We start from the raw sequence: 55,186 nt of genomic DNA on the forward strand, positions 1-55,186 counted from the left end.
TGGGTTCGTCCTGAACATATAAAAACCTTCCTTCGGAATTGTTTTATTCCGAATTCAACAAAAAAGGCTGTTGACCCTTCTTTGTCAACAGCCTCAACCCCGGGACCCCCGGGGTTTTTTATTTTTTAAATTTGACGAAACATTTTACCATCACGCTTCGTTTAAGTTAGTACACAGGATGTATGTTCGGAGAAGGAGGCTTGCGCGCCCTCGATGAGCCCATTTTTTCCGCCGAGGGGGCCGGGCATGTTTCTCTGTTTTACAGGAAGGAAACATATTGACGACAGATTGGTTGTGTGATAACATATTTTTTTGTTTATTGACATACCCGCTCCTTTTGTGATATATTGGAAGCAGATTATGCCTGTGGGGGTGGGTTTTTTGTTCAACATCGGCGACAAGGTGGTTTATCCTCTGCACGGGGCCGGCGTGATCGAATCGATCGAGGAAAAAGAGATTCTGGGCGAGCGGCAGAAGTATTACATCATGAAAATGCCCATCGGGGACATGAAGGTCATGGTCCCGATGAAGAGCGTCGAATCGATCGGTCTGCGCGAAGTGGTGGATGAGGAGACGGTGTCCCGGGTGCTGGAACGGTTGAAAAGCCGGGACTGCGGCACCACCGCCAACTGGAACCGGCGCTACCGCGCCAACATGGACAAGATGCGAAGCGGAGACATTTATCAAGTGGCCGATGTGGTCCGGTCCCTGATGCTCCGCGACCGGGAGAAGGGGTTATCCACCGGAGAACGCAAGATGTTGGACAATGCCCGCCAGATCCTGATCAGCGAATTGGTCCTGGCCAAGGGAATCGACGAAGAGCAGGCTTCGAATCTGCTGGATGAGCTGGTTTGTTCCTCGGAAAATGCCGCGGATGCGGAGTAAAAGATTTTGTGAACTGATATTTATAGCGTTTACCATTTTTTCATTTGCCTATAATGAATACCAGAGGAGGTGAAGCCCCGTGTTGAAGAGGTCGGTTCAGCTTGCCTTCGCATTGGTCGGAGCAACGCTGGGATATCATTTTGGTCCTGCGTTCTTCGAACTGCTTCGCGAGTCACCCCTTAAGCTCGGTGAAGTGCCTGCACCACACTACATTGGAGCCTTGTTGGGGGCGCTCCTCCTGTATGTGGCCACGATCTGGCTTTCCAGCAATGTCGTCAGGTGGATCCGGTGGAGCGAGGAACGGTTGGTGAAGATTCCCGCCGCGGACTTTCTGTTCGGCGCCTTGGGATTGATCCTCGGTCTGATCGTCGCTTTTCTCATTGAGTCTTCCCTTTCCCGCCTTCCCCTGCCAGGCCTTTCATCGGTCCTGCCCATTTTGGCCTCCGCGCTCTTGGGATATCTCGGGTTTCGGGTGGGGTACAAGAAGCGAGATGAGCTGATGTCGGTTTTCACGATGGGGCGTCAAAACAAGGATAAAAAGAAAGAATCCAAGGACGTGGATCACAAGATCCTGGACACCAGCGTGATTATCGACGGCCGGATCGCCGACATCTGCCGGACGGGCTTTTTGGAGGGGACGCTGGTGATCCCCAGTTTTGTCCTGGAGGAACTGCAGCACATCGCCGATTCCTCCGATGTGCTGAAGCGAAACCGGGGACGGCGCGGCCTGGACATCCTGAACAAGATCCAGAAGGAATTGAAGATGGAGGTCCTCATCTACGAGGGGGATTTTGAGGAAGTCAACGAGGTTGACAGCAAGCTGGTCAAGCTGGCCAAGGTGCTTTCGGGAAAAGTGGTCACCAACGACTTCAACCTGAACAAGGTTTGTGAGCTGCAAGGGGTCAAGGTGCTCAACATCAACGACCTGGCCAACGCGGTGAAACCCGTCGTCCTTCCGGGAGAAGAGATCAACGTGCAGGTGATCAAGGACGGGAAGGAACACGGGCAAGGAGTGGCCTATCTGGATGACGGGACGATGATCGTCATCGAGGGTGGCCGCGAATTTATCGGTGAACGGATTGACGTGTTGGTCACCAGTGTGTTACAAACATCTGCGGGGAGAATGATTTTCGCCAAGCCGAAATTGCTGGAGAAGGCCCTTTGATCCCCCCGGCGTGCTCCGCAGCCGCAACGGACGGTCGTCGAAAGCTGCGGAAGGCGGGGGGATCCGGGAGGCCGGCATTCGGTCAGATGCGCCCCCATCAATCCAAGTATGCGCGGATTCGCCCGCGTCGGGTGGTTCCCGGCGTCCGGGCGTTCTCTGCATTTTGTGAAAGGGGACAAGTCATCGTGACCGTCGGTGTCATCATTCCGGCGGCGGGCCGGGGAAAGCGGATGGGGGCTCCCGTGAACAAGCCCTTTCTGCCCCTCGGCGGACAGCCGGTGCTGCTGCATACCCTTCGCGTTTTTGACACCCACCCGCAGGTGAATGAAATCGTGGTCGTCGCCGCCGCCCGGGAGACGGAACGGGTGCGGGAACTGTTGCGGAATCAGGGTTTGTCCAAGGTGACCCATGTGATTCCCGGGGGAGCGGAGCGTCAGGAGAGCGTTTTTCGGGGACTTGAGTTCCTCTCCACGGAATGGGTGCTCGTCCACGACGCGGTTCGCCCCTTTGTCACCCACGAGCTGATCGATGCCCTGCTTCAGGCCGTCCGCCTGCACGAAGCGGCCATTTTGGCCGTTCCCCTGAAGGATACGGTGAAGATGGTGGGAGATGCGGGGGTGGTCGAGAAAACGCCGGATCGCAGCCGGCTGTGGGCTGTCCAGACCCCCCAGGCTTTTCGCCGCACCCTGCTGGAGGATGCCCACCGGCGCGCCGCGGAGACCGGACTGCTGGGAACGGATGACGCGATGCTGGTGGAGGAGCTGGGGGCAAAGGTCCGGGTGGTTCCGGGAGATTATGCCAACATCAAATTGACGACGCCGGAAGACCTGGTCGTCGCCGAAGCGATCTTGACCATGAGGAGAAACAGCGAATGATAAGAATCGGACAGGGTTTTGACGTTCACCGGTTTCAGGAGGGGCGCCCTCTGATCCTGGGAGGGGTGCGGATTCCCCATTCCCACGGGCTGATCGGCCATTCCGACGCGGACGTCTTGCTGCACGCGATCACCGATGCGGTGTTGGGAGCCTTGGGAAAAGGGGATATCGGCACCTATTTTCCCGATACGGACCCCGCCTTCAAGGATGCGGACAGCGCCGAACTCCTGAAGGCGGTCTGGGAGATGGCCCGGAGCGCGGGGTACAAGCTGGGCAACGCGGACGCCACCATCGTCGCCCAGCGTCCCAAGATGCTTCCCCACATACCGGCCATGCGCGAACGGATCGCCGAATTGTTGGAGGCGGATGTGGGGCGGGTGAACATCAAAGCCACCACCACGGAGCGGTTGGGGTTCACCGGACGGGAGGAGGGCATCGCCTCCCTGGCGGTCGTCTGTTTGGTGAAGGAGGGCTGAAGCCCTCATTCATCGGGGGAAGGGGCGCGCCTCCTTTCCTGGCGGCGCTGGAGGAATAGCTGAGGACATCGATGATAACGGTGATGTTCCCTCGTTCTGCCGCTTCCCTCGCCCCCCGCCCCCCCCACTCGGCCCGGCACGCAAAGGGGATTGGCTTGTACACGGCTGGTTCCTCCCGTCTGAAAGAAATCGGGACGGTTCATCGCGGGCATGCTTTTTATGCTTTCCTTGCAGTGTGATCGGTGTCCGCCGCCTCGAAGGTCCTCAACTAACCTGGGTAAGCGATTTAACTGGGAACCCGTTTTTACGTACCGCGCCCGGGAGGTTTAAACGCATTTGCAAAAAGTTGTGGATGGTTGAGTGATGCTTTCCCCGATGGATATGTCCTTCCCTCGGAATGATACTTACGTAAGGAACCGGCACGATGCGGGCGGGGCTCTCTCCGCCTGCTGAAAGTTGACGCGGACGCAGGGGCTGCGCCGGTTGACAACCGGGATGGCTTGGTGGAAAATAAATTGAAAGATCGAAACGCATCCTATAGACGGCTGAAAGAGGGAATCCGGCCAATGCCGTCTGATTCACCGGAAATGCGATGACCGGGAGAGTAGGCTGCGAACCGTAGCTGCAGAGAGGGGTGCCGTCGGCTGCAAGCACCCTGCTCGGGTCGCACCCGAATGCACCCGCGAGTTGCCGCCCGAAACCGCCGGAGGGTGGGAGTAGGCGCGGACGGACGCCGCCGTTACCGGCTTCGAGGGGAACTCCCGCCAGGGGGTTCAAGCAGAGTGGAACCGCGGAAATCCCGTCTCTGCAGCGATCGCTGCAGAGATTTTTTATTGGGCGGCCGATGTCCGGGTCACGGGCGGGGCGCGGCGATCCGGAATCCGCCCCGCGCATTTCGCCGCAACACTTCACCGGAGGGGGGAAGTTGCATGTCCTTTAGGCGGATCAGGGAAAAGTGGGAAGGGATTCGTGAAACCCTTCGTTCCGATATACAGGCGGTGTTCGACCGGGATCCGGCGGCCCGCGGCGTTCTAGAGGTGGTGCTGACCTATTCCGGGCTGCACGCCATATGGATGCACCGCATCGCTCACTGGATGTATAAGAAAAAGTGGTTTCTCCTCGCCCGCATGCTTTCCCAGTTCAACCGGTTTCTCACCGGGATCGAGATCCACCCGGGGGCCAAAATCGGGAAGGGGTTGTTCATCGATCACGGGATGGGCGTGGTGATCGGTGAAACCTGCGAGATCGGGGACAACGTGACGATCTATCAGGGTGTCACCTTGGGGGGGACCGGCAAGGAAAAAGGGAAGCGGCACCCGACCATTGAGGACAATGTGTTGATCGCCTCGGGCGCCAAGGTGCTGGGTTCGATGCGGATCGGTCGCAATTCCAAGATCGGTGCCGGTTCCGTGGTCCTGCGGGAAGTGCCTCCCAATTCGACGGTGGTGGGCGTTCCCGGGCGCGTGGTGGTGCAGAACGGGGTGCGGGTTCCCAACGATCTGGATCACTGCAACCTTCCGGATCCCGTCCACGAAATGTTCTGCAAGATGCAGGAGGAGATCGACCGCCTGCGTAAGGAAGTGGATTCGCTGAAGAAGCAGATGGAAACTGATCGGGAGGAACAAGAGGATGTCTATTCAACTGTACAACACTCTGACTAGAAAAAAGGAACCCCTCAGGACGGTGGAGACCGGCAGGGTGAAGATCTACGTGTGCGGACCCACCGTGTACAACTACATTCACATCGGCAACGCCCGGGTGTTCGTCTTTTTTGACGTCGTCCGCCGTTATTTGAAATACCGGGGGTACGAAGTTACCTACGTGCAAAACCTGACCGACGTGGACGACAAGCTGATCAAAGCTTCTCAGGAGACGGGACGCCCGGTTCCGGAAATCGCAGAAACTTACATCGGAGCGTTCTTCGAGGATATGGACAGCCTGGGGGTGGAGCGGGCGGATGTCCATCCCCGGGCGACGGAGCACATCCCGGAGATGATCGAAGCGATCCGCACGCTGATCGACAAGGGATACGCCTATGAACGGGACGGGGATGTCTATTTTCGGGCCTTGTCCAAGGAGGGTTACGGAAAACTCTCCCATCAGTCCCTGGAAGAGCTGAAGGCCGGGGCCCGGGTGGAGGTCAACGAGCGGAAGGAGAACCCCCTGGACTTCGCCCTCTGGAAGCGGGCCAAACCCGGTGAGATCAGCTGGGAAAGCCCCTGGGGACGGGGCCGGCCCGGATGGCACATCGAGTGCTCCGTGATGTCGCGGAAGTATTTGGGGGACACTTTTGATATCCACGCGGGGGGAACCGACCTCACCTTTCCCCATCACGAAAACGAGATCGCCCAAAGCGAGGCGCTCACCGGAAAACCGTTCGCCCTCCAATGGATGCACAACGGCTACATCAACATGGGCAGCGAAAAGATGTCCAAATCCCTGGGCAACATCGTCCGGGTGAAGGATCTTCGCGAAGAGTTCTCCCCCCGGGCGATCCGTCACTTCCTCCTCTCCGCCCACTACCGCAACCCGATCCAGTTTACCCGGGAAACGATGGAGCAGATGGAGCGGGGAATTGAGCGGATCGACACGGCCTGGACCAACCTCCGGCATCGAATGAAGGCCTCCATGGAGGGGCCGGTTTTGCCGGAAACGGCGAAGGCCCTCGATGAGCTGACCCGGGAGTTTGAAGGGGCGATGGACGACGACTTCAACACCGCGAGCGCCATCGGCGTTCTCTTCGAGGGGGTCAGGATGGCCAATGAGCTGATCGGTCGGGACGTGGTCCCCCGCGGCACCCTTCAGGCGGTCGCCGATTGGCTGAATCACTACGGCGGAGAAATCCTCGGCCTCGTGGCAACGGAGGCGGAAGAGGAGACCGACGAACAGGTGGAGGCTTTGATCCAGAAGCGTCAGGAAGCCCGGAGGAGGCGGGATTTCGCGCAGGCCGACGCGATTCGCGACCAGCTTGCGGCGATGGGGATCATCGTGGAAGACACTCCGCAGGGGGTTCGTTGGCGGCGAAAGTCCTGAGGGATCCGTACGGGAGGGAAGAAAACCGGAATTTCCGGGAAAAAGCGAGGAATTGACGTCGATGATCGGAATGACCGATGAAAAGCTTCCCAAGAGGCCGCGGGAGATGAATCCCCTTCTGTTGGCCTACATCGGGGATGCGGTGTATGAATTGTACGTGCGATACCATCTGCTCGCCCGGGGCATCGTTCGGCCGGACGAACTGCAGCGGAGCGCGACGGCCTACGTTTCGGCGGCGGCCCAGGCCGAGGCGGTACGGCGGACGGAGGAGATGCTGACCGAAGAGGAGCGGGACATCCTCCGGCGGGGAAGAAACACGAAGCCGGGGAGCGTGCCCCGGCGGGCGACGCCTGCCGACTACCGCACCAGCACGGGGCTGGAGGCTCTGGTCGGATATTGGTATCTGACGGGACAGACCGAGCGGCTGCATCAGATGATGCATGCGATTTTGCACCGAATGGAAGAGGGCGAAAGCGGATGAACACGGAATGGATTGTGGGACGGCGCTCCGTCCAGGAGGCGCTGAAGGCGGGGCGTGAACTGGAGAAGTTGCTGGTGGCCGAAGGGTCCGCCAAAGGGGGATTGGCCGCCCTGCTCAAGATGGCGCGGGAAAGGGGAATTCCCGTCCAGCAGGTGCCCCGCAGCCGGTTGGACCGATTGGCGGCGGGCGCCAACCACCAGGGGGTCGCGGCGGAAGCGGCCGCGTACAAATACGCCCGGTTGGAGGATCTTTTCCGCCGGGCCGAGGAGCGGGGGGAGGCTCCCTTTTTCATCCTTCTGGACGGAATCGAGGACCCTCACAACCTGGGCTCGATTTTGCGGACGGCGGACGCAGCCGGAGCCCACGGGGTGATCATTCCGAAGCGCCGGGCCGCGGGCCTCACCCCCGCCGTCGGCAAAACATCGGCCGGCGCCGTGGAACACGTTCCGGTGGTTCGCGTGACCAACCTGCCCCGGACGGCGGAGGAGCTGAAGGAGGCGGGGGTGTGGATCATCGGCAGCGCTCCGGAGGCGGCATCGGATTTCACCGAGGCGGACTACACCATGCCGCTGGCGCTGGTCGTCGGCAGCGAAGGCCGGGGGATGAGCCGCCTGATGAAGGAGACCTGCGATCTGCTGGTCCGCTTGCCCATGGCCGGACGCGTCGCCTCCCTCAACGCCTCCGTGGCCGCCGCGCTCCTGATGTACGAGGTGCTTCGCAGCCGGAGGAGCCAGGGGGATCGCTGATGGAGGAATGGCTGATCGTTGACGGCTACAATGTCCTGGGGGCTTCCTCCGAAGCGGCCCAGTCCGGCTCCCTGGAGGAGGCCAGGGACCGGTTGATCCGCCGGCTGTCGGAGTATCAGGCGATATCGGGGCGAAAGGTGATCCTCGTCTTTGACGCCCACCGCATGCCGGGCGCGGGAACGAAACAGGAGCTGGAGCGGATCGAAGTCCACTACACCCGCCACCGGGAAACGGCCGACGAACGGATCGAAAAGCTGGTGCGACAACTCCGGCAGCCCGGTCGGCAAATTTTTGTCGCCACGTCGGATTATCTGGAACAGCGGATGGTGTTCGGTCAGGGGGCATACCGGATCTCTTCCCGGGAGCTTTTGAGGGAAATGGAAGCGGCCCGGGAGGGGGCGAAAAGGGAGAACCTGATCCGCCAAATGCCGCGAAAATCGGGAATGGACGGGCTGTCCGACGAGGCGAGACAACGGTTGGAACGTTGGAGAAGGAAAAAATAGGCGGAAATTTGACGTTTTTGTAGCGACTCAGATATAATGGAATTACTATGGGGCTTCGAGCAAACAGGGTCGGAGGGATGATGGTGAGCGTTGACCTTCAATCCAGCAAAATGATCCCGCACAACAACTACCGGACGATGACTGACGAAGAATTGGTGGACGGTGTACGGTTGGGGGATACCGGAGCGTTGGAGTATTTGATCAATAAGTACAAAAATTTTGTCAGGGCGAAGGCGCGTTCCTACTTCCTCATCGGTGCCGATCATGAGGACATTTTCCAGGAGGGCATGATCGGCCTGTACAAGGCGATCCGCGACTTTCGAGGGGACAAGCTGGCTTCCTTCAAAGCCTTCGCCGAATTGTGCGTCACGCGGCAGATCATCACCGCGATCAAGACGGCGACGCGCCAGAAGCACATTCCGCTCAATTCCTACGTTTCGCTGGACAAGCCCATTTACGATGAGGATTCGGAACGCACCCTGCAAGACGTCCTGACGGGTGGCTGCGCGACGGATCCTGAGGAATTGTACATCAACCGGGAAGAGCACGAAGACATCGAAGACAAGATGGCGCAAATCCTGAGCGAACTGGAACGGAAGGTGCTGATGCTCTACCTGGACGGCCGCTCTTACCAGGAAATCGCGGTCGACCTGAATCGACACGTCAAGTCGATCGATAACGCTCTGCAAAGGGTCAAGCGGAAGCTGGAGCGTTATCTGGAAATCCGCGAGGTCACCTCTTAATCCGCGTGCCATCCCGGTTCCCCGTTGGATGTCCAATTCGCGCGATTTCGCGCGATCGGCCACCTCACCCTGTTTTGTTATAGACTCATTCGACACGAGTCCGCAATTTCCTCCTCGTTTTACAAAAGAAATTGTAAAAAATGAAGACGCCCTGTCTTTCGGGATGTCTGTTCGACGAAAAATCCGGTTGATGAAGGCGTTTTTTCCCATCCTTTGTCGTCGGGTGCGTGCCCCCCTCGGCCCGGTCCGGGGCGGGGGCTCTTCTTTTTCCCGAAGGGGAGGGGCTGTGGGGGTTGACGAGGGTTGGGACTGCCGGCGCTTGTTCCCCGGGATTGTGCGGCGTCACCTCCCGCCGGTCTGAAGAACTCCCGGCGTTCGCGGCGGGGGCGGTTTAAACGGCGTCCCATCCGGTGCATAATGGAAAGACGGACAGCCGTTTGCAGAGAATCCCCATTTTCGCCCCTCCGTTGAGGAGTCAAGCGGATTGAATTGACAGGTCGCAAGCCATGTGATAAAGTTTTGTGGGTATACATTCCTATGGCGGTACAGCCAAATCCTGCGTCGAGGAGGTGTCCCCATGCGTGTGATCATTACGTTGGCCTGCACGGAGTGCTCGGAGCGGAACTACACCACGACCAAAAACAAACGGAAGCATCCGGACCGGTTGGAGCTCAGGAAGTATTGTCCGCGATGCAACGCACACCGGGTTCACCGTGAAACCAAGTGATCGATTGAGATAGGGGTGACGGTTCCATGGGTTTTATCGGCCGCCTCGGGATCGGGATACGCAAAAGCTTTACCGGCATAATCGATTTTTTTAAAGGCAGTGTCACGGAGCTCAAGAAGGTTCGCTGGCCGAACCGGAAGGAGCTGACCAGCTACACCGCCGTCGTGGTGATCACGGTGGCGTTATTGACTCTCTTTTTCACGGTGATCGATCTCGGGATCGCCAAGCTGGTGGATTTGATCACGTGAAGCCGTCGGGGAGGAAAAACGCCATAAGGGGGGACAGGGCGGCGAAGCCCCAGGCATGGACAGGAACGATCAGGCCATGGAGAAAAAGTGGTATGTGGTTCACACCTATTCCGGATATGAAAACAAAGTGAAGACCAACCTGGAGAAGCGCGTCCATTCCATGGAGATGCAGGACAAGATCTTTCGCGTTCTGGTGCCCGTGGAACAGGCGGTGGAGCACAAAGACGGAAAGCGAAAGACGGTGATGCGCAAGGTTTTTCCGGGTTATGTCCTGGTCGAGATGATCATGACGGACGACTCCTGGTACGTGGTGCGCAACACGCCGGGTGTGACCGGATTTGTCGGCTCGTCCGGGGCAGGGTCCAAACCGACCCCCCTTATGCCGGAAGAAGTGCAAGCCATCCTCCGTCAGATGGGGATGGAAGAAGCCCGACCCCAGGTGGATTTTTCCGTTGGTGAAAGCGTCCGGGTGAAGAAGGAACCCTTCGCCAATTTCGTGGCAACGGTGGAAGAAGTGGATGTCGACCGCCAGCGGCTTCGGGTCCTGGTCGACATGTTTGGCCGGGAAACTCCGCTGGAAGTGGAGTTCGATCAAGTGGAGAAGCTTTGATTCCCTCTTTCCCTTTGCCGGCGAATGTGTTACAATTGCCGTTTGTAAGCCCATGGTACATCCGTTGTCCGGCGGAAAGCGGCCATGGATCCGCCGGACGATGGAATTGGCTTTTCGATAAGGAATGGATTGGCGACCGGGATCTCCGGCTCCTTTCGGGCTCCGGCCGCAGGGAGCAGTCGCCGGTCGCCAGTGGGAGGGCATGTCCCGAAGGAACCACACTTGAGGAGGAGGTTGGTCATCGTGGCCAAAAAAGTGGTTAAAGTGGTGAAGTTGCAGATTCCCGCCGGCAAGGCGAACCCGGCGCCCCCCGTGGGACCGGCTCTCGGTCAGGCCGGTGTCAACATCATGGGTTTCTGCAAGGAGTTCAACGCGCGCACCGCGGATCAAGCCGGTCTGATCATTCCGGTGGAGATCACCGTGTATGAGGACCGTTCCTTCACCTTTATCACCAAAACGCCGCCGGCGGCCGTTCTGTTGAAGAAGGCGGCCGGGATCGAGAAGGGTTCCGGCGAACCCAACAAGAACAAGGTGGCTACCATCAAGCGGAGCAAAGTGCGGGAAATCGCCGAGATGAAGATGCCCGACCTGAACGCCGCCGACGTGGAATCGGCGATGCGCATCGTGGAGGGCACCGCCCGCAGCATGGGCATCGAGATCGAGGATTGAGCCCTGTCCGGCTTCGCGGGACAAAAAGCGCCGGAATCCGGCGAGCGAGCGTGGCGGTTGCCGCCACGGGCAATCTGCGCGCGTGTGGGAGGAATTTCCGCTACGACCACGAAAGGAGGATGAACCGTGGCGAAACATGGTAAAAAGTACTTGGAAGCGGCGAAAAAGGTGGACCGGGAAAAAGCGTACGAGCCCCGGGAGGCGCTGGAGCTGGTGAAATCCATCGCCCCGGCCAAGTTTGACGAGACGGTGGAGGTGGCTTTCCGCCTGGGGATCGACACCAAACGGGCCGATCAACAGGTGCGCGGAGCCGTCGTCCTGCCGCACGGAACGGGTAAGACGAAGCGCGTCCTGGTGTTCGCCAAGGGTGAGAAGGCCAAGGAGGCGGAACAGGCCGGAGCCGACTATGTCGGCGACGAGGACCTGATCAACAAGGTGAGCCAGGGTTGGCTCGATTTCGACGTCGTCGTGGCCACCCCCGACATGATGGGGCAAGTGGGTAAACTGGGCCGGATCCTGGGTCCGAAAGGTCTGATGCCCAACCCGAAGACGGGCACCGTCACCTTCGACGTGGCCAAGGCGGTGCAGGAGATCAAGGCGGGGAAAGTGGAGTACCGCGCCGACAAAGCGGGTATCGTCCACGTTCCGATCGGCAAGGTCTCCTTCGACACCGAAAAGCTGGCGGAGAACCTGCAAACCCTGTCGGAAGCCCTGATCAAGGCGAAACCGGCCGCCGCGAAGGGGACCTACATGCGCAGTGTCACCGTTTCTTCCACCATGGGGCCCGGGGTGCGGGTCAATCCGGCTGCCTTCACGGGCCGCTGATGGAAACCCCCTCGGTTGACACGGCCGTTTCGGTGGAGTAAGGTTATAGAGTGACAATCGAAAAAGACCGAATGCCGTAGACAGCAGGTGCGCAAACAGCGCTTAATATCCTGCCGAGGCGGGTGCAACGTCCTTGAGAGGACCGATGTGCGTTTTCCCGGCCTTCGTGTGTCTGCGAAGGTTTTTTTCATTTGTTCCAACCAAGGAGGTGGTTCCATGTCCAAGGCCCTGGAGAAGAAGAAACAGGTGGTCGCCGAAATCGCCGAGAAACTGAAAAACAGCAAGAGCACGGTCCTGACCGATTACCGCGGCCTCACCGTTGCGGAGATGAACGAGCTGCGCAAGCAGCTTCGTGAAGCCGGGGTGGAGTACAAGGTACTGAAAAACACGCTGACCCGCCGCGCCACGGCGGAGACGGGTCTGAGCGAACTGGACCAGCACCTGACGGGCCCGACGGCCATCGCCTTCAGTGAGGAGGATGTCGTCGCACCCGCCAAGATCCTGTATAAATTCTCCAAGGATCACGAGGCCCTGGAAATCAAGGGGGGCGTCGTGGAAGGACGGGTGGTCAGTCTCGACGAGATCAAGGAACTGGCGGATCTGCCGTCCCGCGAGGGGCTCCTGTCCATGCTGCTTAGCGTGCTGCAGGCGCCGATGCGCAACTTTGCGCTGGCAGTCAAAGCGGTCGCCGACAAAGAGGGCGGCGAAGATCAGGCCCAGGAAGCGTAAGCGGGGAATGTCGACGGTTCGGTTGGCACCCGCAGGTCCGGCGACGGGCAAACAGGTTTTGATATTCGCAAGAGGAGGTTATGCATGATGACTAAGGAAGAAATCATTGAGGCCATCAAAGGGATGAGCGTTCTCGAGCTGAACGATCTGGTGAAGGCGATCGAAGAGGAGTTCGGTGTGACGGCGGCTGCGCCGGTGGCGGTGGCTGCTCCGGGTGCCGCGGCCGAAGCGGCGGAGGAAAAGACCGAATTCGACGTGATCCTGGCCAACCCGGGCGGCTCCAAGATCAACGTGATCAAGGTGGTCCGCGCCATCACCGGACTGGGTCTGAAGGAAGCGAAGGCCCTGGTGGACGAAGCTCCGAAACCGATCAAAGAGGGAGTTTCCAAGGAAGAAGCCGAAGAGATCAAGTCGAAGCTGGAAGAAGCCGGTGCTACCGTCGAGTTGAAGTAACCCACCGGCTGACCCGCCGGCAGTCGCCGGCGGGTTGCTTTTATTCCTCGGAGGGAACGGGAACGCGGGGTGGACTTTGCGAAGCCTTGCCGCAAAGGGACGTTCCCTTTTGTCCGGGCGGCGAGAGGCCGGAGAAGGGCGCAGGGGATATGAGGGGAGTGAGCATCGGTGACCGACCGGTGGGAGCATTATTTCACTTCCCGGCCGGAAACCACCGGAGACGAGCGGCAAATCGTCGCACGCCTCAAGGGGTTTGAGTTTCGTTTCTGGACCGATGCCGGGGTTTTTTCCAAACAAGGGGTCGACTTTGGAACCCGCCTGTTGATCGAAACGGTTCATCTGCCGGAGGCGGCGGAGATCCTGGATCTCGGATGCGGTTACGGCCCCGTGGGAATTGTCTGCGCGAAGGCGGACCCTTCCTGCCGGGTGACCATGGTGGACGTGAACCGGAGGGCGCTCCTGCTGGCGGAGCGCAACGCCCGGCTCAACGGCGTGAGCGACCGGGTGACCATCCTGGAAAGCGACGGACTGCGCGCCCTTTCGGACCGCCTTTTCGATGCCGCTTTAATCAACCCGCCGATCCGGGCCGGCAAGGCGGTGGTCTATCGGTTGTTCGCCGAGTCGGCGGAGCATCTCCGGCCCGGCGGATCTCTCTGGGTGGTGATCCGCAAAAAGCAGGGGGCCGAGTCGGCGAAGAGAGAGCTGGAGAAACACTTCCGGAGCGTCTCCCGCGTCGAGCAGAAGAAAGGATACTGGATCCTGAGGGCGGACCGGTGAAGGAGGGGCCGGCGTCCAAAATGGTTGACACCGGAAGATCGTTGTGATAACGTTATAAAATGCCAACTAATGTGTGGGTGCATTGTGTCCTTTTTTCCTCCTAAACCATTTTCCACTCCGGTGCGGGAATAAGCCGCTCCGCGATTGGTTAACATAAGTGAATAGACTGTTTCAGGTGGGAAAATGCGGTAAATTTGGCCCGTTTTCTTTTTTTGACGGGAAGACGCGCCAATCGGGTACGAGGGGGGAGCTTATTTGGCAGGCAAAATGGTCCAGTACGGCCGGCGCATGCGGCGGAGCTACTCGAGGATCAACGAAGTGCTGGAACTGCCCAATCTGATCGAAATCCAGCAGAAATCGTACCAGTGGTTCCTGGAAGAAGGATTGCGCGAGATGTTTCAAGATATCTCGCCGATCGAGGACTTTACCGGCAACCTCGTCCTGGAGTTCATCGATTACAGCCTGGGAGAACCGAAATATACGGTGGAGGAGGCGAAGGAGCGGGACGTCACCTATGCGGCGCCGCTCCGGGTGAAGGTCCGCCTCATCAACAAGGAGACGGGCGAGGTGAAGGAACAGGAGGTGTTTATGGGCGATTTCCCGCTGATGACGGAGACGGGCACTTTTATCATCAACGGTGCCGAGCGGGTGATCGTCAGCCAACTGGTACGCTCTCCCAGCGTCTATTACAGCATGAAGATAGACAAGAACGGGAAGCCGATGTACACGGCGACCGTGATCCCCAACCGGGGGGCATGGTTGGAGTTTGAAACCGACGCCAAGGATATCCTCTACGTGCGGATCGACCGCACGCGGAAGATTCCGGTGACGGTTCTTTTGCGTGCCTTGGGATTCAGCAGCGACGCGGACATCCTCGACCTGCTCGGCGAGGACGAGTTCGTCCGCAACACGCTGGACAAGGACAACACGGGCACGACGGAAAAGGCGTTGATCGAGATCTACGAGCGCTTGCGCCCGGGTGAACCGCCGACGGCGGAAAACGCCCGCAGCCTGCTGTATTCCCGGTTTTTCGACCCGAAGCGGTACGATCTGGCCCATGTGGGACGGTACAAGATCAACAAGAAGCTTCACATCAAGAACCGTTTGCTGAACCAGCGTCTGGCGGAACCGATCGTCGATGCCGAAACCGGGGAGATCATCGCCGAGGCGGGCCAGGTGGTGGACCGTCGGACCCTGAACAAGTTGCTTCCCTATCTGGAAGGGGAGAAAGCCTACGGAATCAAGGAATATTCCCTGCGCGGCGGCGCCGTGGAAGGTCCCTGCCGGCTGCAGGCGATCAAGGTCTTCTCTCCGGAACAGGAAGGCAAAGTGATCAACGTGATCTCCAACGCCGTGGTGGATCAGTCGGTCAAGCACATCACCCCGGCCGACATCGTCGCCACCGTCAACTACTTCATCAACCTGCTGCACGGCGTGGGCAGCACGGATGACATCGACCACCTCGGCAACCGGCGCCTCCGTTCCGTCGGAGAGCTGCTTCAAAACCAGTTTCGCATCGGCTTGTCCCGGATGGAACGGGTGGTCCGGGAGCGGATGTCGATTCAGGATGCCAATGCCATCACGCCCCAGGCCCTGATCAACATCCGGCCGGTGATCGCCGCCATCAAGGAGTTCTTCGGAAGCAGCCAGCTTTCCCAGTTCATGGACCAGACCAATCCCCTCGCCGAGCTGACGCACAAGCGGCGGCTCTCCGCCCTGGGACCGGGCGGGCTCACCCGGGAGCGGGCCGGTTTCGAGGTGCGGGACGTCCACCACTCCCACTATGGACGGATGTGCCCCATCGAGACGCCGGAGGGTCCCAACATCGGGTTGATCAACTCCCTTTCCACCTATGCGAGGGTCAACGAATACGGGTTCATCGAGACGCCCTACCGGAAGGTGGATCCGGATACCCACCGGGTGACGGACGAGATCGTCTACCTGACCGCCGACGAGGAGGACAACTACTACATCGCTCAGGCCAACGCGCCGCTGGATGAAGAGGGGTATTTCGTCAACGAACAGGTGGTTGTCCGCTATCAGGATGAAACGATCTCGGTGCCCCGGGAACGGGTCGATTTCATGGACGTGTCGCCCAAGCAGGTGGTCTCCGTGGCGACCGCATGCATTCCGTTCCTGGAAAACGACGACTCCAACCGCGCCCTGATGGGATCCAACATGCAGCGGCAGGCGGTTCCGCTTTTGAGGCCGCGCGCTCCCTACGTGGGCACGGGAATGGAATACAAGGCGGCCCGGGATTCCGGCGTCACCGTCATCGCCAAGCGTTCGGGGGTCGTCGAGCGGGTGACCGCCGACGAGATCTGGATCCGCCACGAAGAGGAAGTGGACGGCCAGATCGTCAAGGGCGATCTGGACAAATACAAACTGATCAAGTTTGCCCGCTCCAACCAGGGGACCTGCATCAACCAGCGGCCCATCGTCAAGGTGGGCGACCGGGTGGAGAAAGGGGACACCATTGCCGACGGCCCCTCCACCGAGCAGGGAGAACTGGCCCTCGGGCAAAACGTCCTGGTCGCCTTCATGACCTGGGAAGGATACAACTATGAGGACGCCATCCTCCTCAGCGAAAAGCTGGTGAAGGAGGACGTCTACACCTCCATCCACATCGAGGAGTACGAATGCGAAGCCCGGGACACCAAGCTGGGTCCCGAGGAAATCACCCGGGACATCCCCAACGTCGGGGAGGACGCGCTTCGGAACCTGGACGAACGGGGAATCATCCGGATCGGTGCCGAAATCAAGGCCGGCGACATTCTCGTCGGCAAAGTGACCCCCAAAGGGGTGACCGAGCTGACCGCCGAAGAGCGGCTTCTCCACGCCATCTTCGGGGAAAAGGCGCGGGAAGTGCGGGATACCTCCCTCCGCGTCCCCCACGGCACCGACGGGATCGTCGTCGACGTGAACGTGTTCACCCGGGAAAACGGGGATGAACTGCCTCCCGGCGTCAACCAGTTGGTCCGGGTGTACATCGCCCAGAAGCGGAAAATCTCCGAAGGGGATAAAATGGCGGGCCGCCACGGAAACAAAGGGGTGATCGCCCGCATCCTGCCCGAGGAGGATATGCCCTTCCTTCCGGACGGAACACCGGTGGAAGTGGTGCTCAACCCCCTGGGCGTGCCTTCGAGGATGAACATCGGGCAGGTGCTGGAGACGCACCTGGGGATGGCCGCCAAATCCCTCGGCCTGTACATGGCCACGCCGGTCTTTGACGGAGCGAACGAGTACGACGTGATGGAGGCCCTGAAGGAAGCGGGGCTGGATGAAGACGGCAAGACGATCCTGTATGACGGTCGGACCGGCGAACCCTTTGAAAACCGCGTGACCGTCGGCGTGATGTACATGATCAAGCTGGCCCACATGGTGGACGACAAGATCCACGCCCGTTCCACCGGACCCTACTCCCTGGTCACCCAGCAGCCGCTGGGCGGGAAAGCGCAGTTCGGCGGACAGCGGTTCGGCGAGATGGAGGTGTGGGCTCTGGAAGCGTACGGAGCCGCCTACACCCTGCAGGAGATTCTCACCGTCAAATCGGACGACGTGGTCGGCCGCGTCAAGACCTACGAAGCGATCGTCAAAGGGGAGAACGTGCCGGAACCCGGTGTCCCCGAATCCTTCAAGGTGCTCATTAAGGAGCTGCAGAGCCTGGGGATGGATGTGAAAATCCTCGCTGAGAACGAGGAAGAGATCGAAATCCGGGAGATGGAGGAGGAAGAGGAGTCCGCGGGTGACAAACTGGGACTGGATCTGGAAAGCGGGGAAGTCCAAAAGACCCCTTCCACTTCCTAAGGAACGCCGGCATGCATCGCAGCAGATCGACCTCGACCGATCGACGGCGGCTTCCCGCCGATCCGCAGTCCACGGCGTGAATCGGGATGATCCTGAGGGAGGAATGCCCTGTGCTGGACGTCAACAACTTTGAATTCATGAAAATCGGCCTAGCCTCTCCGGAGAAGATCCGCTCCTGGTCCCGCGGCGAAGTGAAGAAGCCGGAGACCATCAACTACCGGACGCTGAAGCCGGAAAAAGAAGGGCTGTTCTGCGAAAAGATCTTCGGCCCGACGAAGGATTGGGAGTGCCATTGCGGGAAATACAAGCGGGTTCGATACAAGGGGGTTGTCTGTGACCGCTGCGGCGTGGAAGTGACCCGGGCCAAGGTCCGTCGGGAGCGGATGGGGCATATCGAGCTGGCCGCCCCGGTTTCCCACATCTGGTATTTCAAGGGGATTCCCAGCCGGATGGGCCTGGTTCTGGACATGTCTCCGCGTTCCCTGGAGGAAGTGATCTACTTCGCCTCCTACGTCGTCGTCGACCCCGGTCCGACGCCTCTGGAGAAAAAGCAGCTCCTGTCCGAGAAGGAGTACCGCAACTACCGGGAGAAGTACGGCAACGCCTTTACGGCGATGATGGGGGCGGAAGCCATCAAGCGGCTCCTCCAGGAGATCGACCTGGACAAGGAAGTGGAAGCCCTGAAGCAGGAGCTGGCCACCGCCCAGGGTCAGCGCCGCAACCGGGCGATCAAGCGGCTTGAAGTGCTGGAGGCCTTCCGGAATTCCGGCAACCGTCCGGAGTGGATGGTCCTCGATGTGCTCCCGGTGATTCCGCCGGAACTGAGGCCGATGGTCCAATTGGACGGGGGGCGGTTCGCCACCTCGGATTTGAACGACCTGTACCGCCGGGTGATCAACCGGAACAACCGTCTGAAGCGCCTCTTGGATCTGGGCGCTCCGGACATCATTGTCCAAAACGAGAAGCGGATGCTGCAGGAAGCGGTGGACGCCCTGATCGACAACGGCCGGCGCGGACGGCCGGTGACCGGACCGGGCAACCGCACCCTCAAGTCCCTCTCCCACATGCTGAAGGGAAAACAGGGGCGGTTCCGCCAAAACCTGCTGGGTAAGCGGGTGGACTATTCCGGCCGGTCGGTGATCGTCGTCGGCCCCAACCTGAAGATGTATCAGTGCGGTCTGCCCAAGGAGATGGCCCTGGAGCTGTTCAAGCCCTTCGTGATGAAGGAGTTGGTGGCCAAGGGACTCGCCCACAACATCAAGAGCGCCAAGCGGAAAGTGGAGCGGGTTCACCCTGAAGTGTGGGATGTGCTGGAAGAAGTGATCAAGGAGCATCCCGTCCTCCTGAACCGGGCTCCCACGCTGCACCGCCTCGGGATTCAGGCCTTCGAGCCGGTGCTGGTGGAGGGGAGGGCGATCAAGCTGCATCCCCTCGTATGTACGGCTTACAACGCCGACTTCGACGGGGACCAAATGGCCGTCCACGTCCCCCTTTCCGCCGAAGCCCAGGCGGAGGCGCGGCTGTTGATGCTGGCGGCCCACAATATTCTCAACCCCAAGGACGGCAAGCCGGTGGTGACCCCCTCCCAGGACATGGTGCTCGGCTGCTACTATCTGACCCTGGAGAAGGCGGGGGACAAAGGGGAAGGACGCCGCTTCGCCACGCCGGGTGAAGCGATCAATGCTTATCAGCAGGGACTCGTCACCCTGCACGCGCGGATCGTCATCCCGGTCCGCAGCCTGAACCGGACGTCCTTCACCGAAAAACAGAAGAACGCGCTGCTCATCACCACGGTCGGCAAACTCATCTTCAACGAGATTTTCCCTGACGCATTCCCCTATATCAACGAGCCGACCAAAAAGAACCTGACGGAAGGAACTCCCGACCGCTACTTCATCTACGAAAAGGGAGCCAACGTGCTGGAGAAAATCCAGAGCCTCCCCGAAACCGATGCGGTGAAAAAAGGCTTCCTGGGAACGATCATCGCCGAGTGCTTCCGTCGGTTCGGCACCACCCAGACGACCATCGTTCTGGATAAGATCAAAGAGCTGGGCTACTCCTACTCCACCAAGGCGGGGATCACCATTTCCGTCACCGACGTGGTGGTTCCCGAGGAGAAAAAGGAGATTCTGAAACAGGCCGAAGAAAAGGTCGAGCTGGTGATGAAGCAGTACCGGCGCGGTCTCATCACCGACGAAGAGCGGTACGATCGCGTGATCTCCATCTGGAGTCAGGCCAAGGATGAGATCACCGACATCCTGATGAAGAAACTGGGCAAATTCAACTCGATCTACATGATGGCCAACTCCGGAGCCCGGGGGAACGTTTCCCAGATCACCCAGCTGGCGGGGATGCGCGGTCTGATGGCCAACCCGGCCGGTAAGATCATCGAGCTGCCCATCAAGTCCAACTTCCGCGAAGGCTTGACCGTGTTGGAGTACTTCATCTCCACCCACGGCGCCCGGAAGGGGTTGGCGGACACGGCGCTCCGGACGGCGGACTCGGGTTACCTCACCCGTCGTCTCGTGGACGTGGCCCAGGATGTGATCGTCCGCGAAGAGGATTGCGGCACCGACAAGGGGCTGACCGTCCGTCGGATCGAAGACGAGGGGGAAGTGATCGAGGAGCTTTACGACCGGATCGTCGGCCGGTTCGCCTTCAAGACGATCCGCCATCCGGAGACGGGGGAAGTGATCGTCGAGCGGAACAAGATGATCGACGAAGACATCGCCGCCCGCATCGTGGAAGCCGGCATCGAGGAAGTGGAGATCCGCTCCGTCCTCTCCTGCCGGACCCGCCACGGGGTCTGCAAGATGTGCTACGGCCGCAACCTGGCCCTCGGCACCCCGGTGGAGATCGGCGAAGCGGTCGGGATCATCGCCGCCCAATCCATCGGGGAACCGGGAACCCAGCTCACCATGCGGACCTTCCATACCGGCGGCGTGGCCGGGGACGACATCACGCAGGGTCTGCCCCGGGTGCAGGAGCTGTTTGAGGCCCGCAACCCGAAAGGGCAGGCGACGATCTCCGAAATCAGCGGGGAAGTCGTCGACATCCGCGAGACGCGGGATCGCCGGGAAGTCGAGATCAAGGGCGACGTGGAAACCAAGGTGTACGGCGTTCCCTACGGATCGCGCCTCCGGGTTTCCGTCGGAGACCGCGTCGAGGCCGGGGATGAATTGACCGAAGGATCGATCGATCCGAAGGAGCTTCTCCGCGTCAAGGGCATCCGCGGCGTTCAGAACTACCTCCTGCAGGAAGTGCAGAAGGTGTACCGGCTGCAGGGAGTGGAGATCAACGACAAGCACATCGAAGTGATGATCCGCCAGATGATGCGCAAGGTGCGCATCACCGACGCGGGGGACACCGATCTCCTCCCCGGCTCCTACGTCGACCTCCACGAGTACGAGGAGGCCAACAAGAAGGTGCTGCTGGAAGGGAAGGAGCCGGCCGTCGCCCGGCCCATCCTCCTGGGGATCACCAAGGCTTCCTTGGAAACCGAATCCTTCTTGTCGGCGGCCTCCTTCCAGGAGACGACCCGGGTGCTCACCGACGCCGCGATCAAGGGCAAGGTGGATCAGCTGCTGGGATTGAAGGAAAACGTGATCATCGGGAAGCTGATCCCGGCCGGTACCGGCATGGCCCGCTACCGCAACCTGAAGGCCCGGGTCCGCGGCGAAGAGCAGACCGACGGCGAAGGGGCGGAACAGGAAAAAGTGCTGGTGGATTGAGGATTGGCCCTGCTCGGGAAGGGCCGGGAAGGCGGATCGGGGCGCGGCGTTCGCCCCGATCCGCCGGCTTTCCTTCCCCCGGCGGACGGACCGAATGGTCCTTATTGACAACGTTTCGGCAAGGTGTTAAGATATCGTCGTGTGCTTGGTAAATTTCACTTTGGAGGGCTACTTGTGTCTTATGAAAAAGTGAAAGAGGCGAAATCCTTGTTGATCGGTACCAAGCAGACGAAAAAAGCGATTGAACAGGGGAAGGTGCAGGAAGTCGTCGTTGCGCAGGACGCAGACCAACACGTGATCTCACCGGTGATCTCCATGTGCCGGAACCGGGGGATCGCCGTCAGCTATGTCGATTCCATGAAGGAGCTCGGGAAAGCTTGCGGAATCGAAGTGGGAGCAGCCACGGCGGCGATCTTGAAGCAGTGAACCTCCGGTCGCTTTTCTGATCGATCCGCTGTTGATCCGTGATGTTCGGAAGCCGCGTGCCGCTGTCGCGGGACGCGTTCCGCTTGTGCGCGGGGTGACCATGCCCTTCCTTTGTCCACAAATGAACCGCCTGGTTCTGTGGTCTTGAATTCGATGGGGAGGAGGTGGCACATTTGCCGACAATCAACCAGCTCGTCCGGAAGAGAAGGAAGCGGAAAAAGTCCAAATCGACGGCGCCGGCCCTGCAATACGGGTACAACAGCTTCCGCAAGGAGCTGATTCCCCAAAGCTCGCCGCAGAAGCGCGGTGTCTGCACTCGTGTGGGGACGATGACTCCGAAGAAGCCGAACTCCGCGCTTCGGAAATACGCACGGGTTCGCCTCTCCAACGGGATTGAGGTGACCGCATACATTCCGGGGATCGGCCACAACCTTCAGGAGCACTCGGTTGTTCTCGTGCGGGGCGGACGGGTGAAGGACCTGCCTGGTGTGCGTTATCACATTGTCCGCGGTGCGCTGGACACGGCCGGCGTGCAGAACCGGATGCAAGGCCGTTCCAAATACGGGACCAAGCGGCCGAAGAAGTGACGCCAGCATGAAACATCGAAGGAGACATACCGCGCGGTAAAGGAGGGAAACGCATGCCACGCAAGGGACCGGTACCCCGTCGGGAAGTCCTTCCCGATCCGATCTACAACAGCAAGCTGGTGACACGGCTGATCAACCGGCTGATGATCGACGGAAAGAAAGGGAAAGCCCAACGGATCCTGTACGAAGCCTTCGACATCATCCGCGAGCGGACGGGCAAGGATCCGATGGAGGTGTTCGAACAGGCCCTGAAAAACGTGATGCCTGTTCTCGAAGTGAAGGCTCGCCGCGTCGGCGGGGCCAACTATCAGGTGCCCGTCGAAGTGAAGCCGGACCGGCGCACCAGTCTGGGACTGCGCTGGTTGGTCAACTACGCACGGCTGCGCAATGAGAAGACGATGCAGGAGCGGTTGGCCAACGAAATCATGGATGCGGCCAACAACACCGGCGCAGCGGTGAAGAAGAAGGAAGACACCCACCGGATGGCGGAAGCCAACCGGGCGTTCGCACACTATCGCTGGTAATCCCACTGTAAGCGGAGCTTGAAAGGAGACATTCCGATGGCACGTGAATTTTCTTTGGAAAACACGCGCAACATCGGGATCATGGCTCACATCGACGCCGGTAAGACGACGACCACGGAACGGATCCTGTTCTACACCGGCCGCGTGCACAAGATCGGAGAGGTGCACGAAGGGGCGGCCACCATGGACTGGATGGAACAGGAGCAGGAGCGCGGGATTACCATCACCTCCGCAGCGACCACGTGCCAGTGGAAAGGTCATCGGATCAACATCATCGACACTCCGGGACACGTCGATTTTACCGTCGAGGTGGAGCGGTCCCTGCGCGTGTTGGACGGGGCGGTCGGGGTCTTTTGCGCCAAGGGCGGCGTGGAACCCCAGTCCGAAACCGTCTGGCGGCAGGCGGACAAGTACCGCGTCCCGCGGATCGCATACATCAACAAGATGGACATCATCGGCGCCGATTTTTACGGTGCCGTCGAGCAGATCCGCGAACGGCTCGGGGCCAACGCGGTGCCGATCCAACTGCCCATCGGGGCCGAGGATACCTTTGAAGGGATCATCGACCTGATCAAGAACTGCGCCTACTACTATCTGGATGATCTCGGAACCCGCAGCGAGGCGCGGGAGATTCCCGACGAATACAAGGAGAAGGCGGAAGAATACCGGATGCAGCTGCTGGAAAAGGTGGCTGATCTGGACGACGAGCTGATGATGAAATACCTGGAAGGGGAAGAGATCACCGAGGAGGAGATCCACCGCGTCCTCCGCAAGGGGACGGTGAACGTGGAAATCGTTCCCGTTCTGTGCGGCTCTTCCTACAAGAACAAAGGGGTTCAGCTCCTCCTGGACGCCGTGGTGAATTACCTGCCGTCCCCGCTGGACGTGCCGGATATCCAGGGCGAGCTTCCGGACGGAACGGAGGCTTCGCGGAAATCCGGGGACGACCAGCCCTTCGCGGCGTTGGCGTTCAAGATCATGACCGACCCCTATGTCGGAAAGCTCACCTTCTTCCGCGTCTACTCCGGCACCCTCAATTCCGGTTCCTACGTGCTCAACTCCACCAAGGGCAAGCGGGAACGGATCGGCCGGATCCTGCAGATGCACGCCAATCACCGGCAAGAGATCAGCACCGTTTATGCCGGTGACATCGCCGCCGCCGTCGGGCTGAAGGACACCACGACGGGGGACACCCTGTGCGACGAGAAACATCCGATCATCCTGGAATCGATGGTCTTCCCCGATCCGGTCATCTCGGTGGCCATCGAACCGAAGACCAAGGCCGATCAGGACAAGATGGCGATGGCCCTCGTCAAACTGTCCGAGGAGGATCCCACCTTCCGCTCCCATACCGACGAGGAGACGGGTCAGACGATCATTTCCGGGATGGGCGAACTCCACCTGGACATCATCGTCGACCGGCTGAAGCGGGAGTTCAAGGTGGAGGCCAACGTCGGCGCACCCCAGGTGGCCTACAAGGAAACCTTCCGCAAGTCGGCCAAGGTGGAAGGGAAATACATCCGGCAGACCGGTGGACGCGGCCAGTACGGTCACGTGTGGATCGAATTCGAACCCCTGCCTGAAGGGTCCGGTTTCGAGTTCGAGAACAAGATCGTCGGCGGCGTCGTTCCGAAGGAATACATCCCCGCCGTTCAGGCCGGGATCGAAGAAGCCATGCAAAACGGCGTTTTGGCCGGATACCCCATGGTGGACATCAAGGCCACCATCTTCGACGGGTCCTACCACGATGTGGACTCCTCGGAAATGGCCTTCAAGATCGCCGGTTCCCTCGCCCTCAAGGCGGCGAAGGACAAATGCGATCCGGTTCTGCTCGAGCCGATCATGAAGGTGGAAGTCACCGTTCCCGAAGAATACATGGGGGACATCATCGGGGACATCAACTCCCGGCGCGGTCGCGTCGAGGGCATGGACTCCCGGTCGGGCTCCCAGGTGATCCGGGCCTTTGTCCCCTTGGCGGAGATGTTCGGGTATGCGACCAACCTGCGTTCGCGCACCCAGGGCCGCGGCACCTATGTCATGCAGTTTGACCACTACGAGGAAGTGCCCAAGAACATCGCCGATGAGATCATCTCCAAGGCATCGGGCCAGTAATCCCGATGAAATGAAGCAAGCCCCGAAGCGGTCATCCGCTTCCGGCTATATTCCCTGTCACCCGGCCGGGCGGTTCGGGTGAAAGAGAATCCGAAATAAACAAAGGAGGATGCAGTATCATGGCCAAAGCCAAATTTGAGCGCACCAAGCCGCACGTCAATATCGGCACCATCGGTCACGTCGACCACGGGAAAACCACGCTGACCGCGGCGATCACCACCGTGCTCTCCAAAACCGGTGGAGCGGTTGCCACCGCCTACGATGAAATCGACAAAGCGCCGGAAGAAAAAGAGCGGGGGATCACCATCTCCACCGCCCACGTGGAGTATGAAACCGAAAACCGCCACTATGCCCACGTGGACTGCCCGGGTCACGCCGACTACGTGAAGAACATGATCACCGGGGCTGCCCAGATGGACGGTGCGATCCTCGTCGTTTCCGCCGCCGACGGCCCGATGCCGCAAACCCGGGAGCACATCCTGCTCTCCCGTCAGGTGGGCGTTCCCTACATCGTCGTCTTCCTGAACAAGGTGGACATGGTGGACGACGAAGAGCTGCTCGAGCTGGTTGAAATGGAAGTCCGGGATCTGCTCTCCGAATACGACTTCCCCGGTGACGAAGTGCCGGTCATCAAGGGTTCCGCCCTCAAAGCGCTGGAAAACCCGGAAAGCGAATGGGCCGACAGCATCCGCGAGCTGATGAAAGCCGTGGACGAGTACATCCCGACCCCGGAACGGGATACCGACAAGCCCTTCATGATGCCGGTCGAAGACGTGTTCACCATCACCGGGCGCGGTACGGTGGCCACGGGCCGTGTCGAGCGGGGAACCGTCAAAGCGGGGGACGAAGTGGAGATCGTCGGTCTGTCCGAAGAGCCCAAGAAAACCGTTGTTACCGGGGTGGAAATGTTCCGGAAGCTGCTTGACCAAGCCGAAGCCGGTGACAACATCGGTGCCCTGCTCCGCGGGATCGAGCGGAAGGAAGTGGAGCGCGGTCAAGTGCTGGCCAAGCCTGGCAGCATTCAACAGCACACCAAATTTACCGCTCAAGTCTACTGCTTGACCAAGGAAGAGGGAGGACGTCACACCCCGTTCTTCAACGGTTATCGTCCCCAATTCTACTTCCGCACCACCGACGTGACCGGTGTCGTCAAGCTGCCGGAAGGGACCGAAATGGTCATGCCCGGAGACAACGTCACCCTGGAAGTGGAATTGATCTCCCCGATCGCCATCGAGCAAGGAACCAAATTCGCGATCCGCGAAGGCGGCCGCACGGTCGGAGCCGGCGCGGTGACGAAAGTCAACGAATAAGGGATGCAAAAGCCGTCGACCTGTACAGGTCGGCGGCTTTTTTGTGTCAGTGCGCCCCGGGCCCTTTCCAATCCTGAATTTTCCTAGTCTGATTTTTTCCTTTAAAAGCTTCATCGCCTCCGACGGGGACGGCCGGAGCGGGGAACCGATTGTTGGAAATGACGAAAAATACTTTATTTAAAGGGACTGGCTCGTTATAATACTAAGAGATCCCGATGATTGAATTATCATTTATTTTGTTTAACACGAATATTCCGTTTAGGGGAGGAAGATGGTGAAAAAGAGGTTTTCCGCTCTTGCCGTGCTGGTAGGGCTCACGGGATGGTTGCTTGCAGGATGCGGTGGCTTTCTCGGGGAGGCTTTCAAGGGAAGCGGAGAGAAACAGGTGCTCAACCTGGTGGAAAAAGCGGAACCGATCAATCTGGACACGGCCAAACTGATCGACGACAGTTCCGTGAAAATCGCGACCAATGTGCTGGAGGGATTGATGCGCCTGGGTCCGGAGAACCGGCCGGAGCCGGGAATGGCCGCCGATTTTCCGAAGATCAGCAAGGATAAAAAAACCTATACCTTCAAGCTGAGGGACGCGAAGTGGAGCGACGGTCGGCCGGTAACGGCCCACGATTTCGAATATGCCTGGAAGCGGGCGCTCAACCCCAAGACCAAGTCCGCCTACGCCTTTATCCTTTATCCGATCGAGGGTGCGGAGGAATATCACACCGGCAAGGGGAGTGCGGAGGACGTGGGGGTCAAGGCTCTCGACGACAAAACCCTGCGGGTCCGGTTGAAGGAACCCATTCCCTACTTTCTCAGCCTGACTTCCTTCATCACCTATTCTCCGCAGCGGAAGGACATTGTGGAGAAGTACGGGGACGAGTATGCCAAGGATGCGGACAAGATGGTGTACAACGGACCCTTTGTGATGTCGGAGTGGAGTCATCAGAACAGCTATCAGTTTTCCAAGAACGGGAAGTACTGGGACCGCAAAAACGTCCACCTCGACGAGGTGAACGTCCGAATCGTGCCGGATGCGGAAGAAGCAATGGGAATGTACGTTTCCAACCAGGCGGATGTGGTGATGTTGAACAACGATCTGATCGACGCCTTCAAGGACACCAAGGAATTCGTCACGGCCAACAGCGGAACCATCTATTTCCTTCGGTTCAACACGAACTTTTCGATCTTCGCAAACAAGAAAATCCGTCAAGCCTTCAGCCTGTCGGTGGATCGGGAAGAGCTGATCGCAAAGGGGTTGAAGGACGATGTTCCCGCGGGGGGCATGGTGCCCCCGCTGGTGATGGGTTATGAGGGATATTTCCGGGATCATGCCAAGGAATACGTGAAGTACGATCCGGAAAAGGCCAAAGGCCTGCTGCAGGAGGGGATGAAGGAGCTGGGCATCGACACCCTCCCGGACATCGAGCTTCTCGTCTATGACGATGACCGGAAACTCATCGCCCTCACCCTGAAGGAGCAGTTGCAGAAAACCCTCGGCGTGAAGATCCGGATCAATCCCCTCCCGCAAAAGCAGAAATTCGAAATGGAGGAACAGGGGAAATTCCACCTTACCTTTGTTCGTTGGACGGGGGATTACAACGATCCGATGACCTTCCTCGACATGTGGCACTCTAAAAACGCCCTCAACTTCGGCGGCTGGAGCAACGGGCGGTATGACGAGCTGATCGAGCGCTCCCGGGAGAACCCCGACTTTAAAAAGCGGGAGAAGGACCTGATTCAGGCGGAGAAAATCCTGGTGGAAGAAGCGGGAGCGGCCCCCCTCTATTATGAAAAGGAGGCATACCTTCAAAAGACCTACGTCAAGAATCTGGTGCGCCATCCGGTCGGGGCCAAGTACACCCTGAAATGGGTCCGCATCGAAGGAAAGCCCTGAAGAGAGAGTATGAACGAAGAAGCGCTTACCGCCGATTGATGCTGATGTTGTCACGGAGGCGGGAGGGGGGTGCCGATGGAACCGGTTCATGTGCTCTTGGTCCGGGAAGCGGACATGCAGATGTCCGGCAGCGGTTGTTGCGGTTGGATCGAGGGGGATGCCCGTTTCTGGACGGATGAGGGATGCGTCTTTCCGGAACGCAGACGGTTGATGGAGGAGATGGGAAAAATCTATGTGGAACTGACGAAACATTTCGGCGATCGCGTCCGGGTGGATGTGGTCGACCCTCGCAATCTCTTTTCCTACACGACCCTTCTGTGGCGGGCACGGAAAAAGAACGGTCGGTTCCGCGCTTTCTGGGCAAACTGGCTGAAGGGATACAACACCGCAGCCGTCATCGTCGACGGTGAGGTGGTTGCCTCGGGGAAAGTCCCCGCGCCGCTTTCTGTCATCAAGGCGGTGGATCGGGCGCTGGCCGATCGAAAGGTTTGGTCTGGTTAAGGTGGAGCTGGATCCGAAACCGAAGAACCGGTTGTTCGGAGAAGAGATCAATCCCCCTTTGGGACGATATATATATAATGAAAAAATGAAATGCCGGGTAAGATGCCGATTTTTTCTTGCATCCGTCCCGGCCTTTTTATATAATATAACTCGTTGGTTTGTGGACAGCGATGAAGCGGAAGGTTGCCGACACACCCGGCCCCTTTGCCATGGGTGGTCGGGAAATTTTCGCGGAGAAGTCCATTGTCAAAATGGGCGAAAGGGAGGGGCATCGATGGCCAAACAGAAAATTCGCATCCGGCTCAAAGCGTACGACCACCGCATCCTGGACCAGTCTGCGGAGAAGATCGTCGACACGGCCAAGCGGACGGGGGCCGGCGTTTCGGGGCCGATTCCGCTGCCGACGGAGCGGTCGGTGATTACGATTCTGCGGGCGGTCCACAAGTATAAGGACTCCCGCGAGCAATTCGAGATGCGGACCCACAAGCGGTTGATCGACATCGTCAACCCGACGCCGCAGACGGTGGACGCGTTGATGCGGTTGGATCTGCCGTCCGGTGTGGATATCGAAATCAAACTATAGAGGCTGATGCAACCCAGGCCGTCAGGAGGTGTTTGAGGTGAAGGGGATTCTCGGCAAGAAGCTGGGGATGACGCAGGTTTTTGATGCCGAGGGCACGGCGGTGCCGGTGACGGTGATCGCTGCCGGTCCTTGTGTCGTCCTCCAGAAGAAGGAAAAAGCGACGGACGGGTACGAAGCCGTTCAGCTCGGCTTTGAAGACAAAAAGGAACATCGGGCGAACCGCCCGGAGATCGGCCACGCGAAGAAGGCGGGGACGACCCCGAAGCGCTTTATCCGTGAAATTCGCGGAATGAATCCGGCGGAGTTCGAACTGGGTCAGGAAGTGAAGGTCGACCTGTTCGCCGAAGGTGATGTCGTGGATGTCACCGCCACGTCGAAGGGGAAGGGCTTTACCGGCGCCATCAAGCGGCACAACCAAGCCCGCGGGCCGATGAGCCACGGTTCCAGGTATCATCGGGGACCCGGATCCCTCGGGTCGATCGCGCCTAACCGCGTGTTCAAGGGACAAACGCTTCCCGGGCGCATGGGAGGCGAGCGCGTGACCATCCAGAACCTGAAGGTGGTCAAGGTGGACCCCGAGCGCAACCTGCTCCTGATCAAGGGGTCGGTGCCCGGACCGCGGAACAGCTACGTCATCGTCAAGTCCGCCGTAAAGAGCAAGTGATGTTCGCATAGGGAAAGGAGGATCTGTCATGCCGAAGGTGGCAGTGTACGACATGAACGGCAGCCAGGTGGACGAAATCGAATTGTCCGATGCCGTGTTCGGTATCGAGCCCCATGCCGCCGTCCTCCACGACGCCGTCGTCATGCAGCTGGCGTCGATGCGACGGGGGACCCACGCGGTGAAGAACCGGGCGGCCGTGCGCGGAGGAGGACGCAAGCCCTGGCGGCAAAAAGGGACCGGTCGCGCCCGTCACGGTAGCATCCGTTCGCCCCTGTGGGTGGGCGGCGGGGTTGTCTTCGGACCGAAACCCCGCAGTTATGCTTATAAATTGCCGAAAAAGGTGCGCCGTTTGGCGATGAAATCGGCTCTGTCGTCCAAGGTGAGGGATGAAGAACTGATCGTGCTGGACGATCTGAAGATGGAACAGCCCAAAACCCGCGAGATGGTGAAGGTTCTGGGCAACCTGAAGGCGGACCGCAAAGCGCTGGTGGTCAGCTCGAACTACGACGAGAACGTGGCCTTGTCCGCCCGCAACATTCCCGGAGTGAAGTTTATCCAAGCCGAAGGACTCAACGTGTACGACATCTTGAACCACGACAAGCTGATCCTCACTCGGGATGCAGTGGCCCGCGTGGAGGAGGTGTGGGGCCGGTGAAAGACCCTCGCGACATCATCCGCCGCCCTGTGGTGACCGAGAAGTCGACGGATCTGATGGCTGAGAAGAAGTACGTCTTCGAAGTGGATCCGAAGGCCAACAAGACGGAGATCAAGCAGGCGGTGGAACAGATCTTCGGAGTGAAAGTGGAAAAGGTGAACACGATGAACGTCCGCGGAAAAGTGAAGCGGTTCGGCCGCTACAGCGGACGGCGGCGCAACTGGAAAAAGGCCATTGTAAAGCTGACGGAGGACAGCAAGACGATCGAGGTCTTCGAAGTCTGATTCCCTGAGAAAAGGAGGGAGAATCATGGGTATCAAGCATTTTAAACCCACCTCTCCGGGTGTGCGGCAGAAGACGGTCTCCACCTTCGAGGAGATCACCACTGACAAGCCGGAAAAATCCCTCACCGTACCGCTGATCCGGAAAGCGGGCCGGAACAACCAAGGGAAGATCACGGTGCGCCACCAGGGGGGCGGGCACAAGCGGAAGTACCGGATCATCGATTTCAAGCGGAACAAGGACGGAATTCCCGGCAAGGTGGCGACCATCGAGTACGATCCCAACCGTTCGGCGCGGATCGCCCTCATCCATTATGCAGACGGTGAGAAGCGGTACATCCTGGCTCCCCACGGTCTGAAAGTGGGAGACAAGATCATGTCCGGTCCCGACGCGGACATCAAGGTGGGTAACGCCCTGCCCTTGGCCAACATCCCGGTGGGAACGGTGATCCACAACATCGAGCTGAAGCCGGGCCGCGGCGGGCAGATGGTTCGCGCGGCGGGCGCCCAGGCGCAGCTGTTGGGGAAAGAAGGCGATTACGCCATCATCCGTCTCGCATCCGGTGAAGTGCGCATGGTTCGCAAGGAATGCCGGGCGACCATCGGTCAGGTGGGCAATCTGGACCACGAACTGATCACGATCGGTAAGGCGGGACGGGCGCGCTGGCTCGGACGCCGTCCGACGGTTCGCGGTTCGGTGATGAACCCTGTGGACCACCCGCACGGCGGTGGTGAGGGTAAGGCTCCCATCGGGCGGAAGTCGCCGATGACTCCGTGGGGTAAACCGACTCTCGGTTTCAAGACCCGGAAGAAGAACAAGCCTTCGGACAAATACATCGTCCGTCGCCGCAAGAAGTAAGTTCCGCCCCGGAGTTCGCCGCGGTTCCTTTCCGGCCTTCGGCGCTTTCCGGAGGTCGCCTGGAATCGGAGTTCGAGGAAGTGGCGCGGTCAATGCATGGTCGTATGTTTTCCTTTACCCTTCTCCACCCGGAGAAAAACTGCCCGAAGGGAGGTCGCATGCATGGGACGCAGCCTGAAAAAAGGCCCCTTTGCCGATGAGCACCTGCTGAAAAAAGTGCGGGAGCTGAATGAGAAGAATGAGAAGCGCGTGATCAAGACGTGGTCCCGCCGTTCCACCATTTTCCCCGAGTTTGTCGGGCACACCTTCGCCGTGTACGACGGGAGGAAGCACGTGCCGGTGTACGTGACGGAGGACATGGTGGGGCACAAGCTGGGCGAATTCGTCCCCACCCGCACCTTCCGCGGTCACGCTGGCGATGACAAAAAGACGCGCAAACGGTAGAGGACCGGTCGCGTGAGAGGAGGTTTGGAAGATGCGAGCGAGAGCCGTCGCACGTTACGTCCGGATCGCACCGCGCAAGGCGCGGCTGGTGATCGACCTGATCCGCGGAAAATCCGTGGAGGAAGCCCTGGCGATCCTGCGTTTCACCCCCCGGGCCGCCTCGCCGATCATCGAAAAGGTATTGCGCTCGGCGGTGGCCAATGCGGAGCACAACTACAACATGGACACCTCGCGCCTTTACGTTGAGAAGGCCTACGTGGACGAAGGTCCGACGATGAAGCGGTACCGCCCGATGGCCAAGGGACGGGCCGGCCGGATCAATAAGCGGACCAGCCACATCACCGTGGTGGTGGCCGATGAATAAGGAGGGATGAACCGGTGGGTCAGAAGGTAAATCCGGTGGGACTCCGGGTTGGAATCATCCGGGACTGGGAGTCCAAATGGTACGCCGGAAAGGATTATGCCGACCTGTTGCATGAGGATATTCGGATTCGCGAATACATTTATCGCCGGTTGAAGGACGCCGCCGTCTCCACCATCGAGATCGAGCGGGCCGCCAACCGGGTGAACATCACCATCCACACCGCGAAGCCCGGCATGGTGATCGGTAAGGGCGGAGCGGAAGTGGAAGCCTTGCGCCAGGAACTGGTCAAGATGACCGGGAAAAAGGTGCACATCAACATCAGTGAGATCAAGGTTCCGGAGTTGGATGCGAGACTGGTTGCGGAGAACATCGCCCAACAATTGGAACGACGCATTTCCTTCCGCCGCGCGATGAAACAGGCCATCCAGCGGACTCTCCGGGCCGGGGCCAAGGGTGTGCGCACCCAGGTGAGCGGCCGCCTCGGCGGTGCCGATATCGCCCGGACGGAAGGCTACACGGAAGGGACGGTTCCTCTCCACACGCTGCGGGCGGACATTGACTATGGCTTTGCGGAAGCCCATACCACCTATGGACGGATCGGCGTGAAAGTGTGGATTTATCGCGGCGAGGTTCTTCCCAAGAAGAAGGAAGAGGCGGAAGGAGGCGAGTGACATGCTGATGCCCAAACGGACCAAGTTTCGCAAGGAGCATCGGGGTCGCATGAAGGGACGGGCCAAGGGCGGCACCGAGGTGACCTTCGGCGAATACGGTCTGCAGGCCCTGGAGCCGGCGTGGATCACCAACCGGCAGATCGAGGCCGCCCGGGTTGCGATGACCCGTTATATCCGGCGGGGCGGGAAAGTGTGGATCAAAATCTTCCCCTCCAAGCCGGTGACGCAAAAACCCCTGGAGGTCCGGATGGGGAGCGGGAAAGGTTCCCCGGAAAAATGGGTCGCCGTGGTCAAGCCGGGGAAAGTGATGTTCGAGTTGGCCGGCGTGTCGGAAGAGGTGGCCCGGGAAGCTCTGCGCTTGGCAGGGCACAAATTGCCGATCAAGACGAAGTTCGTCGTTCGGGAGAAAGCGGGTGGTGAGGCGGATGAAAGCTAAAGAGCTCGCGGAACTGACCACCGCGGAAATCGAACAGAAGTTGCGTTCGCTGAAGGAAGAACTGTTCAACCTTCGCTTCCAAAAGGCGACCGGGCAATTGGAAAATCCGGCCCGAATCCGCCAGGTTCGCAAAGACATCGCCCGGGTGAAGACGGTTCTCCGGGAGCGCGAACTGGGTATCGAAAGGAGGCGACATGGATGAGCAGCCGGAACCAGCGGAAGGTTCGAATCGGCAAAGTCGTGAGCGACAAGATGGACAAAACCATCGTCGTCGCCGTGGAAACCTACAAGCGGGATCCGTTGTACGGGAAGCGCGTGCGCTACACGAAGAAGTTCAAGGCTCACGATGAGGAAAACAAAGCCAAGGTGGGAGACGTGGTCAAGATCATGGAGACGCGTCCCCTTTCCAAGGAAAAGCGTTGGCGCCTCGTTGAAATCGTTGAAGAAGCAGTCATCATCTAAGAAGCGGACGGTCGGGAAGGAGGGTAACCGATGATTCAGCCGCAAAGCCGCCTGCGCGTCGCCGACAACTCCGGCGCGAAAGAGCTGATGTGCATTCGGGTCCTGGGCGGGTCGAAAAAGTATTCCGCGGGGATCGGAGACATCATTGTTGCTTCCGTGAAACAAGCTACACCCGGCGGCGTTGTCAAGAAGGGGGATGTGGTGAAGGCGGTCGTGGTTCGCACCACTCGACCGACTCGCCGGAGCGACGGCTCCTACATCCGGTTTGACGAGAATGCCGCCGTGGTGATCCGTGAAGACAAAAGCCCGCGCGGGACGCGGATTTTCGGGCCGGTCGCCCGGGAACTCAGGGAACGGGATTTCATGAAGATCATTTCCCTGGCGCCGGAAGTGCTGTGAATCCATAGGTGAGGAGGTGCCGAAATGGGAGCCAAGCGTTCCAACAAGTTGCATATCAAGGCGGGGGACACCGTCATCGTCATGCGCGGAAAAGATGCCCCGACCCGGAACAAGGACGGGAAAGTGGTCTACACCCGGGGACGGGTCCTGAAAGTGTTCCCCAAAGAGCAGCGGGCCCTGGTGGAAGGGTGCAACATGGTGAAGAAACACACCCGTCCTTCTCCGAAGAACCCGCAGGGGGGCATCATCGAGATTGAAGCGCCCATTCACATCTCCAATTTGATGCTGGAAGATCCGAAGACCAAAGAACCGACACGGATTGGCTACAAATTCGTGGAGGGCAAGGACGGCAAGATGAAAAAAGTGCGTTATGCCAAGAAATCGGGCGAAGTGCTGGATAAGTGACCCTTGGTAGGGAAGGGAGGGAAAACCGTTGACGACACCCCGACTGAAGCAAAAATTCCGCGAAGAGATTACTCCGGCGCTGATGAAGCGGTTCAATTACCGTTCCCCGATGCAGGTTCCCCGGGTGGAAAAAGTGGTGATCAACATGGGCGTTGGGGAAGCGGTGCAAAATCCGAAGGTCCTGGACGGAGCCATGGAGGACCTCACCCTGATTTCCGGTCAGAAGCCGGTTGTCACCCGGGCCAAAAAGTCGATCGCCGGCTTCAAGCTGCGGGAAGGGATGCCGATCGGCTGCAAGGTCACCCTGCGCGGCGATCGGATGTACCATTTCCTCGACAAACTGATCAACATCGCTCTTCCCCGGGTGCGCGACTTCCGCGGCGTATCGCCGAAGTCCTTTGACGGACGCGGAAACTACAGCCTCGGGCTGAAGGAGCAGCTCATCTTCCCCGAGATCGACTACGACAAGGTGGATAAGGTGCGGGGAATGGATGTCATCATCGTCACCACCGCTGAGACGGACGAAGAGGCGCGGGAACTGCTGCAGGCGCTCGGTATGCCGTTCCGGAAGCAGTGACCCCAGGCCTTCGGACAGGATGCCCTTTCGGATGCTTCATGGAATCGATCCGATGAAAAACGTGGAAAGGGAGGGAATGCGGTGGCCAAAAAATCGATGATCGCGAAAGCGAAGCGCAAACCGAAGTTCAAAGTGCGCGCATACACGCGCTGCGAGCGGTGCGGACGCCCCCACTCGGTGCTCCGCAAGTTTCGCCTCTGCCGGATCTGTTTCCGCGAGCTGGCCTACAAAGGGCAGATTCCCGGCGTGAAAAAAGCCAGCTGGTAATGGATGAGGAAGGAGGGAATGCCAGTGGTGATGACGGACCCGATCGCCGACATGTTGACCCGGATCCGCAATGCCAACGCGGTGCGCCACGAGAGCGTGGAAATACCGGCTTCCAAAATCAAGCGGCAGATCGCGGAGATCTTGAAGCGGGAAGGATTTATCCGGGATGCGGAATACATTGACGACGGAAAGCAGGGGGTCATTCGGATCTTCCTGAAATACGGCCCCAACAACGAACGGGTGATTACCGGGCTGAAGCGGATCAGCAAACCGGGATTGCGCGTTTATGCCAAGAGCACGGAAGTTCCGCGGGTATTGCGCGGCTTGGGGATAGCCATCCTGTCCACCTCGAAGGGCGTGATGACCGACAAGGAAGCGCGTCAAGCCAAGGTGGGCGGCGAAGTTCTGGCTTACATCTGGTAATCGGCGGAAACGGACGGAGGTGAGAAAATGTCTCGGGTCGGCAAGAAACCGATCACCATCCCCAACGGGGTGGAAGTGACGATCGACGGAAACACCGTGACCGTCAAGGGGCCGAAGGGCACCCTGACCCGGCAGATCCATCCGGACATGACGGTCAAGAAGGAAGACAACGTGCTCAAGGTGGAACGGCCCAGCGATGACCGGCTCCATCGGGCGCTGCACGGAACCACCCGCTCCATCATCGCCAACATGGTGGAGGGCGTGAGCAACGGTTTCAGCAAGACGCTGGAGCTGGTGGGCGTCGGATACCGCGCCCAGAAGAAAGGAAAAACCGTGGTGCTGAGCGTGGGTTATTCCCACCCGGTGGAAGTGCAGGAGCCGGAAGGGATTGAATTGGAAGTGCCGTCCGCTACCCAGATCGTCGTCAAGGGGATCGACAAGGAGAAAGTGGGAGCGGTGGCGGCCAACATCCGGGCGGTCCGTGAACCCGAACCCTACAAGGGCAAAGGGATCAAATACTCCGACGAGCGCATCCGTCGGAAAGAAGGGAAAACCGGCAAGTAACACATCGCATAGGAAAGGAGTGAACGCGGCGTGATCACCAAAGTGGACCGCAACAAGAAGCGGAAAAAGCGTCACCTGCGGGTACGCAAGAAGATCTTCGGCACGCCGGAGCGTCCCCGCCTGAACGTGTTCCGCTCCTCCAAAAATATCTACGCACAGCTGATCGACGACTTGGCCGGCCACACCCTCGTTTCCGCATCCACTCTGGATCCGGAACTGAAGGGCGAGATCGAGAACGGCGGCAACGTGGAAGCGGCGCGCAAAGTCGGTCAGTTGATCGCCAAACGGGCGTTGGAGAAAGGTCTGAAACGCGTGGTGTTCGACCGCGGAGGCTATCTTTACCACGGTCGGGTGAAGGCCCTGGCCGAAGGTGCCCGGGAAGGAGGGCTTGACTTTTGAGCAAGGAAGCAAAACCGATGAAGAACGAAGCCCCTGAACTGATCGAGAAAGTGGTGAACATCAACCGGGTCGCCAAGGTGGTCCAAGGTGGACGGCGGTTCAGCTTCAGCGCCTTGGTCGTCGTCGGAGACGGAAAGGGAATGGTCGGTGCCGGGATCGGCAAGGCGGCGGAGGTGCCGGAAGCGATCCGGAAGGGGATTGAAGAAGCCAAGAAGAATATGATTCGTGTCCCGCTTCAGGGAACGACCATTCCGCACGAGGTGATCGGCAAGTTCGGAACCGGTCGCGTCCTGATGAAGCCCGCCTCCAAAGGTACCGGAGTGATCGCCGGCGGTGCGGTGCGTGACGTGCTGACGGTGGCGGGGGTCGGAGACATCTTGACCAAGTCGACGGGATCCAACAACCCCATCAACATGGTCCGGGCCACCCTGGACGGAATCCGGCAGCTGAAGACGCCGGAAGAGGTGGCGCGCCTCCGGGGCAAAACCGTCGAGGAATTGTTAGGATAAGGAGGGGTTGACCGTGGCGAAAAAATTGGCTATCACCCTCAAACGGAGCATGATCGGCCGTCCGGAAGCCCATCGGGTCACCCTGCGCACCCTCGGACTGAAGAAACGGGAACAGACGGTGATTCAACCGGACAACCCCGCCATCCGCGGGATGATTTTTCAGGTGAAACACCTGGTCGAAGTGAAAGAGGTCGACGAATAATCGGGAATTCCCGCAGAGGAGGTGCCATGCCATGAAACTGCATGAGCTGAAGCCTGCTCCCGGCTCCCGCAGGCCGCGCAAACGGGTGGGACGCGGGATCGCCGCCGGTCAAGGCAAAACCGCCGGCCGGGGGACCAAGGGGCAGAAAGCCCGTGCGGGAGGCGGCGTCCGCCCCGGTTTTGAAGGGGGACAAAACCCGCTGTACCGCCGTTTGCCGAAGCGCGGTTTCACCAACCCGAACCGCAAGGAGTACGCGGTGATCAACGTGGAGGATCTCAACCGGTTCGAAGAAGGGACGGTTGTGACGCCGGAGCTCCTGAAGGAAAAGGGCGTCGTGAAAAACCTGAAGGACGGGTTGAAGGTGCTCGGTGACGGAGATCTCACCGTGAAGCTGACTGTGAAGGCGCACAAGTTCTCCTGTACTGCCGAGGAGAAAATTGCCGCCGCGGGTGGGGCGACGGAGGTGCTCTGATGTTTCAGACTCTGAGCAACATCTTCAAGGTGGAGGACCTTCGCCGCCGGATTCTTTTCACCCTGCTGATGCTCGTCGTGTTCCGGATCGGCAGCTACATTCCCGTTCCCAACACCAACAGTGAGGCGATGAAAGCCCTCGCTGAGGGACAGGGTGCCGGCTTGTTCGGTCTTTTGAACACCTTTTCCGGAGGCTCGTTTTTGAACTTCTCCATCTTCGCGATGGGGATCATGCCCTACATCACCGCCTCGATCATCGTGCAGCTGCTCACGATGGACGTCATCCCCAAGTTTGCCCAGTGGGCCAAGGAAGGGGAAGTGGGGCGCCGCAAGTTGGCACAGGTGACCCGGTATGGTACCATTGTACTGGCTTTGATCCAGTCGATCGGTCTTTCCATCGGGTTTAACAGGATGACCTCCGGGACCCCGTATCGGCTGATCGAGGATGAGAGCTTCGCCAGCATGGCGCTGATCTGTCTCACGATGACGGCGGGGACCGCCTTTTTGATGTGGCTAGGCGAGCAAATCACCGACAAGGGGATCGGCAACGGGATTTCGATCCTCATCTTTGCCGGGATTATCGCCGCGATCCCTCCGGGGGCGATGCAGATTTATCAGCACGAATTCTCCAATGCCGGGGATCAGATCTTCCTTCACATCGTGAAGCTGGTAATCATTCTGGCGGTCATTCTGCTGATCGTGGCCGGCGTCATCTTCATCCAACAGGGGGTTCGCCGGATTCCCGTCCAATACGCCAAGCGCGTCGTCGGTCGTCGGATGTACGGCGGACAATCGACCCACATCCCGCTGAAGGTGAACGCCGCCGGCGTGATTCCGGTGATTTTCGCCCTTTCGCTGCTGATCTTTCCCACGACGATCGCCAGCTTCTGGCCCAACAACCCCGTCTCCCAGTGGATCATGGCGAATTTCACTTATACGAAACCGCTGGGGATGGCGCTGTATGTTCTTCTGATCATCGGGTTTACCTATTTTTACACCTTCGTCCAGATCAACCCGGTGCAGCTGGCGGACCAGATGAAGAAAAACGGCGGATTCGTCCCGGGAATTCGTCCGGGGAGGAACACCACGGTCTATCTGACCAAGGTGATCAACCGGATCACTCTGACCGGAGCCCTGTTCCTGGCTGCGATCTCGATTCTGCCCGTCTTCTTCACGGGTCTCGCGGGGCTTCCCCAGACGGTGCAGATCGGGGGGACCTCCCTCTTGATTGTGGTCGGGGTGGCCCTGGAGACGATGAAGAACATCGAGAGCCAGCTGATCAAACGCCACTACAAGGGCTTCATCAAATAGACGGACGTGGGAGATCCTGTCCGGGAGCGCTTTGCGCGAACACGTTGTCGCAAGCGGCGTGAAGCGGTCGCATCCAACCTCCGTGGGCGGGGGAAACAAACCGGGAGGGAAGGCTTTTGAATATTGTTTTGATGGGATTGCCCGGAGCCGGAAAGGGAACCCAGGCGGAGCGAATCATCGAAGAACTGAAGATCCCGCACATTTCCACCGGAGACATGTTTCGTCAAGCGGTGAAGGAGGGGACTCCCCTCGGCCTGGAGGCAAAAAAGTACATGGATCAGGGGCAGCTTGTCCCCGACCGGGTGACGATCGGTATCGTCCGGGAACGGCTTGGCAAAGATGATTGTGCCGACGGTTTTCTGCTGGACGGTTTTCCTCGCACCGTTCCCCAGGCGGAGGCTCTGGATGAAGTGCTCGCCGAAATGGGGAAGTCCCTGGACCATGTGCTCTACATCGAAGTCGGTGAGGAGGAACTGATCCGACGGTTGACCGGCCGGCGCATCTGCCGGGAATGCGGGGCCACCTACCATCTCGTGTTTGCCCCGCCCAAACGGGATGGGGTTTGCGACCGTTGCGGAGGGTCTCTTTACCAGCGGGATGACGACCGGGAAGAAACGGTGGCCAAGCGGCTTGAGGTCAACATGGAGCAGACGGGGCACCTGCTCTCGTATTATGAAAGGAAGGGGAACCTGCGCCGGATCGACGGGGAGCAGCCGATCGAGCAGGTCACCCGTTCCATTTTGTCGCGGATTCGAGGGGAAAACGGATGATCGTGCTCAAATCCGCCAAGGAATTGGAGCGCATGCGAAAAGCGGGATGGATTGTCCGGGCGGCGCACCGGGAAGTCCAAAAGGCGATTCGCCCCGGCGTCACCACGAAAGAGCTGGACCGGATCGCCGACCGGGTGATTCGTAAGCACGGAGCGGTTCCTTCCTTCAAGGGATACAACGGCTTTCCCGGGAGCATCTGCACCTCGATCAACGACGAATTGGTTCACGGCATTCCGGGGACGCGCGTGCTCCGCGAGGGGGACATCATCAGCATCGACATCGGTGCCCAGTACGAGGGTTACCACGGGGACTCGGCGTGGACCTATCCCGTCGGGCGCATCTCTGAAACGGCGCAAAAGCTTCTCCGGGTGACCGAGGAGTCCCTTTACCGCGGGCTGGCCAAGGCGGTTCCCGGCGCCCGGATCGGGGACATCTCCCACGCGATCCAAAGCTACGTGGAAGCGGAGGGTTTCTCGATCGTACGGGAGTATGTCGGCCACGGCATCGGTCGCGAGTTGCACGAGGAGCCCAGTGTTCCCAACTTCGGCTCTCCGGGGCGAGGTCCCCGGTTGAAGCCGGGGATGACCCTGGCCGTCGAGCCGATGGTCAACGAGGGAAGCCGGTATGTGCGCACACTGAATGACAACTGGACCGTCGTCACCGTCGATGGTTCCCTTTGCGCCCACTTCGAGCATACGATCGCCATAACCGAAGAGGGCCACGAAATCTTGACTTCCTGGGATGCGGGAGAAGGGTGATGGGTGTGACGGATTCCGAGGGTCTGCCCCGCCTGGGCCAGATTGTTCGGATTCTCAGAGGCCGGGAGGCGGGCAATTTCGCAATCGTCATCGGTGTGGAAAAGCCCCGGTTTGTCTGGTTGGCTGACGGGAGTGCGCGAAAGGCCGACAAACCCAAGAAGAAGAACGTGAAACACGTCCAGCCGACGAACTGCGTCGCCGGGGAAGTGGTCGAAGCCCTGGAAAAAACCGGTCGCGTCCCCAATTCGAAACTGAGGTACGCCTTAAACCAGTACCTGCTCCATCACGGAAACGACGAGGAGAAAGGAGGGTGAGTCGATGCCGAAAGATGATGTGATCGAGGTGGAAGGCAGGGTGATTGAACCGCTGCCCAATGCCATGTTCCGGGTCGAACTGGAAAACGGTCACAAGGTACTCGCCCATGTTTCCGGCAAAATTCGCATGCATTTCATCCGGATTCTGCCCGGTGACAAGGTGACGGTGGAACTTTCCCCGTACGACCTGACCCGCGGCCGGATCACCTATCGCTATAAGTGATGGGAATGTGACGTCGTCGGGATGGGGCTTGGTTATAAGGAGGGATTCAAATGAAAGTACGGCCGTCGGTGAAGCCGATCTGCGAGAAGTGCAAAGTGATTCGTCGGAAAGGCACGGTCATGGTGATCTGCGAAAATCCGAAACACAAGCAAAAACAGGGATAAGACGGGAGGGAACAGGATGGCACGGATTGCGGGCGTTGACCTTCCGCGCGACAAGCGGGTGGAAGTGGCCCTGACCTACATTTACGGAATCGGCCGCTCCCGGTCCAAACAAATCCTCCAGGAAACGGGGATCAATCCGGACACCCGGGTGCGGGATCTGACGGAAGATGAAGTGACCAAACTGCGCAGCTACATCGACAAGAACCTGGTCGTCGAGGGGGATCTCCGCCGCGAGGTGGCCCTCAACATCAAACGGCTGATCGAGATCGGGTGCTATCGCGGCATTCGCCATCGCCGCGGACTGCCGGTGCGGGGGCAGCGTACGAAGACCAATGCCCGTACGCGCAAAGGACCGCGTCGGACGGTGGCCAACAAGAAGAAATGACGTGAGGAGGGAGAAGGATGGCCAAACGGAAAACGACGACACAGCGCGTGAAACGTCGTGCGCGCAAAAACGTGGAAAGCGGAGTCGCCCACATTCGCTCCACCTTCAACAACACCATCGTCACCATCACCGATCCCCGCGGCAACACCATCGCCTGGGCCAGCGCGGGTACGATGGGCTTCAAGGGTTCCCGGAAGAGCACGCCCTACGCCGCCCAGATGGCTGCGGAGTCGGCGGCCAAACAAGCGATGGAAAACGGGATGAAGTCGGTGGAGGTGCTGGTCAAAGGACCGGGCGCCGGTCGGGAGGCGGCAATCCGCTCCTTGCAGGCTGCCGGATTGGACGTCAACCTGATCAAAGACGTGACGCCCATTCCCCACAACGGTTGTCGTCCGCCAAAGCGGCGCCGCGTCTGACCCACTTTCGTGCGCGGCCCGGTTTTGGTTTAAATCTCCAGTTTTACGACTATACTGGATAGGACGAAGGTGGTGTCCTGTTGGCGAAATCGCGCCGGAACGCACGTTCTGAAGGAGGGTTCGATTCCGTATGATTGAAATTGAAAAGCCGAAAATTGAGGCGGTTGAAATCAGTGACGACAACCGGTATGGGAAGTTTGTCGTGGAACCCTTGGAACGCGGTTACGGCACCACCCTGGGCAATTCCCTGCGCCGCATCCTCCTGTCTTCACTTCCCGGCGCAGCCGTTAATTCCATCCAGATCGACGGGGTGCTGCACGAATTTTCCACGATTCCCGGCGTGGTGGAGGATACCACGGAGATCATCCTCAACCTGAAGCAGCTCGCCCTCAAGATTCATTCCGATGAGGAAAAAGTGTTGGAAATCGACGTTGAGGGGGCAGGGGAAGTTACCGCCGGAGACATTCGTGCAGACAGCGACGTGGAGATCTTGAACCCTGACCTTCACATCGCAACCCTGGCCGAGGATGGCCGGCTGCATATTCGCATGACGGCCAATCGCGGACGGGGATACGTTCCGGCTGAACGAAACAAGCGGGAGGATCAGCCGATCGGGGTGATTCCGATCGATTCCATATATACGCCCATCGAACGGGTCAACTACCGCGTGGAAAACACGCGGGTCGGTCAGGTGACCAACTACGACAAACTGATGCTGGAGGTCTGGACCAACGGCAGCCTGGGGCCGGATGAGGCCGTAAGCCTTGGCGCCAAGATCCTGACGGAACATTTGATGCTGTTCGTCGGATTGAACAGTGAGGCCCAGGAAGCGGAGATCATGGTCGAAAAAGAAGAGGACCAAAAAGAAAAAGTAATGGAAATGACCATCGAGGAATTGGATCTCTCCGTTCGGTCTTACAACTGCCTCAAGCGTGCGGGTATCAACACGGTCCAGGAGCTGATTCAAAAGACGGAAGAAGATATGATGAAAGTGCGTAACCTGGGGCGCAAGTCCCTGGAGGAAGTGCAGGAGAAACTGTCCGAACTGGGACTCTCCCTGCGCAAAGAGGAATAAAGTTGGGGGAGGGAAGGATCCATGGCATATGCGAAATTGGGTCGCGATTCGGCGGCACGAAAAGCGCTGTTTCGTGATCTGGTGACGGACCTCATTTTGAACGAACGAATTCAGACCACGGAGGCAAAGGCCAAGGAAGTTCGTTCCATCGCCGAGAAAATGATCACGTTGGCCAAGCGCGGTGACCTCCACGCCCGCCGGCAAGCGGCCGCCTTTGTGCGGAAGAACCGCTCCTACACCGAAAAGGACGGGGAGGAGACGGTGCATCACAAAGTGGATGCGGTGAAGAAGCTGTTTGATGAGATCGCTCCCCGCTATGCGGAGCGCCAGGGAGGATACACCCGGATCATCAAGATTGGACCGCGCCGAGGCGACGGTGCGCCGATGGTGTACCTGGAATTGGTCAAATGATTGAACCGGGGAAAAGGGAGAGGGAGGGATCGCGCGCACGGTCCCCAAATCTGCCCTTTTTTCTTTTTTGGGAGGGAGGGCGGTGGCCCCGCTGATTGAAGTGCAGGGGGTCTGGTTTGACTTCCGCCCGGAAGAACGAGCGCGAACGGACTGGGTTCTCCGGAATGTGGACTGGACCATCGACCCCGGGGAGTATGTGGCCTTGATCGGACCCAACGGTTCCGGAAAGTCCACCCTGGCCCGCATGCTGAACGGACTGCTGGTCCCGACAGAGGGGAGGGTGAGGGTGAAGGGGATTCCGACCGACGCCCCCGAGAAGTTGTGGACGGTCAGGCAAGCCGTGGGCATGGTGTTTCAGAATCCGGAGAACCAGCACGTCGCTCCCACGGTTCGGGAGGATGTCGCCTTCGGATTGGAAAACCTCGGCTTGTCCCGGGAGGAGATGCTCCGGCGCATCGAAGAGGCCCTGGAGGCGGTGGGCCTGCGCGGGATGGAAGAGCGTCTTGTCCATCAGCTGTCCGGGGGGCAAAAGCAGCTCTTGGCCATCGCCGGGGTGATCGCGATGCGGCCGGAGGCGATCGTCCTGGATGAATCCACCTCCATGCTGGATCCGGCGGCCAGATACCGGGTGCTCGAAGTGGTTCAGCGGCTGAACAAAAGCGGGATCGCGCTGATTCACATCACCCATTCGGCCGAAGAAGCGGCCCGGGCCGGGCGGGTGACCGTGTTGGATCGCGGGCGCATCGTGCTGGACGGTCCGCCGGAGGAGATCTTCCTCCGGGATGAGGAGCTTCGGCACCTCGGCCTGGAAGTGCCGGTCCTCGCCGAGCTCACCGGCCGCCTCCGCCGGCGGGGGTGGCCCCTGTCGGAAACGCTGGACCCGGAGAGATGGGTGGAGGAGATATGGAGATTGTTGTCGAGGGACTGAGCGTCAGCTACCAAAGGGGAACCCCCATGGAGCGGGATGCCCTTTCCGATCTCTCTCTGACCATTCCCGCAGGAGCCTTCGCGGGGGTGGTCGGCTCGACGGGATCGGGCAAGTCCACCTTGATCCGGGTGCTCGGGGGGCTTCTCCTGCCAACCCGGGGCAGGGTCCGCATCGGAAGCGTCCTGATCACCCCCGAGCGTCAACCTCCGGCCTCCTTTGCGGGCCAGGTCGGCGTGGTGTTCCAGTTTCCCGAACACCAACTCTTCGCCGAGACGGTGGCCGAGGATATCGCCTACGGTCCGCGCAATCTGGGACTTGCGAAAGAGGAGGCGGCGGCCCGGGTCCGAAGGGCGATGGAGTGGGTCGGTCTGCCTCCGGAAGTGGCGGACCGCTCCCCCTTCCGGCTGAGCGGCGGAGAGATGCGCCGTGCGGCCATCGCCGGGGTGTTGGCGATGGAACCGCGGCTTCTTCTGTTGGACGAGCCCACCGCCGGTCTGGATCCGGCGGGCCGCCGCGAGCTGATGGAGCGCATCCATCTCCTCCACCGGGAGCGCGGGATGGGGGTGGTCCTCGTTTCCCACGACATGGATGAGGTGGCTCGCCATGCGGACCACCTGTTTGTCCTGTCGCAGGGGCGATGCGTTTTCTCCGGGCCGCCTTCGCAGCTGTTTGCCCAGCGCGAGCGGCTGCTCCAGTGGGGGCTGAACCTGCCGGAAACGGTCCGGCTGATCCGGAGGCTCAACAGACGGCTGGATCCCCCCCTTCCTCTGGATTTCTCCGTGGACGCCCTGGAGGAGGAATTGATCCGGCGCCTGCGATCCGCCAAACCGGACAGGGGGAGCGTCCCCGCGGCCCGGGAGGATGGAGGCGCCGTTTAAGCGGACCGTTGCTTTGCATCTTCGTTTTTCGTGAAGACGTCCCTTCTTCCCTGACGACCGCTTCCGGCAGGTGATGCTTCATGACCCGGATCGCCAGTCCGGCTCTCGGCCAGTACGTGCCCGGCGATTCTCCGCTGCATCGGTTGGACCCCCGGACCAAGATTCTTTTCGTATCGGTGTATCTGCCCCTGGTTCTGCTGGCCGACAGCGCGGCGGATCTGGCGCTGCTTTCGGCGGTGGCCCTGGGGGGAGCGCTCCTCTCCCGGGTCTCGCCCGGCGTCTTGTACGGGACGCTCAAGCCGATCCTCTTTCTGATCGCCCTCACCGCCCTCTTCCACCTGGTGTTTACCCGAGAAGGCGGTGTGGTGTGGCAGGGAGGGCCTGTTGTTCTCCGGGAAGCGGGGGTGAAGCAGGCGGGTTGGACCGCTGCCCGCTTTTTCCTGATGGTCCTGACGGCATCGCTTCTCCCCTTGACCACCACCCCCCTCGCCCTGACCGACGGCCTGGAAAGGCTGCTCGCCCCCTTGCGGCGGCTGGGGGTTCCCGTTCATGAACTGGCCTTGATGATGTCCATCACCCTCCGCTTTGTCCCCACCATCTGGGAGGAGGCGGAGAAAATCCAGCTGGCCCAGCGGGCCAGGGGAGGCGGTCTGGATCGAGGGACTCTTTCCCGCCGGTTGAAAAACGCCGTTTCCCTCTTGATTCCCCTGTTTGTCTCGGCCATTCGTCGGGCGGAGGAGCTGGCCGTGTCGATGGAATCCCGCTGCTGGCGCGGGGGAATAGGGCGCACCCGGTTGCGGGAACTCCGCTTTACCCGGCTGGACGCGGCCCTGTTGGCGCTGCTGGCGGGGGGGGTTGCGGCGGTCTGGCTGCTGTAGGGGCGGATGGCTCGATCTTTCCGCTTTACCGGCCGGACCGGCGGAACGCGGTTTTCCGTGTACAAGGTGCGCGGGAGGGAAGCTCCTTCCTTCCCGCCGTTCAGGGAGGTGCGGAAAGTGCCGAGGCTGAAAATGATCGTCGCCTACGACGGGACCGACTTTTTCGGTTTCCAGCGCCAGCCGGACCGCCGGACGGTGCAGGGCGTGCTGGAAGAGGCGATCTCCCGGATCTGCGGGCGTCCGGTCCAGGTGGTCGGAGCGGGGCGGACCGACGCGGGCGTGCACGCCCGGGGACAGGTGTGCCATTTTGACGCGTCCCATCCGATGCCTCCGGACCGTTGGGCGCTCGTATTAAATCGAGTGCTGCCCCGGGATGTGGTCGTCCGCTCCGTCGAGGAGGCGCCGCCCCATTTTCACGCACGGAAGGATGCCTGCTGGAAAACCTACCGCTATCTGATCGACACCCGGCCGGTTCCCGATGTCTTTACCCGGCGCTTCCGCCTCCATTTCCCCCTTTCCCTGGACGTAGAAGCGATGCGGCGGGCGGCCGCCCACCTGGAGGGGACCCACGACTTCACCTCCTTCTCCTCGGCGCGGTCGCCGGTGGAAAACCGCGTCCGCACGATTCACCGGTGCCGGGTGGAGAGGGACGGCCCTCTCTTCTCGGTGGAGGTCATCGGCAACGGCTTTCTGTACAACATGGTTCGGATCATCGCCGGCACCCTGCTGGAGGTGGGCAGAGGAAAGCGCCTCCCGGAGGCGATCCCCGACATGATCCGGGCCAGAGACCGCGCCGTCGCGGGCAAAACGCTTCCTCCCGAGGGACTGACGATGGTTGAGGTGGGCTATGCTCCTTGGAAGGAAAGGTGAGTCGACGTCGGCGACGGAGCGAAAATGCTTGATCTTCTTGACATCGCCCCTTTGATCGGATAAGATGGATTTTGGTATTTTTCCACGATAGCCCCGGTGGAAACATTTCGGCGCGAAAAAAATCGGTGTTTCGAAGATACAGGTTGTTCCTGTGAAATGGCCCCGCGAGGAAAGGGAGGGAAAACGATGCGGACCACTTACATGGCCAAACCCGGCGAAGTGGAGCGCAAATGGTATGTGGTCGACGCCAAGGGAAAAACCCTCGGTCGGTTGGCCTCCGAAGTGGCGGCGCTCCTGCGCGGTAAACATAAGCCCCAGTTCACCCCCCACGTGGACACGGGAGATTTCGTCATCGTCATCAACGCCAAAGACGTGCAGCTGACCGGGAAGAAGCTTTCCAACAAGATTTACTATCGCCATTCCGGTTGGCCGGGCGGTTTGAAGATGACCAACGCAGCCGACATGCGCAATACGCGGCCGGAGCGGATGATCGAGTTGGCGGTGAAGGGGATGCTCCCCAAGACGAGCCTGGGACGCCGTCAGCTGCGGAAGCTGAAGGTGTATGCCGGCCCGGAACACCCCCATCAGGCGCAACAGCCTGAGGTGTGGGAACTGCGCGGATTGAAATAATCGGGATAAGGAGGGAATCGGATCGTGGCCCAAGTCCAGTATTACGGAACGGGTCGGCGCAAGGAATCGGTCGCCCGCGTGCGGCTGGTTCCCGGGGATGGCCGGATCATCGTCAACGGTCGTGACCTGGACGAATACTTCGGCATGGAAACCCTGAAAGCGATCGTGCGCCAGCCGTTGGTGTTGACGGATACGGTGAACCGCTACGATGTGTTGGTGAATGTGCACGGAGGCGGCTTCACCGGTCAGGCGGGAGCCATCCGCCACGGAATCGCCCGGGCGCTGTTGAAGGTGGATCCGGATCTGCGTCCGACGCTGAAGCGGGCCGGTTTCTTGACCCGCGACCCGCGGATGAAAGAGCGGAAAAAGTACGGTCTCAAAAAGGCCCGTCGCGCGCCCCAGTTCTCCAAACGGTAATTTGGACCACAAAAATCCCCGCGAGCTTTGCGGGGATTTTTGTCTTTCAACGGGGTTTTTGTGCCGCGGCCCCTGCGGGTGGGGAGCGCGAATGGTTACGGCACTCCCTCCGGCGTGAGGGTCATTGACACGAAGTTTTCCGGATGCGCGCGGGAAAAGAATCCCCATTGCGACTTGGAGTCCGATCAAATCCTGTAAATCGGGAGGTGCGGTGTTTTTCGGCGACCCCTGCTGCATCGAGTCGGGGCGAACAATCGCGACTCCTTATACCGTCCACAGCCTGCCTTCATTTTTTCCGACTCATTTTACCCGGACGGCGGTCCCCGTGGCAATGCACATGATCATGCCGTCCCGGATGGTCTCAAAGTCCAGATCCACGCCGATCACCGCATTGCCGCCCATGGCTCGCGCCTCCTGAGCCATTTCCCGGAGGGCGATCTCCTTCGCATCGTTCAACTTGCTTTCGTAGGCGCCGCTTCGGCCGCCGATGACATCGGTGATCCCCGCCAGAAAATCGCGGACCACATTGGCCCCCATGATCGCCTGACCGCTGGCAACCCCGAGGTATTCCACGATTTCCTTCCCCTGAAGGGTGTTGGTGGTGGTGATGAGCACGGAGAATCCTCCTTTCGGGTGATAACAACCTCCCATATTTCAATATATCTCAAACCGGAGCGTTTCAACATGGCTTTGCGAAGGGTCTGTCCCCGCAGTCTCGGGGTATGATGCCCTCACCGTCCCGGCAAGACTATGGAGCAAAAGGGAAGAAGCGGGGCGGTGCCAAGTGGCGAAGATCATCTCCTTGGAATCGAGAAGGGCGGAGCATACGGAACGGCTGCGGCAGCAGGCCCTCGCCGGATTTCCCTGGAGCGAACTGATCGAGTATGTCCGGGTCATCCTGAATCCCGTCACCTCCCATCTGCCCGTGAACAAGCGGTGGATGGTTGAGGAAAGCGTGTACCGACTCGCTTACGAGTCCTTTCTGCTGGGGATTCAGGCGAGTCGGAAAATCTATCGGGAAGCGCGGGACGGAACGGAGAAATCCCTGTGGAAGGAGAGAGTGGAGAAGGATTTCCGGGCCGAGGGGGATCGCTTGATCAGCCAGACGGCCCATGACTTTCAACTGTTTCAGATTCTGGACGAATGGCTCAGCCAATCGGTGATCGTCGTGATGGAGGATCTGATGCCCCGTTGGTTGACCCGCGGCGCGGAGTACGGCCTCCTGCTCCGGAAGCAGCGGAGGATTTGACCGCCGTTCCGTCGGGGGTTTTCCCACATAAAGGGGCGACTCGTCCCATATACATGGAGCAGAACCATGTAGACGGGGGCGGCGATGAAAAATGATCGGGTTATGGGATACGGTCAAGGAACATCGACGGAGGCTGTTGTGGGCGGGAGCGGTCGTTGCCGCGCTCGTGGCTTTGCTCCTGTGGTCCATTCCCCGGGAGTGGAGCCGGACCGCCTGGAACATGCCCTTGGCCGGCCGGGTGATCGTTCTCGACCCCGGTCACGGGGGCGTGGACGGAGGGGCCGTCAGCAAGACCGGGGTGGTGGAAAAGGAGGTGGCCCTGAGAATCGCCCTGCACCTCCGGGATTACCTTCAGGAGGCGGGTGCGCTGGTGGTCATGACCCGGGAGAGGGATACCGATCTGGCGGACAGCGGCACCCGGGGCCTGAGCCGGCGCAAGACCCAGGACCTGATGCAACGGGTGCGAATCGTCAAGGAAAGCGGCGCCGATGCCCTGGTCAGCATCCACCTCAACGCGATTCCCTCTCCCCGCTGGAAGGGGGCGCAAACCTTTTACCACCCCGAAAGCGAAGAAAACAAAAAATTGGCCTCATTCATACAGGCGGAGCTGATTCGCAACCTGGGAAACACCAACCGGCTTCCCAAACAAAACGGGGACATTTTTATCCTGAATGCATCCCCGGTGCCTGCGGCGATGGTGGAGGTGGGGTTTTTGTCCAATCCGGAGGAAGCGGCCCGGCTGGGTGACGAGAAGTACCAGAAGAAACTGGCCGCGGCGATTTATTACGGGATTTTGCGATATTACACCGAAGAAAAACTTCCTCCGGAAATGAACGTTGGGGGATATGATATAATAACAGGGAAGCACTGAAATGATGATCACACTGAGGTGTTCCCAATGCTCACACAGGAAAAGATTTTGGATGCCCTCAGAGGAGTGAAGGATCCGGAGCTGAACATGAGCCTGGTGGAGCTCGGCATGATTCGCAACATCCGGATCGACGGCTCCCGGGTGTCTTTGGACGTGATTTTGACCATACAGGGTTGTCCGCTCAAGGTGAAGATTCAGGAGGATGTGGAGAAGGCGATCCGCGCTCTCGGCGCGGAGGAAGTGAATATCCGCTTCGGCTCGATGACGGATGAGGAGCGCGCCGCACTGTCGGCCAAGCTGCGGAAGCAACGCGCCGGCGCAGGTCCGGCGCCCAGACCCGGAGCTCCTCTCTCGCCGCTGTTGGCCGAGGACTCCAAAACCCAATTTATCGCCGTGGCCAGCGGCAAGGGCGGGGTCGGCAAGTCCACCGTCACCGTCAACCTGGCGGTCGCTCTGGCCCGGGAAGGAAAAAAAGTGGGGATCATCGACGCGGATATCTACGGTTTCAGCGTTCCCGACATGATGGGAATCGAACAGGGCCCCGTCGTGATCGACAAGACGATCCTTCCCGTCGAGCGGTTCGGGGTGAAGGTGATTTCGATGGCCTTCTTCGTCCGGGACAACGCCCCCGTGATCTGGCGCGGTCCGATGCTGGGCAAGATGCTGCGCAACTTCTTCACCGAAGTTCACTGGGACGAGCTCGACTACATGCTACTCGACCTGCCGCCGGGAACCGGTGACGTGGCCCTGGATGTTCACCAGCTCATCCCCCAGAGCAAGGAGATCATCGTCACCACCCCCCATGCCACGGCCGCGTTCGTCGCCGCCCGGGCGGGAAATATGGCCCTTCACACCAAGCACGAGATCCTGGGCGTGGTGGAAAACATGTCCTGGTATGCCTGCTCCGCCTGCGGAAACCGGGACTACGTCTTCGGCCGCGGCGGAGGCGAAAAGCTGGCCAAGGAGCTCGGAACGGAGCTGCTCGCCCAAATTCCCTTGGGCGCTCCGGACAACGACATGGACGATCCGGATTTCTCTCCCTCGGTATATGCCGCCGATACGGAGACGGGGCGCATCTATGCCGACTTGGCCCGCAGGGTCATTCAAAAGACCTCCGTGGAGGTCGGGAACTGAGGATCCAGGCGCAAAGGAGCCGGCGAGGCACATGCCCGCCGGCTTTTCTTCTCTGAGGAGAAAATCAGAAGGGAATCTCGTCCTTGGAGATTTCGATCGGCTTTCCGTCGTTTTCCTCCATCGGATCGGGAACCCGGGAGGTGGCCACTTCCTTCTTGGGAATCATCACTTCCTGCCAGGGTTTGAGCAGTCCGAGCTGGGTGAGGATCGTTTCCGCCCCGCAGTGCTCGCAATACCGGGCATCCCCCGGATTGATGCGGCCGCACCAGCCGTCGGAGCCGATCTGCTCGTCAAACCGGGACTGGTTGGTGCATTCGTTAAACAGGTAGATACCGCACATTTTGCAATACTTTGCATCCTCGGAGAAATTTCGGTTTCCGCAACGGGGGCAAAACAGGAACCGGCCCTTCTCGTCCGTCTCCACGTAGGCGTGCTTTTGATTCATCGGTCTTCCCTCCGGATTCCGTTTTATCGTTCCCAGCAGGCCGTAATGCCCGTCGGGACTGGCACAGTGGGCCACCGGCTTCAGATATTCCGCGAACTGCCGCCTCATCCATTCCTCCGCCGCCCGGCAGGTTTCATCGTACCCTTTCAGGGCTTGCTCCCGCTCCTCCGCCACCGGATCGGGAATTTCGCACATAAAGCGGATCGCTTCCCGCCGGGTCGTGTCGGCCGCCCGCAAAAGAGGCAGGGGGGCGAGCACCTCCGCCGCGAACCGTTCCGCTTCCCGGACGTGGATGGGGGATCGTTTCCGGAGGTTTCCGCCCTCCTCCGGAGCGTCCGCGTGTCCGAGCCGGATATGCCCCAGTTCGCGCAGGACGGTCCACCGGAGCAGCTCCTCGGGATGCGGCCCATCATCCAAGACGATGGTGAACCTCTTCTTTTCCCGGTGGACGAGAAGGACAGCGCCGCGCTCCCTATCCACCGATCGGGGATCGAAATGTTCGCTTTTGGCGATCCGGCGGGCGGGAATGATCCGGACTCCCAGCCGTTCGGCGAGGAGGAAGGGATCGACGGGCAGCCAGCGGATATCCGTTTCGCGGATCATTTGCCAGGCGTTGTCCAGGATGGTCTGGATTCGGGATTTTTCCGTCAACTCCATGCGGCTGCCACACTCCCTCTTCCTCTCCATTGTACACGCAATCGCTTCGGTCGGGAAAGTTCGCGGGCACGCCAGCGCCCTCGATGAAAAACAAGGAAAGACCATCCCCTTTTGCCCCCGGTCCCGGAAATAGGATTTCGCTCCGATCGGCCCATACGGAAGCTAACTCCTCTTGCCGCTTACCCGGCCGGACTCGACCGCGCGATTGGAGGGGCGTGGGGGCGATGGAGTCGGCCGCCCGCGACGTGCGGTCGGCGGACAATCAAATGGGGGGATTCTTTTCAACCCTCTTCGGTTTGTGTGCGTAAAAAAGGACTCCCGGATCGGAGTCCTTCACATTTTTCTCACGCACTGTTGGTTCCTCCCTGTTGCTGTTCTTGGCCACCGCCCTCCTGAGACCCGCCGTCCTTTTTCTTTTTCTGTTCCGCTTTCTTCACCGCCTCTTCCAGGAGCTTCTCAAATTTCTTCTGGAAGGACGGGGTTTCCAGGGCCTCTTCCATCACCTTGGTCATCTCTTTGCGGTATTGACGGCTTTTCATCAGGTGGAGAAGGTTTTCCTCAAATTCCGGGTCCCGCAGGACATCCATCAGCAGTTTTTGGTACTCGGGATCCTTCATCAGCTGCTTCATCAGCTTTTCCTGTTCCTTGCGGGTCACTTCGGCCAAGTTTTTGGCCACTTCCCGTTTTTTGAGGATGTCTTCCAGTTGCTTTTTCGTCTTCGGATCCTGCATGGTCTTGGCGACGGCCTTTTCCACATCCCTGTCGGCGATGACCACTTCCCGCTTGAATTCCGGGTCCTTCATCATTTCCCGGATCGCCTTTTTCCCTTCGTTGGTCTGCAGGACGTCGACGACCATTTCCTTTATCTGCTGGTAATCCGGCCCCTGGCTTTCGGGGCGTTGGGCCGGATTGCTGCACGCGGTGGCAAGAATAAGGATCATAGCGGAGAGAAGGATGTTGCGCATGGGAAGCCCCCGTTTCTTTATGAACTGAGCATGAGATTTGCTGTTGAGCATGTTTCGGATGCAAGCTTTACCCTTAATATGGGGAGGAGGGGGACGGTTTATGCCGCACGCGCTGGCTTCCCGACAGGGGGTTTGATACAATCAAAGGGACGGAAATACGATGGGGAGAGACCGAAGATGACGATACGAAATTGGCTTTTTTTGTTTTTCACCACCCTGGCCCTGGGGGGCGTCGCGGCCCTTTTGATCGGCTTCCTGTTGGAACTCTTCATGGGGGAGATGGGACTCAGCCTGTCGCAGCGGCTGCTCGCGGGTCTGCTGTTCGGCGCGGTGGCGCAGATGGGCTTTTTTGCCTACCTGATCTTCAATTGGGTGGCATCCGGATTTTTCCGCAAGGATTTCTGGTTTCACACCGTCCAGGTTCTGCTTCTCCTCCTGGTGCTGGGTGAGGTGATCGTTTTCGGATATATGGCGGATACCGCAGGGAGAATCCTGGTTCCCGAAGCCCTTGTCGGATCCATCACCCTGGTCGTCGGGCTGTTGGTGGCGTTCTGGAAGACGAAGCTGACGAACCGACGGGGTTTCGTTCCCGCCCTCTTCTTTATGGTGGTGGCGACGCTGATCGAATCCGGCACCGCCCTCAAGCAGGACTCCCTGATGATGATGCTTTATACGGTGTTGACGCTCCTGGTCTGCAATGCGTGGCAGATCCTGTGGATCCACCGCCTGGTGGCTCCCCCGAAGGCCGAGGGGGACAAAAGCCGGAAGAAAAAGAGCGTGGGCGCGCCGGCGGCGGCGGGTTCCAAAAAATAAAAACAGCCGAATCCGCTGATGACAACGTCAGGGTTCGGCGCCTGATGATTTCCTGTTTCGGTCATTCGACCGGATTTGTTTTCACTTTGGCCCCGGCGATCAATTCGGAAACCGTCACGAACTCGTAGCCCTTGTCCCGGAGCTTGTCGATGATT

At 59.7% G+C, this 55,186-nt stretch carries 72 protein-coding genes and 1 other annotated feature (1 of these 73 cut by a window edge); of the genes, 68 read left to right on the forward strand and 4 right to left on the reverse strand.

Going from position 1 to position 55,186, the window contains the following annotated elements; all coding sequences use genetic code 11:
* The first annotated feature begins 360 nt into the window (after positions 1–360).
* From CLV97_RS13995 to rpsI, 64 genes are all read left to right on the forward strand, one after another.
* Positions 361–885 (forward strand): CarD family transcriptional regulator, encoded by a 525-nt coding sequence (locus CLV97_RS13995; protein ID WP_245891600.1) that lies wholly within the window; start codon positions 361–363, stop codon positions 883–885.
* A gap of 79 nt (positions 886–964) precedes the next feature.
* Complete coding sequence (locus CLV97_RS14000) at positions 965–2,050, forward strand: PIN/TRAM domain-containing protein (protein ID WP_106346156.1); 1,086 nt, start codon at positions 965–967, stop codon at positions 2,048–2,050.
* Positions 2,051–2,235: 185 nt separating this feature from the next.
* Positions 2,236–2,925: a 2-C-methyl-D-erythritol 4-phosphate cytidylyltransferase gene (ispD, locus tag CLV97_RS14005; protein ID WP_245891601.1), complete on the forward strand. Its 690-nt coding sequence runs from the start codon at positions 2,236–2,238 to the stop codon at positions 2,923–2,925.
* Positions 2,922–3,401 carry a 2-C-methyl-D-erythritol 2,4-cyclodiphosphate synthase gene (gene ispF / locus CLV97_RS14010; RefSeq protein WP_106346158.1) on the forward strand — a complete coding sequence of 160 codons (480 nt, stop codon included), beginning with the start codon at positions 2,922–2,924 and terminating at the stop codon, positions 3,399–3,401. Before ispD ends, ispF begins: the two co-directional genes overlap by 4 nt.
* 929 nt (positions 3,402–4,330) lie before the next feature.
* A complete protein-coding gene (gene epsC, locus CLV97_RS14020) occupies positions 4,331–5,062 on the forward strand; it encodes a serine O-acetyltransferase EpsC (protein WP_106346159.1) in 732 nt (243 codons plus the stop codon).
* Complete coding sequence (gene cysS / locus CLV97_RS14025) at positions 5,031–6,434, forward strand: cysteine--tRNA ligase (protein ID WP_106346160.1); 1,404 nt, start codon at positions 5,031–5,033, stop codon at positions 6,432–6,434. The genes epsC and cysS overlap by 32 nt, the downstream gene beginning before the upstream one ends.
* A gap of 61 nt (positions 6,435–6,495) precedes the next feature.
* Positions 6,496–6,915: a Mini-ribonuclease 3 gene (locus tag CLV97_RS14030; protein WP_106346161.1), complete on the forward strand. Its 420-nt coding sequence runs from the start codon at positions 6,496–6,498 to the stop codon at positions 6,913–6,915.
* Complete coding sequence (rlmB, locus tag CLV97_RS14035) at positions 6,912–7,661, forward strand: 23S rRNA (guanosine(2251)-2'-O)-methyltransferase RlmB (RefSeq protein WP_106346162.1); 750 nt, start codon at positions 6,912–6,914, stop codon at positions 7,659–7,661. Before CLV97_RS14030 ends, rlmB begins: the two co-directional genes overlap by 4 nt.
* The gene (locus tag CLV97_RS14040) at positions 7,661–8,164 is read left to right on the forward strand and encodes an NYN domain-containing protein (RefSeq protein ID WP_106346163.1); all 504 of its coding nucleotides are present in this window, start codon (positions 7,661–7,663) and stop codon (positions 8,162–8,164) included. Before rlmB ends, CLV97_RS14040 begins: the two co-directional genes overlap by 1 nt.
* A gap of 83 nt (positions 8,165–8,247) precedes the next feature.
* Entirely contained in the window at positions 8,248–8,907 is a 660-nt protein-coding gene (gene sigH, locus CLV97_RS14045) for an RNA polymerase sporulation sigma factor SigH (RefSeq protein WP_106346214.1), read from the forward strand.
* A 577-nt stretch (positions 8,908–9,484) separates the two neighbouring features.
* On the forward strand, positions 9,485–9,634 hold the full coding sequence (gene rpmG / locus CLV97_RS14050) for a 50S ribosomal protein L33 (RefSeq protein WP_092039294.1): 150 nt from the start codon (positions 9,485–9,487) through the stop codon (positions 9,632–9,634).
* Between the two features lie 26 nt (positions 9,635–9,660).
* On the forward strand, positions 9,661–9,882 hold the full coding sequence (gene secE / locus CLV97_RS14055) for a preprotein translocase subunit SecE (protein WP_106346164.1): 222 nt from the start codon (positions 9,661–9,663) through the stop codon (positions 9,880–9,882).
* A 76-nt stretch (positions 9,883–9,958) separates the two neighbouring features.
* Positions 9,959–10,492, forward strand: coding sequence for a transcription termination/antitermination protein NusG (nusG, locus tag CLV97_RS14060; protein WP_106346215.1), 534 nt, complete (start codon positions 9,959–9,961; stop codon positions 10,490–10,492).
* A 243-nt stretch (positions 10,493–10,735) separates the two neighbouring features.
* Positions 10,736–11,161, forward strand: a complete 426-nt coding sequence (rplK, locus tag CLV97_RS14065; RefSeq protein ID WP_106346216.1) for a 50S ribosomal protein L11 — start codon at positions 10,736–10,738, stop codon at positions 11,159–11,161.
* Between the two features lie 126 nt (positions 11,162–11,287).
* A complete protein-coding gene (gene rplA / locus CLV97_RS14070) occupies positions 11,288–11,986 on the forward strand; it encodes a 50S ribosomal protein L1 (RefSeq protein ID WP_106346165.1) in 699 nt (232 codons plus the stop codon).
* A 56-nt stretch (positions 11,987–12,042) separates the two neighbouring features.
* Positions 12,043–12,183: a sequence feature (ribosomal protein L10 leader region), on the forward strand.
* A gap of 19 nt (positions 12,184–12,202) precedes the next feature.
* Positions 12,203–12,715, forward strand: coding sequence for a 50S ribosomal protein L10 (rplJ, locus tag CLV97_RS14075; RefSeq protein ID WP_106346166.1), 513 nt, complete (start codon positions 12,203–12,205; stop codon positions 12,713–12,715).
* Positions 12,716–12,802: 87 nt separating this feature from the next.
* Positions 12,803–13,168 carry a 50S ribosomal protein L7/L12 gene (rplL, locus tag CLV97_RS14080; protein ID WP_106346217.1) on the forward strand — a complete coding sequence of 122 codons (366 nt, stop codon included), beginning with the start codon at positions 12,803–12,805 and terminating at the stop codon, positions 13,166–13,168.
* 168 nt (positions 13,169–13,336) lie between these two features.
* Positions 13,337–13,945, forward strand: coding sequence for a class I SAM-dependent methyltransferase (locus CLV97_RS14085; protein ID WP_106346167.1), 609 nt, complete (start codon positions 13,337–13,339; stop codon positions 13,943–13,945).
* 255 nt (positions 13,946–14,200) lie between these two features.
* On the forward strand, positions 14,201–17,752 hold the full coding sequence (rpoB, locus tag CLV97_RS14090; protein WP_106346168.1) for a DNA-directed RNA polymerase subunit beta: 3,552 nt from the start codon (positions 14,201–14,203) through the stop codon (positions 17,750–17,752).
* A 110-nt stretch (positions 17,753–17,862) separates the two neighbouring features.
* Positions 17,863–21,483 carry a DNA-directed RNA polymerase subunit beta' gene (gene rpoC / locus CLV97_RS14095; RefSeq protein ID WP_106346169.1) on the forward strand — a complete coding sequence of 1,207 codons (3,621 nt, stop codon included), beginning with the start codon at positions 17,863–17,865 and terminating at the stop codon, positions 21,481–21,483.
* A 174-nt stretch (positions 21,484–21,657) separates the two neighbouring features.
* On the forward strand, positions 21,658–21,909 hold the full coding sequence (locus CLV97_RS14100; RefSeq protein WP_106346170.1) for a 50S ribosomal protein L7ae-like protein: 252 nt from the start codon (positions 21,658–21,660) through the stop codon (positions 21,907–21,909).
* 173 nt (positions 21,910–22,082) lie between these two features.
* A complete protein-coding gene (rpsL, locus tag CLV97_RS14105) occupies positions 22,083–22,496 on the forward strand; it encodes a 30S ribosomal protein S12 (RefSeq protein ID WP_106346171.1) in 414 nt (137 codons plus the stop codon).
* Between the two features lie 53 nt (positions 22,497–22,549).
* The gene (rpsG, locus tag CLV97_RS14110; protein WP_106346172.1) at positions 22,550–23,020 is read left to right on the forward strand and encodes a 30S ribosomal protein S7; all 471 of its coding nucleotides are present in this window, start codon (positions 22,550–22,552) and stop codon (positions 23,018–23,020) included.
* 36 nt (positions 23,021–23,056) lie between these two features.
* Positions 23,057–25,132 (forward strand): elongation factor G, encoded by a 2,076-nt coding sequence (fusA, locus tag CLV97_RS14115; protein ID WP_106346173.1) that lies wholly within the window; start codon positions 23,057–23,059, stop codon positions 25,130–25,132.
* A 119-nt stretch (positions 25,133–25,251) separates the two neighbouring features.
* Positions 25,252–26,442, forward strand: a complete 1,191-nt coding sequence (gene tuf, locus CLV97_RS14120; protein ID WP_106346174.1) for an elongation factor Tu — start codon at positions 25,252–25,254, stop codon at positions 26,440–26,442.
* A gap of 271 nt (positions 26,443–26,713) precedes the next feature.
* Positions 26,714–28,333: a peptide ABC transporter substrate-binding protein gene (locus CLV97_RS14125; protein WP_106346175.1), complete on the forward strand. Its 1,620-nt coding sequence runs from the start codon at positions 26,714–26,716 to the stop codon at positions 28,331–28,333.
* Between the two features lie 75 nt (positions 28,334–28,408).
* Positions 28,409–28,834, forward strand: a complete 426-nt coding sequence (locus CLV97_RS14130; protein WP_106346176.1) for a hypothetical protein — start codon at positions 28,409–28,411, stop codon at positions 28,832–28,834.
* 274 nt (positions 28,835–29,108) lie between these two features.
* Complete coding sequence (rpsJ, locus tag CLV97_RS14135; protein WP_092039331.1) at positions 29,109–29,417, forward strand: 30S ribosomal protein S10; 309 nt, start codon at positions 29,109–29,111, stop codon at positions 29,415–29,417.
* Positions 29,418–29,454: 37 nt separating this feature from the next.
* Positions 29,455–30,081, forward strand: coding sequence for a 50S ribosomal protein L3 (gene rplC / locus CLV97_RS14140; RefSeq protein ID WP_106346177.1), 627 nt, complete (start codon positions 29,455–29,457; stop codon positions 30,079–30,081).
* Positions 30,082–30,109: 28 nt separating this feature from the next.
* Entirely contained in the window at positions 30,110–30,736 is a 627-nt protein-coding gene (rplD, locus tag CLV97_RS14145; protein ID WP_106346178.1) for a 50S ribosomal protein L4, read from the forward strand.
* Positions 30,733–31,020 (forward strand): 50S ribosomal protein L23, encoded by a 288-nt coding sequence (rplW, locus tag CLV97_RS14150; RefSeq protein ID WP_106346179.1) that lies wholly within the window; start codon positions 30,733–30,735, stop codon positions 31,018–31,020. The genes rplD and rplW overlap by 4 nt, the downstream gene beginning before the upstream one ends.
* A gap of 25 nt (positions 31,021–31,045) precedes the next feature.
* Positions 31,046–31,876: a 50S ribosomal protein L2 gene (gene rplB, locus CLV97_RS14155; protein ID WP_106346180.1), complete on the forward strand. Its 831-nt coding sequence runs from the start codon at positions 31,046–31,048 to the stop codon at positions 31,874–31,876.
* A gap of 162 nt (positions 31,877–32,038) precedes the next feature.
* Positions 32,039–32,320 (forward strand): 30S ribosomal protein S19, encoded by a 282-nt coding sequence (gene rpsS / locus CLV97_RS14160; protein ID WP_092039341.1) that lies wholly within the window; start codon positions 32,039–32,041, stop codon positions 32,318–32,320.
* A gap of 31 nt (positions 32,321–32,351) precedes the next feature.
* Positions 32,352–32,684: a 50S ribosomal protein L22 gene (gene rplV / locus CLV97_RS14165; protein ID WP_106346181.1), complete on the forward strand. Its 333-nt coding sequence runs from the start codon at positions 32,352–32,354 to the stop codon at positions 32,682–32,684.
* A gap of 14 nt (positions 32,685–32,698) precedes the next feature.
* Positions 32,699–33,355 (forward strand): 30S ribosomal protein S3, encoded by a 657-nt coding sequence (gene rpsC, locus CLV97_RS14170; RefSeq protein ID WP_106346182.1) that lies wholly within the window; start codon positions 32,699–32,701, stop codon positions 33,353–33,355.
* A gap of 1 nt (position 33,356) precedes the next feature.
* Entirely contained in the window at positions 33,357–33,791 is a 435-nt protein-coding gene (gene rplP / locus CLV97_RS14175; protein ID WP_106346183.1) for a 50S ribosomal protein L16, read from the forward strand.
* Positions 33,781–33,993, forward strand: a complete 213-nt coding sequence (rpmC, locus tag CLV97_RS14180) for a 50S ribosomal protein L29 (protein WP_106346184.1) — start codon at positions 33,781–33,783, stop codon at positions 33,991–33,993. Before rplP ends, rpmC begins: the two co-directional genes overlap by 11 nt.
* A complete protein-coding gene (gene rpsQ / locus CLV97_RS14185; protein ID WP_106346185.1) occupies positions 33,990–34,253 on the forward strand; it encodes a 30S ribosomal protein S17 in 264 nt (87 codons plus the stop codon). Before rpmC ends, rpsQ begins: the two co-directional genes overlap by 4 nt.
* A 30-nt stretch (positions 34,254–34,283) precedes the next feature.
* On the forward strand, positions 34,284–34,652 hold the full coding sequence (gene rplN / locus CLV97_RS14190; protein ID WP_092039351.1) for a 50S ribosomal protein L14: 369 nt from the start codon (positions 34,284–34,286) through the stop codon (positions 34,650–34,652).
* A gap of 48 nt (positions 34,653–34,700) precedes the next feature.
* Positions 34,701–35,057, forward strand: a complete 357-nt coding sequence (rplX, locus tag CLV97_RS14195; protein WP_106346218.1) for a 50S ribosomal protein L24 — start codon at positions 34,701–34,703, stop codon at positions 35,055–35,057.
* A 28-nt stretch (positions 35,058–35,085) separates the two neighbouring features.
* Entirely contained in the window at positions 35,086–35,634 is a 549-nt protein-coding gene (gene rplE, locus CLV97_RS14200) for a 50S ribosomal protein L5 (protein WP_106346186.1), read from the forward strand.
* 81 nt (positions 35,635–35,715) lie between these two features.
* Entirely contained in the window at positions 35,716–35,901 is a 186-nt protein-coding gene (locus CLV97_RS14205; protein ID WP_106346187.1) for a type Z 30S ribosomal protein S14, read from the forward strand.
* Between the two features lie 24 nt (positions 35,902–35,925).
* Positions 35,926–36,324, forward strand: coding sequence for a 30S ribosomal protein S8 (rpsH, locus tag CLV97_RS14210; RefSeq protein ID WP_106346188.1), 399 nt, complete (start codon positions 35,926–35,928; stop codon positions 36,322–36,324).
* Positions 36,325–36,351: 27 nt separating this feature from the next.
* On the forward strand, positions 36,352–36,888 hold the full coding sequence (gene rplF / locus CLV97_RS14215) for a 50S ribosomal protein L6 (RefSeq protein WP_106346189.1): 537 nt from the start codon (positions 36,352–36,354) through the stop codon (positions 36,886–36,888).
* Positions 36,889–36,918: 30 nt separating this feature from the next.
* Positions 36,919–37,287 carry a 50S ribosomal protein L18 gene (gene rplR / locus CLV97_RS14220; RefSeq protein WP_106346190.1) on the forward strand — a complete coding sequence of 123 codons (369 nt, stop codon included), beginning with the start codon at positions 36,919–36,921 and terminating at the stop codon, positions 37,285–37,287.
* Positions 37,288–37,304: 17 nt separating this feature from the next.
* On the forward strand, positions 37,305–37,796 hold the full coding sequence (gene rpsE / locus CLV97_RS14225; RefSeq protein ID WP_106346219.1) for a 30S ribosomal protein S5: 492 nt from the start codon (positions 37,305–37,307) through the stop codon (positions 37,794–37,796).
* A gap of 13 nt (positions 37,797–37,809) precedes the next feature.
* On the forward strand, positions 37,810–37,998 hold the full coding sequence (gene rpmD, locus CLV97_RS14230; protein WP_106346191.1) for a 50S ribosomal protein L30: 189 nt from the start codon (positions 37,810–37,812) through the stop codon (positions 37,996–37,998).
* 31 nt (positions 37,999–38,029) lie between these two features.
* Positions 38,030–38,470 (forward strand): 50S ribosomal protein L15, encoded by a 441-nt coding sequence (gene rplO / locus CLV97_RS14235; protein ID WP_106346192.1) that lies wholly within the window; start codon positions 38,030–38,032, stop codon positions 38,468–38,470.
* The gene (gene secY, locus CLV97_RS14240; RefSeq protein WP_106346193.1) at positions 38,470–39,780 is read left to right on the forward strand and encodes a preprotein translocase subunit SecY; all 1,311 of its coding nucleotides are present in this window, start codon (positions 38,470–38,472) and stop codon (positions 39,778–39,780) included. Before rplO ends, secY begins: the two co-directional genes overlap by 1 nt.
* A 116-nt stretch (positions 39,781–39,896) precedes the next feature.
* Positions 39,897–40,550 carry an adenylate kinase gene (locus CLV97_RS14245; protein ID WP_106346194.1) on the forward strand — a complete coding sequence of 218 codons (654 nt, stop codon included), beginning with the start codon at positions 39,897–39,899 and terminating at the stop codon, positions 40,548–40,550.
* Positions 40,547–41,308 carry a type I methionyl aminopeptidase gene (map, locus tag CLV97_RS14250; protein WP_106346195.1) on the forward strand — a complete coding sequence of 254 codons (762 nt, stop codon included), beginning with the start codon at positions 40,547–40,549 and terminating at the stop codon, positions 41,306–41,308. Before CLV97_RS14245 ends, map begins: the two co-directional genes overlap by 4 nt.
* Positions 41,308–41,622: a KOW domain-containing RNA-binding protein gene (locus CLV97_RS14255; protein WP_342749803.1), complete on the forward strand. Its 315-nt coding sequence runs from the start codon at positions 41,308–41,310 to the stop codon at positions 41,620–41,622. The genes map and CLV97_RS14255 overlap by 1 nt, the downstream gene beginning before the upstream one ends.
* 4 nt (positions 41,623–41,626) lie before the next feature.
* Positions 41,627–41,845 (forward strand): translation initiation factor IF-1, encoded by a 219-nt coding sequence (infA, locus tag CLV97_RS14260; protein ID WP_106346196.1) that lies wholly within the window; start codon positions 41,627–41,629, stop codon positions 41,843–41,845.
* Positions 41,846–41,895: 50 nt separating this feature from the next.
* Positions 41,896–42,009 (forward strand): 50S ribosomal protein L36, encoded by a 114-nt coding sequence (gene rpmJ / locus CLV97_RS14265; protein ID WP_003322638.1) that lies wholly within the window; start codon positions 41,896–41,898, stop codon positions 42,007–42,009.
* A gap of 16 nt (positions 42,010–42,025) precedes the next feature.
* Positions 42,026–42,394 carry a 30S ribosomal protein S13 gene (rpsM, locus tag CLV97_RS14270; protein WP_092039373.1) on the forward strand — a complete coding sequence of 123 codons (369 nt, stop codon included), beginning with the start codon at positions 42,026–42,028 and terminating at the stop codon, positions 42,392–42,394.
* A gap of 17 nt (positions 42,395–42,411) precedes the next feature.
* The gene (rpsK, locus tag CLV97_RS14275) at positions 42,412–42,810 is read left to right on the forward strand and encodes a 30S ribosomal protein S11 (protein ID WP_106346197.1); all 399 of its coding nucleotides are present in this window, start codon (positions 42,412–42,414) and stop codon (positions 42,808–42,810) included.
* Positions 42,811–42,940: 130 nt separating this feature from the next.
* On the forward strand, positions 42,941–43,885 hold the full coding sequence (locus tag CLV97_RS14280) for a DNA-directed RNA polymerase subunit alpha (protein ID WP_106346198.1): 945 nt from the start codon (positions 42,941–42,943) through the stop codon (positions 43,883–43,885).
* 21 nt (positions 43,886–43,906) lie between these two features.
* Positions 43,907–44,296: a 50S ribosomal protein L17 gene (gene rplQ / locus CLV97_RS14285; RefSeq protein WP_106346199.1), complete on the forward strand. Its 390-nt coding sequence runs from the start codon at positions 43,907–43,909 to the stop codon at positions 44,294–44,296.
* 82 nt (positions 44,297–44,378) lie between these two features.
* A complete protein-coding gene (locus CLV97_RS14290; RefSeq protein WP_106346200.1) occupies positions 44,379–45,224 on the forward strand; it encodes an energy-coupling factor transporter ATPase in 846 nt (281 codons plus the stop codon).
* Positions 45,200–46,102 (forward strand): energy-coupling factor transporter ATPase, encoded by a 903-nt coding sequence (locus CLV97_RS14295; RefSeq protein WP_106346201.1) that lies wholly within the window; start codon positions 45,200–45,202, stop codon positions 46,100–46,102. The genes CLV97_RS14290 and CLV97_RS14295 overlap by 25 nt, the downstream gene beginning before the upstream one ends.
* Before the next feature lie 80 nt (positions 46,103–46,182).
* A complete protein-coding gene (locus CLV97_RS14300; protein WP_106346202.1) occupies positions 46,183–46,980 on the forward strand; it encodes an energy-coupling factor transporter transmembrane component T family protein in 798 nt (265 codons plus the stop codon).
* A 117-nt stretch (positions 46,981–47,097) separates the two neighbouring features.
* The gene (truA, locus tag CLV97_RS14305; RefSeq protein ID WP_106346221.1) at positions 47,098–47,850 is read left to right on the forward strand and encodes a tRNA pseudouridine(38-40) synthase TruA; all 753 of its coding nucleotides are present in this window, start codon (positions 47,098–47,100) and stop codon (positions 47,848–47,850) included.
* A 186-nt stretch (positions 47,851–48,036) separates the two neighbouring features.
* Entirely contained in the window at positions 48,037–48,480 is a 444-nt protein-coding gene (rplM, locus tag CLV97_RS14310) for a 50S ribosomal protein L13 (protein WP_106346203.1), read from the forward strand.
* A 24-nt stretch (positions 48,481–48,504) separates the two neighbouring features.
* Positions 48,505–48,897: a 30S ribosomal protein S9 gene (gene rpsI / locus CLV97_RS14315; protein ID WP_106346204.1), complete on the forward strand. Its 393-nt coding sequence runs from the start codon at positions 48,505–48,507 to the stop codon at positions 48,895–48,897.
* Between the two features lie 300 nt (positions 48,898–49,197).
* Here rpsI and CLV97_RS14320 read toward each other — a convergent pair whose 3' ends face one another.
* Complete coding sequence (locus CLV97_RS14320) at positions 49,198–49,512, reverse strand: YbjQ family protein (RefSeq protein WP_106346205.1); 315 nt, start codon at positions 49,510–49,512, stop codon at positions 49,198–49,200.
* Between the two features lie 169 nt (positions 49,513–49,681).
* Here CLV97_RS14320 and CLV97_RS14325 point away from each other — a divergent pair, with 169 nt between their 5' ends.
* The 3 genes from CLV97_RS14325 to CLV97_RS14335 all read left to right on the forward strand — a co-directional run bounded on the left by CLV97_RS14325 (position 49,682) and on the right by CLV97_RS14335 (position 52,151).
* Positions 49,682–50,146: a hypothetical protein gene (locus CLV97_RS14325; protein WP_106346206.1), complete on the forward strand. Its 465-nt coding sequence runs from the start codon at positions 49,682–49,684 to the stop codon at positions 50,144–50,146.
* A gap of 91 nt (positions 50,147–50,237) precedes the next feature.
* The gene (gene cwlD, locus CLV97_RS14330) at positions 50,238–51,017 is read left to right on the forward strand and encodes an N-acetylmuramoyl-L-alanine amidase CwlD (RefSeq protein WP_106346207.1); all 780 of its coding nucleotides are present in this window, start codon (positions 50,238–50,240) and stop codon (positions 51,015–51,017) included.
* A 27-nt stretch (positions 51,018–51,044) separates the two neighbouring features.
* On the forward strand, positions 51,045–52,151 hold the full coding sequence (locus CLV97_RS14335) for a P-loop NTPase (RefSeq protein WP_106346208.1): 1,107 nt from the start codon (positions 51,045–51,047) through the stop codon (positions 52,149–52,151).
* Between the two features lie 64 nt (positions 52,152–52,215).
* Here the strand turns inward: CLV97_RS14335 and CLV97_RS14340 are convergent, their stop codons facing one another.
* Entirely contained in the window at positions 52,216–53,253 is a 1,038-nt protein-coding gene (locus tag CLV97_RS14340) for an ImmA/IrrE family metallo-endopeptidase (protein ID WP_170070549.1), read from the reverse strand.
* 344 nt (positions 53,254–53,597) lie between these two features.
* Positions 53,598–54,218: a spore germination lipoprotein GerD gene (gerD, locus tag CLV97_RS14345; RefSeq protein ID WP_106346210.1), complete on the reverse strand. Its 621-nt coding sequence runs from the start codon at positions 54,216–54,218 to the stop codon at positions 53,598–53,600.
* 177 nt (positions 54,219–54,395) lie between these two features.
* Here gerD and CLV97_RS14350 point away from each other — a divergent pair, with 177 nt between their 5' ends.
* Positions 54,396–55,031: a KinB-signaling pathway activation protein gene (locus CLV97_RS14350; RefSeq protein ID WP_170070550.1), complete on the forward strand. Its 636-nt coding sequence runs from the start codon at positions 54,396–54,398 to the stop codon at positions 55,029–55,031.
* 61 nt (positions 55,032–55,092) lie between these two features.
* Here CLV97_RS14350 and pdaB read toward each other — a convergent pair whose 3' ends face one another.
* Positions 55,093–55,186 carry the 3' portion of a polysaccharide deacetylase family sporulation protein PdaB gene (gene pdaB, locus CLV97_RS14355; protein ID WP_106346222.1) on the reverse strand. 671 nt of this gene lie beyond the right edge of the window, so only the last 94 of its 765 coding nucleotides appear in the window; its start codon lies off the right edge, out of view; it ends in the stop codon at positions 55,093–55,095.

This window comes from Planifilum fimeticola (genome assembly GCF_003001905.1).
Classification (GTDB): domain Bacteria; phylum Bacillota; class Bacilli; order Thermoactinomycetales; family DSM-44946; genus Planifilum; species Planifilum fimeticola.

Bases quoted from the DNA above. Each gene is read 5' to 3' on its own strand.
- rplP (WP_106346183.1), top strand. From the start codon at position 33,357: ATGCTGATGCCCAAACGGACCAAGTTTCGCAAGGAGCATCGGGGTCGC.
- rplB (WP_106346180.1), top strand. From the start codon at position 31,046: ATGGGTATCAAGCATTTTAAACCCACCTCTCCGGGTGTGCGGCAGAAG.
- rpsG (WP_106346172.1), top strand. From the start codon at position 22,550: ATGCCACGCAAGGGACCGGTACCCCGTCGGGAAGTCCTTCCCGATCCG.
- CLV97_RS14340 (WP_170070549.1), bottom strand. From the start codon at position 53,253: ATGGAGTTGACGGAAAAATCCCGAATCCAGACCATCCTGGACAACGCC.
- rpmJ (WP_003322638.1), top strand. From the start codon at position 41,896: ATGAAAGTACGGCCGTCGGTGAAGCCGATCTGCGAGAAGTGCAAAGTG.
- gerD (WP_106346210.1), bottom strand. From the start codon at position 54,218: ATGCGCAACATCCTTCTCTCCGCTATGATCCTTATTCTTGCCACCGCG.
- rpsE (WP_106346219.1), top strand. From the start codon at position 37,305: ATGAAGAACGAAGCCCCTGAACTGATCGAGAAAGTGGTGAACATCAAC.
- rplV (WP_106346181.1), top strand. From the start codon at position 32,352: ATGCGAGCGAGAGCCGTCGCACGTTACGTCCGGATCGCACCGCGCAAG.
- CLV97_RS14350 (WP_170070550.1), top strand. From the start codon at position 54,396: ATGACGATACGAAATTGGCTTTTTTTGTTTTTCACCACCCTGGCCCTG.
- tuf (WP_106346174.1), top strand. From the start codon at position 25,252: ATGGCCAAAGCCAAATTTGAGCGCACCAAGCCGCACGTCAATATCGGC.
- CLV97_RS14300 (WP_106346202.1), top strand. From the start codon at position 46,183: ATGACCCGGATCGCCAGTCCGGCTCTCGGCCAGTACGTGCCCGGCGAT.
- rpsJ (WP_092039331.1), top strand. From the start codon at position 29,109: ATGGCCAAACAGAAAATTCGCATCCGGCTCAAAGCGTACGACCACCGC.
- rplM (WP_106346203.1), top strand. From the start codon at position 48,037: ATGCGGACCACTTACATGGCCAAACCCGGCGAAGTGGAGCGCAAATGG.
- rplJ (WP_106346166.1), top strand. From the start codon at position 12,203: ATGTCCAAGGCCCTGGAGAAGAAGAAACAGGTGGTCGCCGAAATCGCC.
- rlmB (WP_106346162.1), top strand. From the start codon at position 6,912: ATGAACACGGAATGGATTGTGGGACGGCGCTCCGTCCAGGAGGCGCTG.
- rplD (WP_106346178.1), top strand. From the start codon at position 30,110: ATGCCGAAGGTGGCAGTGTACGACATGAACGGCAGCCAGGTGGACGAA.
- rpmC (WP_106346184.1), top strand. From the start codon at position 33,781: ATGAAAGCTAAAGAGCTCGCGGAACTGACCACCGCGGAAATCGAACAG.
- fusA (WP_106346173.1), top strand. From the start codon at position 23,057: ATGGCACGTGAATTTTCTTTGGAAAACACGCGCAACATCGGGATCATG.
- nusG (WP_106346215.1), top strand. From the start codon at position 9,959: ATGGAGAAAAAGTGGTATGTGGTTCACACCTATTCCGGATATGAAAAC.
- CLV97_RS14030 (WP_106346161.1), top strand. From the start codon at position 6,496: ATGATCGGAATGACCGATGAAAAGCTTCCCAAGAGGCCGCGGGAGATG.
- map (WP_106346195.1), top strand. From the start codon at position 40,547: ATGATCGTGCTCAAATCCGCCAAGGAATTGGAGCGCATGCGAAAAGCG.
- CLV97_RS14040 (WP_106346163.1), top strand. From the start codon at position 7,661: ATGGAGGAATGGCTGATCGTTGACGGCTACAATGTCCTGGGGGCTTCC.
- CLV97_RS14130 (WP_106346176.1), top strand. From the start codon at position 28,409: ATGGAACCGGTTCATGTGCTCTTGGTCCGGGAAGCGGACATGCAGATG.
- CLV97_RS14335 (WP_106346208.1), top strand. From the start codon at position 51,045: ATGCTCACACAGGAAAAGATTTTGGATGCCCTCAGAGGAGTGAAGGAT.
- epsC (WP_106346159.1), top strand. From the start codon at position 4,331: ATGTCCTTTAGGCGGATCAGGGAAAAGTGGGAAGGGATTCGTGAAACC.
- rpsM (WP_092039373.1), top strand. From the start codon at position 42,026: ATGGCACGGATTGCGGGCGTTGACCTTCCGCGCGACAAGCGGGTGGAA.
- rpsQ (WP_106346185.1), top strand. From the start codon at position 33,990: ATGAGCAGCCGGAACCAGCGGAAGGTTCGAATCGGCAAAGTCGTGAGC.
- CLV97_RS14125 (WP_106346175.1), top strand. From the start codon at position 26,714: ATGGTGAAAAAGAGGTTTTCCGCTCTTGCCGTGCTGGTAGGGCTCACG.
- secY (WP_106346193.1), top strand. From the start codon at position 38,470: ATGTTTCAGACTCTGAGCAACATCTTCAAGGTGGAGGACCTTCGCCGC.
- rplN (WP_092039351.1), top strand. From the start codon at position 34,284: ATGATTCAGCCGCAAAGCCGCCTGCGCGTCGCCGACAACTCCGGCGCG.
- CLV97_RS14280 (WP_106346198.1), top strand. From the start codon at position 42,941: ATGATTGAAATTGAAAAGCCGAAAATTGAGGCGGTTGAAATCAGTGAC.
- cysS (WP_106346160.1), top strand. From the start codon at position 5,031: ATGTCTATTCAACTGTACAACACTCTGACTAGAAAAAAGGAACCCCTC.
- rpmG (WP_092039294.1), top strand. From the start codon at position 9,485: ATGCGTGTGATCATTACGTTGGCCTGCACGGAGTGCTCGGAGCGGAAC.
- infA (WP_106346196.1), top strand. From the start codon at position 41,627: ATGCCGAAAGATGATGTGATCGAGGTGGAAGGCAGGGTGATTGAACCG.
- secE (WP_106346164.1), top strand. From the start codon at position 9,661: ATGGGTTTTATCGGCCGCCTCGGGATCGGGATACGCAAAAGCTTTACC.
- CLV97_RS13995 (WP_245891600.1), top strand. From the start codon at position 361: ATGCCTGTGGGGGTGGGTTTTTTGTTCAACATCGGCGACAAGGTGGTT.
- rplF (WP_106346189.1), top strand. From the start codon at position 36,352: ATGTCTCGGGTCGGCAAGAAACCGATCACCATCCCCAACGGGGTGGAA.
- rplL (WP_106346217.1), top strand. From the start codon at position 12,803: ATGACTAAGGAAGAAATCATTGAGGCCATCAAAGGGATGAGCGTTCTC.
- CLV97_RS14295 (WP_106346201.1), top strand. From the start codon at position 45,200: ATGGAGATTGTTGTCGAGGGACTGAGCGTCAGCTACCAAAGGGGAACC.
- rplO (WP_106346192.1), top strand. From the start codon at position 38,030: ATGAAACTGCATGAGCTGAAGCCTGCTCCCGGCTCCCGCAGGCCGCGC.
- rpsK (WP_106346197.1), top strand. From the start codon at position 42,412: ATGGCCAAACGGAAAACGACGACACAGCGCGTGAAACGTCGTGCGCGC.
- rpsS (WP_092039341.1), top strand. From the start codon at position 32,039: ATGGGACGCAGCCTGAAAAAAGGCCCCTTTGCCGATGAGCACCTGCTG.
- ispF (WP_106346158.1), top strand. From the start codon at position 2,922: ATGATAAGAATCGGACAGGGTTTTGACGTTCACCGGTTTCAGGAGGGG.
- rplQ (WP_106346199.1), top strand. From the start codon at position 43,907: ATGGCATATGCGAAATTGGGTCGCGATTCGGCGGCACGAAAAGCGCTG.
- cwlD (WP_106346207.1), top strand. From the start codon at position 50,238: ATGATCGGGTTATGGGATACGGTCAAGGAACATCGACGGAGGCTGTTG.
- CLV97_RS14255 (WP_342749803.1), top strand. From the start codon at position 41,308: ATGGGTGTGACGGATTCCGAGGGTCTGCCCCGCCTGGGCCAGATTGTT.